At 45.3% G+C, this 57671-nt stretch carries 52 protein-coding genes and 1 other RNA gene (2 of these 53 cut by a window edge); 42 read left to right on the plus strand and 11 right to left on the minus strand.

Translation table 11 applies throughout. From position 1 onward, the window contains the following. The 4 genes from ACU01J_RS14905 to sspB all read left to right on the plus strand — a co-directional run. On the plus strand, nucleotides 1-1051 hold the 3' portion of the coding sequence (locus ACU01J_RS14905) for a cytochrome b (RefSeq protein ID WP_053440149.1). The gene continues 215 nt to the left of window position 1, outside the view; the window shows 1051 of its 1266 coding nt (coding positions 216-1266); the start codon falls outside the window, past its left edge; the stop codon is at nucleotides 1049-1051. Further along, a complete protein-coding gene (locus tag ACU01J_RS14910; protein WP_134836475.1) occupies nucleotides 1048-1785 on the plus strand; it encodes a cytochrome c1 in 738 nt (245 codons plus the stop codon). Before ACU01J_RS14905 ends, ACU01J_RS14910 begins: the two co-directional genes overlap by 4 nt. Nucleotides 1786-1881: 96 nt before the next feature. After that, nucleotides 1882-2517, plus strand: coding sequence for a stringent starvation protein SspA (gene sspA / locus ACU01J_RS14915; RefSeq protein WP_053440147.1), 636 nt, complete (start codon nucleotides 1882-1884; stop codon nucleotides 2515-2517). An 11-nt stretch (nucleotides 2518-2528) separates the two neighbouring features. Further along, nucleotides 2529-3023 carry a ClpXP protease specificity-enhancing factor gene (gene sspB / locus ACU01J_RS14920; RefSeq protein ID WP_481086420.1) on the plus strand — a complete coding sequence of 165 codons (495 nt, stop codon included), beginning with the start codon at nucleotides 2529-2531 and terminating at the stop codon, nucleotides 3021-3023. Nucleotides 3024-3073: 50 nt separating this feature from the next. Here the strand turns inward: sspB and ACU01J_RS14925 are convergent, their stop codons facing one another. Genes ACU01J_RS14925 through ACU01J_RS14940 form a run of 4 tightly spaced genes read right to left on the minus strand, consistent with a single transcriptional unit; the run spans nucleotide 3074 to nucleotide 6416 of the window. Beyond that, nucleotides 3074-3652, minus strand: a complete 579-nt coding sequence (locus ACU01J_RS14925; RefSeq protein ID WP_481086421.1) for a BON domain-containing protein — start codon at nucleotides 3650-3652, stop codon at nucleotides 3074-3076. Between the two features lie 3 nt (nucleotides 3653-3655). Continuing rightward, entirely contained in the window at nucleotides 3656-4246 is a 591-nt protein-coding gene (locus ACU01J_RS14930) for a phosphoheptose isomerase (protein WP_004415461.1), read from the minus strand. 3 nt (nucleotides 4247-4249) lie between these two features. Further along, nucleotides 4250-4660, minus strand: a complete 411-nt coding sequence (locus tag ACU01J_RS14935; RefSeq protein ID WP_481086422.1) for a YraN family protein — start codon at nucleotides 4658-4660, stop codon at nucleotides 4250-4252. Then, nucleotides 4602-6416 (minus strand): penicillin-binding protein activator, encoded by a 1815-nt coding sequence (locus ACU01J_RS14940; RefSeq protein ID WP_481086423.1) that lies wholly within the window; start codon nucleotides 6414-6416, stop codon nucleotides 4602-4604. Before ACU01J_RS14940 ends, ACU01J_RS14935 begins: the two co-directional genes overlap by 59 nt. A 63-nt stretch (nucleotides 6417-6479) precedes the next feature. Between ACU01J_RS14940 and rsmI the strand changes: the two genes are divergently transcribed. The 16 genes from rsmI (at nucleotide 6480) to lpxC (ending at nucleotide 24689) form a co-directional block, all read left to right on the plus strand. Then, nucleotides 6480-7343, plus strand: a complete 864-nt coding sequence (gene rsmI / locus ACU01J_RS14945; RefSeq protein WP_481086424.1) for a 16S rRNA (cytidine(1402)-2'-O)-methyltransferase — start codon at nucleotides 6480-6482, stop codon at nucleotides 7341-7343. 249 nt (nucleotides 7344-7592) lie between these two features. Further along, nucleotides 7593-8021: RNase P RNA component class A (gene rnpB, locus ACU01J_RS14950), an RNA gene on the plus strand. A gap of 186 nt (nucleotides 8022-8207) precedes the next feature. Next, a complete protein-coding gene (gene rsmH, locus ACU01J_RS14955; protein WP_481086425.1) occupies nucleotides 8208-9158 on the plus strand; it encodes a 16S rRNA (cytosine(1402)-N(4))-methyltransferase RsmH in 951 nt (316 codons plus the stop codon). A 6-nt stretch (nucleotides 9159-9164) separates the two neighbouring features. Beyond that, a complete protein-coding gene (ftsL, locus tag ACU01J_RS14960) occupies nucleotides 9165-9482 on the plus strand; it encodes a cell division protein FtsL (RefSeq protein WP_481086426.1) in 318 nt (105 codons plus the stop codon). Then, nucleotides 9479-11203, plus strand: a complete 1725-nt coding sequence (locus ACU01J_RS14965; RefSeq protein ID WP_481086427.1) for a penicillin-binding transpeptidase domain-containing protein — start codon at nucleotides 9479-9481, stop codon at nucleotides 11201-11203. The genes ftsL and ACU01J_RS14965 overlap by 4 nt, the downstream gene beginning before the upstream one ends. A gap of 11 nt (nucleotides 11204-11214) precedes the next feature. After that, entirely contained in the window at nucleotides 11215-12699 is a 1485-nt protein-coding gene (gene murE / locus ACU01J_RS14970; RefSeq protein ID WP_481086428.1) for a UDP-N-acetylmuramoyl-L-alanyl-D-glutamate--2,6-diaminopimelate ligase, read from the plus strand. Continuing rightward, a complete protein-coding gene (locus ACU01J_RS14975; protein ID WP_481086429.1) occupies nucleotides 12696-14054 on the plus strand; it encodes a UDP-N-acetylmuramoyl-tripeptide--D-alanyl-D-alanine ligase in 1359 nt (452 codons plus the stop codon). Before murE ends, ACU01J_RS14975 begins: the two co-directional genes overlap by 4 nt. After that, nucleotides 14051-15133: a phospho-N-acetylmuramoyl-pentapeptide-transferase gene (gene mraY, locus ACU01J_RS14980; protein WP_481086430.1), complete on the plus strand. Its 1083-nt coding sequence runs from the start codon at nucleotides 14051-14053 to the stop codon at nucleotides 15131-15133. Before ACU01J_RS14975 ends, mraY begins: the two co-directional genes overlap by 4 nt. Before the next feature lie 19 nt (nucleotides 15134-15152). Then, nucleotides 15153-16469, plus strand: a complete 1317-nt coding sequence (gene murD, locus ACU01J_RS14985; RefSeq protein WP_481086488.1) for a UDP-N-acetylmuramoyl-L-alanine--D-glutamate ligase — start codon at nucleotides 15153-15155, stop codon at nucleotides 16467-16469. Between the two features lie 13 nt (nucleotides 16470-16482). Beyond that, nucleotides 16483-17682, plus strand: a complete 1200-nt coding sequence (gene ftsW / locus ACU01J_RS14990; protein WP_481086431.1) for a cell division protein FtsW — start codon at nucleotides 16483-16485, stop codon at nucleotides 17680-17682. Beyond that, nucleotides 17669-18730 (plus strand): undecaprenyldiphospho-muramoylpentapeptide beta-N-acetylglucosaminyltransferase, encoded by a 1062-nt coding sequence (gene murG / locus ACU01J_RS14995; RefSeq protein WP_481086432.1) that lies wholly within the window; start codon nucleotides 17669-17671, stop codon nucleotides 18728-18730. Before ftsW ends, murG begins: the two co-directional genes overlap by 14 nt. A gap of 11 nt (nucleotides 18731-18741) precedes the next feature. After that, nucleotides 18742-20202 carry a UDP-N-acetylmuramate--L-alanine ligase gene (murC, locus tag ACU01J_RS15000; protein WP_481086433.1) on the plus strand — a complete coding sequence of 487 codons (1461 nt, stop codon included), beginning with the start codon at nucleotides 18742-18744 and terminating at the stop codon, nucleotides 20200-20202. A 184-nt stretch (nucleotides 20203-20386) separates the two neighbouring features. Continuing rightward, nucleotides 20387-21169: a cell division protein FtsQ/DivIB gene (locus ACU01J_RS15005; RefSeq protein WP_481086434.1), complete on the plus strand. Its 783-nt coding sequence runs from the start codon at nucleotides 20387-20389 to the stop codon at nucleotides 21167-21169. Then, nucleotides 21162-22424, plus strand: coding sequence for a cell division protein FtsA (ftsA, locus tag ACU01J_RS15010; RefSeq protein ID WP_481086435.1), 1263 nt, complete (start codon nucleotides 21162-21164; stop codon nucleotides 22422-22424). Before ACU01J_RS15005 ends, ftsA begins: the two co-directional genes overlap by 8 nt. Nucleotides 22425-22454: 30 nt before the next feature. Continuing rightward, nucleotides 22455-23675, plus strand: coding sequence for a cell division protein FtsZ (gene ftsZ / locus ACU01J_RS15015; protein ID WP_481086436.1), 1221 nt, complete (start codon nucleotides 22455-22457; stop codon nucleotides 23673-23675). A gap of 96 nt (nucleotides 23676-23771) precedes the next feature. After that, entirely contained in the window at nucleotides 23772-24689 is a 918-nt protein-coding gene (lpxC, locus tag ACU01J_RS15020; protein WP_481086437.1) for a UDP-3-O-acyl-N-acetylglucosamine deacetylase, read from the plus strand. 57 nt (nucleotides 24690-24746) lie between these two features. Here the strand turns inward: lpxC and ACU01J_RS15025 are convergent, their stop codons facing one another. Continuing rightward, nucleotides 24747-25202, minus strand: a complete 456-nt coding sequence (locus tag ACU01J_RS15025; protein ID WP_481086438.1) for a DUF721 domain-containing protein — start codon at nucleotides 25200-25202, stop codon at nucleotides 24747-24749. 342 nt (nucleotides 25203-25544) lie between these two features. On the opposite strand from ACU01J_RS15025, the gene secA reads away from it, so the two are divergent. The 6 genes from secA to ACU01J_RS15055 all read left to right on the plus strand — a co-directional run bounded on the left by secA (nucleotide 25545) and on the right by ACU01J_RS15055 (nucleotide 35679). Then, nucleotides 25545-28268, plus strand: coding sequence for a preprotein translocase subunit SecA (gene secA / locus ACU01J_RS15030; RefSeq protein WP_481086439.1), 2724 nt, complete (start codon nucleotides 25545-25547; stop codon nucleotides 28266-28268). A gap of 224 nt (nucleotides 28269-28492) precedes the next feature. Beyond that, nucleotides 28493-28891 carry an 8-oxo-dGTP diphosphatase MutT gene (mutT, locus tag ACU01J_RS15035; protein WP_481086440.1) on the plus strand — a complete coding sequence of 133 codons (399 nt, stop codon included), beginning with the start codon at nucleotides 28493-28495 and terminating at the stop codon, nucleotides 28889-28891. 78 nt (nucleotides 28892-28969) lie between these two features. Continuing rightward, nucleotides 28970-29794 carry a 4-hydroxy-tetrahydrodipicolinate reductase gene (gene dapB / locus ACU01J_RS15040; RefSeq protein ID WP_481086441.1) on the plus strand — a complete coding sequence of 275 codons (825 nt, stop codon included), beginning with the start codon at nucleotides 28970-28972 and terminating at the stop codon, nucleotides 29792-29794. Nucleotides 29795-30330: 536 nt separating this feature from the next. Continuing rightward, nucleotides 30331-31470: a glutamine-hydrolyzing carbamoyl-phosphate synthase small subunit gene (gene carA, locus ACU01J_RS15045; protein WP_481086442.1), complete on the plus strand. Its 1140-nt coding sequence runs from the start codon at nucleotides 30331-30333 to the stop codon at nucleotides 31468-31470. 16 nt (nucleotides 31471-31486) lie between these two features. Continuing rightward, nucleotides 31487-34717, plus strand: coding sequence for a carbamoyl-phosphate synthase large subunit (gene carB, locus ACU01J_RS15050; protein WP_481086443.1), 3231 nt, complete (start codon nucleotides 31487-31489; stop codon nucleotides 34715-34717). A 182-nt stretch (nucleotides 34718-34899) separates the two neighbouring features. Continuing rightward, nucleotides 34900-35679, plus strand: a complete 780-nt coding sequence (locus ACU01J_RS15055) for a TSUP family transporter (protein WP_481086444.1) — start codon at nucleotides 34900-34902, stop codon at nucleotides 35677-35679. Here the strand turns inward: ACU01J_RS15055 and ACU01J_RS15060 are convergent. Together ACU01J_RS15060 and grcA are read right to left on the minus strand one after the other, a co-directional pair. Further along, nucleotides 35615-36475: a LysR family transcriptional regulator gene (locus ACU01J_RS15060; RefSeq protein WP_481086445.1), complete on the minus strand. Its 861-nt coding sequence runs from the start codon at nucleotides 36473-36475 to the stop codon at nucleotides 35615-35617. The two genes, ACU01J_RS15055 and ACU01J_RS15060, sit on opposite strands and share 65 nt — an antisense overlap. Nucleotides 36476-36599: 124 nt before the next feature. Next, nucleotides 36600-36977, minus strand: coding sequence for an autonomous glycyl radical cofactor GrcA (gene grcA / locus ACU01J_RS15065; protein WP_481086446.1), 378 nt, complete (start codon nucleotides 36975-36977; stop codon nucleotides 36600-36602). 329 nt (nucleotides 36978-37306) lie between these two features. Between grcA and nfo the strand changes: the two genes are divergently transcribed. The 4 genes from nfo to ACU01J_RS15085 all read left to right on the plus strand — a co-directional run bounded on the left by nfo (nucleotide 37307) and on the right by ACU01J_RS15085 (nucleotide 39762). Beyond that, nucleotides 37307-38182 (plus strand): deoxyribonuclease IV, encoded by an 876-nt coding sequence (nfo, locus tag ACU01J_RS15070; RefSeq protein WP_481086447.1) that lies wholly within the window; start codon nucleotides 37307-37309, stop codon nucleotides 38180-38182. A gap of 45 nt (nucleotides 38183-38227) precedes the next feature. After that, nucleotides 38228-38359, plus strand: coding sequence for a hypothetical protein (locus tag ACU01J_RS15075; protein WP_481086448.1), 132 nt, complete (start codon nucleotides 38228-38230; stop codon nucleotides 38357-38359). Nucleotides 38360-38423: 64 nt separating this feature from the next. Beyond that, entirely contained in the window at nucleotides 38424-39110 is a 687-nt protein-coding gene (ung, locus tag ACU01J_RS15080; protein WP_481086449.1) for a uracil-DNA glycosylase, read from the plus strand. A gap of 100 nt (nucleotides 39111-39210) precedes the next feature. Next, the gene (locus ACU01J_RS15085; RefSeq protein ID WP_481086450.1) at nucleotides 39211-39762 is read left to right on the plus strand and encodes a hemerythrin domain-containing protein; all 552 of its coding nucleotides are present in this window, start codon (nucleotides 39211-39213) and stop codon (nucleotides 39760-39762) included. A gap of 35 nt (nucleotides 39763-39797) precedes the next feature. Here ACU01J_RS15085 and ACU01J_RS15090 read toward each other — a convergent pair whose 3' ends face one another. Then, nucleotides 39798-39980 (minus strand): DUF3545 family protein, encoded by a 183-nt coding sequence (locus tag ACU01J_RS15090; protein ID WP_053440117.1) that lies wholly within the window; start codon nucleotides 39978-39980, stop codon nucleotides 39798-39800. A gap of 706 nt (nucleotides 39981-40686) precedes the next feature. Here ACU01J_RS15090 and ACU01J_RS15095 point away from each other — a divergent pair. The 10 genes from ACU01J_RS15095 (at nucleotide 40687) to deoD (ending at nucleotide 50585) form a co-directional block, all read left to right on the plus strand. Next, nucleotides 40687-42117 carry an alanine/glycine:cation symporter family protein gene (locus tag ACU01J_RS15095; protein WP_481086451.1) on the plus strand — a complete coding sequence of 477 codons (1431 nt, stop codon included), beginning with the start codon at nucleotides 40687-40689 and terminating at the stop codon, nucleotides 42115-42117. Between the two features lie 114 nt (nucleotides 42118-42231). Beyond that, nucleotides 42232-43008, plus strand: coding sequence for a peroxide stress protein YaaA (gene yaaA / locus ACU01J_RS15100; protein WP_481086452.1), 777 nt, complete (start codon nucleotides 42232-42234; stop codon nucleotides 43006-43008). Between the two features lie 12 nt (nucleotides 43009-43020). Continuing rightward, complete coding sequence (locus tag ACU01J_RS15105; protein ID WP_481086453.1) at nucleotides 43021-43167, plus strand: DUF5363 family protein; 147 nt, start codon at nucleotides 43021-43023, stop codon at nucleotides 43165-43167. Next, entirely contained in the window at nucleotides 43167-43940 is a 774-nt protein-coding gene (locus tag ACU01J_RS15110; RefSeq protein ID WP_481086454.1) for a TatD family hydrolase, read from the plus strand. The genes ACU01J_RS15105 and ACU01J_RS15110 overlap by 1 nt, the downstream gene beginning before the upstream one ends. A 205-nt stretch (nucleotides 43941-44145) precedes the next feature. Then, entirely contained in the window at nucleotides 44146-45408 is a 1263-nt protein-coding gene (locus ACU01J_RS15115; RefSeq protein WP_481086455.1) for a NupC/NupG family nucleoside CNT transporter, read from the plus strand. A gap of 371 nt (nucleotides 45409-45779) precedes the next feature. Next, nucleotides 45780-45947 (plus strand): XapX domain-containing protein, encoded by a 168-nt coding sequence (locus tag ACU01J_RS15120; protein ID WP_481086456.1) that lies wholly within the window; start codon nucleotides 45780-45782, stop codon nucleotides 45945-45947. A gap of 270 nt (nucleotides 45948-46217) precedes the next feature. After that, a complete protein-coding gene (gene deoC, locus ACU01J_RS15125) occupies nucleotides 46218-46994 on the plus strand; it encodes a deoxyribose-phosphate aldolase (RefSeq protein WP_481086457.1) in 777 nt (258 codons plus the stop codon). A gap of 113 nt (nucleotides 46995-47107) precedes the next feature. Next, nucleotides 47108-48436: a thymidine phosphorylase gene (deoA, locus tag ACU01J_RS15130; RefSeq protein WP_481086458.1), complete on the plus strand. Its 1329-nt coding sequence runs from the start codon at nucleotides 47108-47110 to the stop codon at nucleotides 48434-48436. A gap of 118 nt (nucleotides 48437-48554) precedes the next feature. Next, nucleotides 48555-49775: a phosphopentomutase gene (locus ACU01J_RS15135; RefSeq protein ID WP_481086459.1), complete on the plus strand. Its 1221-nt coding sequence runs from the start codon at nucleotides 48555-48557 to the stop codon at nucleotides 49773-49775. 90 nt (nucleotides 49776-49865) lie between these two features. Then, entirely contained in the window at nucleotides 49866-50585 is a 720-nt protein-coding gene (gene deoD, locus ACU01J_RS15140) for a purine-nucleoside phosphorylase (protein ID WP_481086460.1), read from the plus strand. Nucleotides 50586-50741: 156 nt separating this feature from the next. Here the strand turns inward: deoD and ACU01J_RS15145 are convergent, their stop codons facing one another. Beyond that, nucleotides 50742-51350: a YtjB family periplasmic protein gene (locus ACU01J_RS15145; protein WP_481086461.1), complete on the minus strand. Its 609-nt coding sequence runs from the start codon at nucleotides 51348-51350 to the stop codon at nucleotides 50742-50744. A 104-nt stretch (nucleotides 51351-51454) separates the two neighbouring features. Here ACU01J_RS15145 and serB point away from each other — a divergent pair, with 104 nt between their 5' ends. Continuing rightward, nucleotides 51455-52435: a phosphoserine phosphatase gene (gene serB / locus ACU01J_RS15150; protein ID WP_481086462.1), complete on the plus strand. Its 981-nt coding sequence runs from the start codon at nucleotides 51455-51457 to the stop codon at nucleotides 52433-52435. Nucleotides 52436-52497: 62 nt separating this feature from the next. Here serB and ACU01J_RS15155 read toward each other — a convergent pair whose 3' ends face one another. Further along, nucleotides 52498-54843, minus strand: a complete 2346-nt coding sequence (locus ACU01J_RS15155; protein WP_481086463.1) for a PilZ domain-containing protein — start codon at nucleotides 54841-54843, stop codon at nucleotides 52498-52500. 150 nt (nucleotides 54844-54993) lie between these two features. Here ACU01J_RS15155 and radA point away from each other — a divergent pair, with 150 nt between their 5' ends. Then, the gene (gene radA, locus ACU01J_RS15160) at nucleotides 54994-56373 is read left to right on the plus strand and encodes a DNA repair protein RadA (protein WP_481086464.1); all 1380 of its coding nucleotides are present in this window, start codon (nucleotides 54994-54996) and stop codon (nucleotides 56371-56373) included. Nucleotides 56374-56690: 317 nt separating this feature from the next. Here the strand turns inward: radA and csdA are convergent, their stop codons facing one another. Continuing rightward, nucleotides 56691-57671, minus strand: partial view of a cysteine desulfurase CsdA gene (gene csdA, locus ACU01J_RS15165; protein ID WP_481086465.1) — the 3' portion only. 231 nt of this gene lie beyond the right edge of the window; 981 of the gene's 1212 nt are visible here — the last part of the coding sequence; its start codon lies off the right edge, out of view; its stop codon occupies nucleotides 56691-56693.

Below are 57671 nucleotides of genomic sequence, written 5' to 3' on the forward strand. Positions count from 1 at the left end.
CATCATGCGTGATGTAGAGTACGGTTGGCTACTGCGTTACATGCACTCGACAGGTGCTTCTGCGTTCTTCGTCGTCGTTTATCTGCACATGTTCCGTGGTCTTATCTACGGTTCATACCAGAAGCCTCGTGAGCTACTGTGGATCTTTGGTATGCTTATCTTCCTAGTGTTGATGGCTGAAGCCTTCATGGGCTACCTACTTCCATGGGGCCAGATGTCTTACTGGGGTGCTCAGGTAATCATCTCTCTTTTCGGTGCTATTCCAGTTATCGGTGATGACCTAACACTATGGATCCGTGGTGATTACGTTATCTCTGGTGCGACGCTAAACCGTTTCTTTGCTCTACACGTTATCGCACTACCAATCGTACTTCTGCTGCTTATCGTTCTACACGTACTAGCACTACACGAAGTGGGTTCAAACAACCCAGATGGTATTGAAACTAAGCTTCCTAAAGGCACAATGGGCGACGACTACAAGACTCAGTTCCCATTCCACAAGGATTACACTAAGAAGTACGACATCATTGATTCTATTCCTTTCCACCCGTACGGAACGGTGAAAGATATGGTCGGTGTTGCTGGTTTCCTATTCTTCTTCTGTTACGTGCTGTTCTTTAACCCAGAGATGGGCGGTTACTTCCTTGAACCACCTAACTTTGAAGCAGCAAACCCTCTGAAAACACCTGAGCACATTGCTCCTGTATGGTACTTCACTCCGTTCTACGCGATCCTTCGTGCGGTTCCGGATAAGCTACTAGGTGTTATCGCGATGGGTGCATCGATTGCGGTTCTATTTGTGCTACCTTGGCTAGACCGTTGTCGCGTACGTTCTTACCGCTACCGCAGTAAGTTCCATTTATTCAACATCATCCAGTTCACGATCAGCTTTATTGCGTTAGGTGTCCTTGGTGCGCTTCCAGCAACACCAACTTACACGCTACTAGCTCAGATCTTCAGCTTAGCTTACTTCATGTTCTTCGTGCTGCTGTACTTCTACAGTAAGAACGAAGCGACTAAGCCACTACCAGAAAGGGTGACATTCAAATGAAAAAATGGATTGTAATTTTATTTGCAATGCTGCCTTCATTGGCAATGGCAGCGGGTGCGAACGTACCACTTGATAAAGCAAACAACGACCTGAGTGATCAAGCGTCACTGCAAAACGGTGCGAAACTGTTTATGAACTACTGTTTCGCCTGTCACTCAACTCAGTACCAACGTTACGAGCGTGTTGCTCGTGACATTGGCATCCCTGTTGATTTGCTCAAAGAAAACCTAATCTTTGACCCAGAAGCAAAAGTGGGCGACTTGATGGAAAACGCGATTCCTGACAAGTCAGCAGCTAAATGGTTTGGTGCTCCACCGCCAGATCTAACGCTGGTAGCTCGTGTTCGTGGTACAGATTGGCTATACACATACCTACGTTCTTTCTATGAGGACCCTAGTCGTCCATTTGGTGTAAACAACATTGTTTTCCCAAGTGTTGGTATGCCTCATGTTTTAGAAGAGCTACAGGGTATTCCTAAGCCTATCTTCGAAACGCACGTTGTTGACGGTAAAGAGGTGACTAAGGTTGTTGCTGTTGAGTCTGACGGTACAGGTGAGCTAAACACGGAAGAGTATGACAATGCAGTTCGCGACCTAGTGAACTTCCTAGAGTACTCAGGTGACCCAGTTAAGCTAGAGCGTCATGCATTAGGTTGGTGGGTAATGGGTTTCTTAGTGATCTTCACTATTGTTGTTGTGCTGCTGAAGAAAGAGTATTGGCGTGATGTGCACTAATTGTGCTATTATACTGTGCTAATTCCCAATTTTGAACTTAACAATGGAGGCTTAGCCTCCATTGTTTTTATATTTGTAAGTGTGCTGGAGGGCTCCATGGCTGTAGCTGCCAATAAACGTTCTGTGATGACTCTATTCTCAAGTGCATCTGATATGTATAGCCATCAGGTACGTATTGTTCTAGCGGAGAAAGGTGTAAGTGTTGAAGTTGAACTAGTAGATGAAGCAAATCTACCAGCTGAACTTATCGAGCTTAACCCGTACAAGACAGTTCCAACATTAGTTGACCGTGAGCTTGCGCTTTACGATTCAAAGATCATCATGGAATACCTAGATGAGCGTTTTCCTCATCCACCGTTGATGCCTGTATACCCGGTTGCTCGTGGTAACAGTCGTCTAATGATCTACCGTATCGAGAAAAACTGGTACACGCTTGCTGAAAAAGTCGTTAAAGGCAATGCTGAAGAAGCGGAAGCTGCTCGTAACAAACTACGTAACGACCTTCTAACTCTTGGTCCTGTATTCGCAGAATACGAATACTTCATGAGTGAAGAGTTCAGCCTAATTGATTGCTATTTAGCACCGTTATTATGGCGTCTACCACAGCTTGGTATTGAGCTAGTTGGCCCTGGTTCTAAAGAGCTGAAAGTTTACATGAACCGCGTATTTGAGCGTGATTCATTCCTAGCTTCTCTAACAGAAGCTGAACGTGAAATGCGTCTAACTCGTTAATTGGCGAGAAGATGGATATTGCAAACATGACACCACGCAGACCATATATGCTACGTGCATTTTATGATTGGCTGGTGGATAACGACTTAACGCCACACTTAGTTGTGGCGGCAGACCTTCCTGGGGTTCGTGTACCGCTAGAGTTTGTCCAAGATGGTCAAATCATTCTTAATATCGCACCACGAGCGGTAGGGAATCTAGAGTTAGGCAACGAAGCGATTACTTTCAGTGCTCGTTTTAGTGGTCGCCCACATTCTGTTATCGTTCCACTGTATGCTGTTCAAGCGATTTATGCGCGTGAGAATGGCGCTGGCACAATGTTCGAGCCAGAAGATGCGTACATGGGTGAATATGAAGAAGAAGGTATCTTCGAAGAGGAAGTTACAACAGAAGAGTCGCCTTTATCTGTTGCTACTGAATCTGTAGAAATCGAGACTTCTGCTGTGACCGATGGTGATGAGCCACCAAGACCAAAAGGTCGCCCAAGTTTAAGAGTCGTCAAATAATAAAAAAGCAGCGTTTAACGCTGCTTTTTTTGTCTATCAATTCGCTGATTTTAGTTTTCACTTTCACCTGAATGAAATGCTCGAACCACTTGCTTAACGCCTGAGATGTTTCGTGTGACATCAGTGGCAATATCAGCATGTTGCTGTGATACGTAACCAAGTAAGAACACTTCTCTATCTTCGGTAATCACTTTGATCTTCACGCCGCTCAGGTCAGAGTTAGCCAGCAGTGCTGACTTTACCTTGGTGGTAATCCAGCTATCGTGGCTAATTTCGCCCATCGACAATGGCGGTTTAACTCTAAGTTGGTTGTGAACGTTCTTAACCCCTTTGATTTTGCGCGTTTGGGATTCCAAATCGCGCTTTAGGGCTTCTGTGTTGGCTTGTCCTACCAATACAACGGTACCGTCGTATGAGCTTGCTGTTACACGGGCATTACCGCGAAATGGTGCTTTATTGCCAATGCCAGCGACTTCGAACTCTATGTTATTATCGTACCAGATCTCTTGAGTGGTTCTAGGGTCGATAACAATGCTTGCTGTCGTCGCGGCTCCCGCAACGAACAAGCCGGCACAGCCTGTCGTGGAAAGGATAAACAGTGATAACAATAAAGCCTTAATTGAATGCATAGCTTACTCTTCGTGCGCTGGGAATAGTACTTGGTCGATAAGATCGCACAAGCAATGCAGCGTCACCATATGAACTTCATGAATTCTTGCAGTTCTGTGAGAAGGGATACGGATTTCTACATCATGCTCACCAAGTAAGCCGGCCATTTCGCCACCGTCTTTGCCTGTCAATGCAATGATAGTCATATCACGAGTTACAGCCGCTTCCATCGCTTTGATAATGTTTTTGCTGTTACCGCTGGTTGAAATAGCTAGCAAAATATCACCAGGTTGACCAAATGCGCGTACCTGTTTAGAAAAGATCTCTTCATAGTGGTAGTCATTTGCAACGGCAGTCAGAGTTGTATTGTCTGCAGTAAGAGCCATGCCGGGTAGGCTCGGGCGCTCAGTTTCAAAACGATTAAGAAGACAGGAGACAAATTGTTGTGCGTTTGAAGATGAGCCGCCATTGCCACAGCATAGGATTTTATTACCATTCAACAGGCTAGCGACCATAGCTTGAGCGGCATGGGTAATAGCATCTGGCAGCGCCTCCGCAGCGGCGATTTGGATCTGAATACTTTCTGTAAAACTGTCTTTAATGCTATCGAGCATTGTTTATCCTTGAGTTATTGCGTTTTTTATCCACTCGATTTGTTCACCATTTTGATGGATGGCGACTAAGTCAAAGCGAAAATCAGTTGAATAGACGGACAAGCGATTTTTCATCAGCCACACATTGGCTGTTCGAATTAGCTTTTGTATTTTTGAGCGAGTGACAGTCTCTGCAGCATGACCAAAAGCTTGGCTCTTTCGGTAGCGCACTTCAACGAAAACAATGCTGTCCTTATCGCGCATGATGAGATCTAGCTCACCACCTTTAGCAAGGAAGTTTCGCTCAATTAGCGTTAAGCCGCAACTGATAAGATACTTTTCAGCTGCGGCTTCATAGTGTTGGCCTTTGGCGCGCTTAGTGATTAACACCGTGTTCAGCCCAGCTGATTTCACGTTGTACCACACAGTTTTCATCAATGCTTAGAGTACCTGTATTACCATCAATCGTATAATCGGTCACGACTTTCATTTGTGGTAAATGTTCCATTAAGCGGTAAGCATCCATACCTAGTGCCTGTAAGCGTTTTTCAGCGTTTGAATCTTTGGGCCATAACTGGTCCATTTGCGCTTTAAGTGCTGCATCTGGATGTATTAGCAATGGAATATCGCTATACATTACCCCTGATAGATCTTCGTACTGATGGCGACCACTGTTGCTGCGTGAATTAGAGTATAGCTTCGGTGGCACTGTGTCAGGGTTAATCGCGACTTCGATAAACGGCTTAATCAGGGTTAGCTCAGCACTGTTGGCAACGATGTACACTGAGTCAATATCACGACGGCTACGAGGTTGGCTTTCTAGCGGCGTGCTCAGTAGTGACTCCATTTGAGCAATGTTTTGTTGGCTTGCTTGTAGGCCAAATACATTATTGATGTCACGTTGAAGTTGGCGCTTATCACCGAACAAGCTTACTGCAACTTTGTTGTCACTGTATTTTTTCCACTCTTGCTCGAAAGCTTCAACAACGCGAGGACCCAAACGACCTTTTGGCGCTAAGATGAGTGGGAATTTGTAGCCTTGTGCAGCTAAGTGTTTTGCTGCCTGAGCCACTTCTTGCTCTGGTGATAGAGCGAGATAGCAAACATTGGTGTCTGGTTTAACGTCATCAGGAATATTGAGCGCTAGTGCTGAGATATTGCTGTTTGAGCTAGCCAAAGACTCCTGCAGTTGCTCAATGTTATCTTTGATTAACGGGCCGACAACCGAGTCGATTTGTTTGTCACTTAGCGCGAGCTTAATTTCGTCAGCAGATTGCGCGTTGGTATCAATGACTGTCAGCGTTGCATTTTCATCGCGCTCATCGTCATTCATCATTTCAAGAATGAAGCCATCACGAATTAGCTTTGCTTGCTTAGCGAATTTACCTGATAACGGCAACAGCAATGCAGTATTGACTGGTTTAGTCATTTCAAGTGCCATGATGTCGAGGATGCTTTGCGGAGTGTAAAGAGCAGCAGGATGGTTAGGATTAGCAGCTAACCATTGCTCAAGTTGACTTTGCAGCTCTGGTAGGTGACTAGATAGTGTTTTGGTATAGCCAGATAGCTCAAGCCAGCCAAGCCAGACTGAATTGGTTTCCTGCGCTCGTTGCGCTTCTAACTCTGAGGCTGGAATTAGGCTAAGGTTACGCCAAATGTTCTGAGCCAGTTGTGGCTGTTCCTGCTCTGATGCAAACTGACTACCCAAAGAGATCTCTTTAGTCGCGTTGTAGTTATCACCTTGCCCCGCAAACAACGAAGCACGCAGCTGATGGTAGTTTTGCCACTGTTCATCAGCCAATTGCCATGATGGGCGGAAGTTGAGTTGTGCTAGTGCATCTTGCGGCTTTTCTTGAGCGATCAGTAATTCAGCACGGGCAAGTTGCCACTCTGCTTGTTGCATGTCACTAAGTGACTGGCGAGCAAGGCGTTTGATTAGTAACTCTGCTTGAGCGACATCGCCATCATCTACCGCCGCTTTCAGCGCCATAACCAACCAATCGTTTTGCAAACTCCCTGTGCTGCTGTCCGCTCGCATCAAATAGGTCTGAGTCGGTTGGTTTGGATCCAAAGTAATATCGACACTTTGCGGTGTCTTAGGAGCAGAGGAACACGCCGCCAATGCGACAGCGAGTGCTACAGGAGTCAATAAGCGTGTTACACTGAGACGCTTGTGGTTATTCTTGGCCATGAGTTCTTTACTAATTCCGTATAAAATTGTGTCTATATTAATCGTTGAAGTGATGGTAAACAAATGACAGATAACAAAACCTTACCAACAGAGGTTCCAACTCTCTATATCGTACCTACGCCAATTGGCAATTTAGGTGATATTACTCAACGAGCGATAGAAGTTCTATCTACAGTCGATCTTATTGCCGCTGAAGATACACGACATACAGGTAAGTTGTTGTCTCACTTCTGTATTCAGACTAAAACTTTTGCTCTTCATGATCATAATGAACAACAAAAAGCGCAAGTGCTAGTCGACAAATTGTTAGCGGGGCACTCTATTGCACTCGTTTCTGATGCTGGAACCCCATTAATAAGTGATCCAGGATACCATCTTGTCAATCAATGTCGTCAAGCAGGCGTCAAAGTTGTTCCATTACCAGGTGCATGTGCGGTGATCACGGCGTTGAGTGCGTCAGGTCTGCCATCCGATCGTTTCAGCTTTGAAGGCTTTCTTCCTGCCAAAAGCAAAGGACGTAAAGATAAGTTTCTAGAAATTGCGAAGGCAGAGCGTACCTGTGTATTTTACGAGTCACCTCACCGTATTCTAGACTCGCTTGATGACATGCTAGAGATTCTTGGTGCAGAGCGTGAAGTGGTGCTTGCTCGCGAGCTAACCAAAACGTTTGAAACCATTCAAGGGATGCCACTCGGCGAGCTTATTGAGTGGGTTAAGTCAGACCCTAACCAGCAGCGTGGTGAAATGGCGTTGTTGATTCATGGCTATCGTGCGGAAGCAGACGATACTTTGCCGGAGGAAGTGACGCGCACTTTAACGATTTTAACTAGAGAGCTGCCTCTGAAAAAAGCCGCGGCAATGACAGCAGAGATCTACAATCTGAAAAAGAATGCGCTCTACAAATGGGGTTTAGAGAATCTGGACTAAGCATCTTGAGGAATGAAAATCGAGTTTGATACTACTTGTTACTTCATCTCGTTGTCCTCAAGTGTGAAGTATGAACGAATAGGGGCTCTCTATTTTTGTTAGAGGCTCCCTCCTCATTCTTTCATTGTTCTTTGGAATGACCCACTCTCGATATTTAACTGCCCGTTTTTTGCCCAGTTAACACCCTCATTGCATCATATCTGTGATCTCGCTAGACACTTACCTGATAACTCTATACAATCCGCCCTCGGAGCTGACTGGGTAGTCGCTGCTTTGTTGATGTCCTTCGGGAGACTGACGTTGAGGTCCTTTTAGGAAACTGACGTTGACGTCCTTCGGGAGACTGACAAGGGGGAGGAAAGTCCGGGCTTCATAGAGCAAGGTGCCAGGTAACGCCTGGGGGGCGCAAGCCCACGACAAGTGCAGCAGAGAGAAGACCGCCGATGGCCCTAGGGCACAGGTAAGGGTGAAAGGGTGCGGTAAGAGCGCACCGGACGACTAGTAATAGTTCGTAGCAAGGTAAACTCCACCTGAAGCAAGACCAAATAGGCCTCCACATTGCGTTGCTCGCGTAAGGAGGCGGGTAGGTTGCTCGAGCCAGTGAGTGATTGCTGGCCTAGACGAATGGCTACCGCCGCGCAAGCGGAACAGAACCCGGCTTATGTGTCGGCTCCACCTATTCGAGACCCATCGTAACTTTATTGTTATGATGGGTTTTTTGCTTTTAATTGACCTAATTTATTTTCTAACGATTAAACTTGGCGCAAAATCACGTGTTCTTTCACGCTAGAGGTGGCGATAAGCCGCTAAATCAGTACACTGGAGTGTCAGAATTCGTCAATGCGACAGCTACATGAGATAACTATGACCGAAGTATTTAAACATATATCCGTACTTTTACATGAATCTATCGATGGTTTAGCGATCAAACCTGATGGCATCTACATAGACGGAACATTCGGTCGTGGTGGTCATAGCCGCACAATTCTCTCTAAATTAGGTGAGAGTGGTCGTCTTTACAGTATCGACCGTGATCCTCAAGCGATCGCTGAAGCGGGTAAAATCGATGACCCTCGCTTTACAATTATCCACGGTCCTTTCTCTGGTATGGCGCAATATGCGGCAGAGTATGGCCTTGTCGGTAAAGTTGATGGCGTACTGCTGGATCTCGGCGTGTCGTCTCCTCAGTTAGATGATGCTGAGCGTGGCTTTAGCTTTATGAAAGACGGTCCACTAGATATGCGTATGGACCCGACATCGGGTATCCCAGTTTCTCAGTGGTTGATGGAAGCAGACCTTGATGATATTACCTGGGTTATCCGTGAGTTTGGTGAAGATAAACACGCGCGTCGAATTGCGAAAGCGATTGTTGCTTACCGTGAGAACGAAGAAAATGAACCAATGACACGTACTGGTCAGTTGGCGAAGTTAATTTCTGAGGCTGCACCAAAGAGCTTTAAAGAGAAAAAACACCCAGCAACACGTTCTTTCCAAGCTTTCCGTATCTATATCAACAGTGAGCTAGAAGAGATTGATACAGCACTGAAAGGCGCAGCGAGCATTTTAGCTCCTGAAGGTCGTTTATCTGTGATCAGTTTCCACTCCTTGGAAGACCGCATGGTGAAGCGCTTCATTCGCAAAGAGAGCAAGGGCCCTGAAGTCCCTCACGGTATTCCAATGACGGAAGAACAGATTAAAGCCCTAGGCAGTGCAAATTTAAAGCCTGTTGGTAAAGCGATCAAACCATCAAAACAAGAAGTTGAAGAGAACGCTCGCTCGCGCAGTTCTGTCCTTCGTATTGCTGAGAAACTTTAATTAGCAATGAGTAAGTCGTCTCCAAACCTAACTAAATTAATTGCGCTTGACCTGATTAGTGTTGGGCGCGTGCCACTTGTTTTACTGGTACTGATTTTTGCTAGTGCAATGGGCGTCGTATTTACCACTCACCACACTCGTCATGCGATTACCGAGAAAGACAAAGTCATGGTCGAGCGCGAAAGATTAGACAATGAGTGGCGTAACTTACTATTAGAAGAGACCGCCTTGGCTGAGCATAGCCGAGTTGAGGCGATAGCCAAAAAAGAACTGGATATGAAACGTCCAGACTCAGATAAAGAAGTCATCATTAATCTCCCATGAGCAAAAAAGTAAAACCAGCAGAAGCTAAATCAGACGAACAGCCAACGACTCTTATTCGTTGGCGTTTCTATCTTGTTCTTTTCTTTGTGTTCTGTGCGTTTGCTGCACTGTGTGCCCGGATTGCTTATATCCAAATTATTGAGCCTGATAACCTGATCAAACAAGGTGATATGCGCTCGATTCGCGCTAAGACCTTGCACTCGGCGCGAGGAATTATCTCAGATCGAAATGGTGAGCCTTTGGCTGTGAGTGTCCCTGTTGAAGCAGTATGGGCCGATCCTGCCACCATTTTTAAACAAGGCGGCTTGGAAGATATTAATCGCTGGTACGCATTAGCTGATGTACTAGGTCTTAAGCGCCAAGAAATGGTCGACAAGATCAAGCGTAACAAGAAAAAGCGTTTTATCTATCTCCAGCGTCAAGTTAGCCCTCCTATGGCGCATTATATTCGTGAGCTTAAGCTAGCTGGGATCGGACTTAAAGCTGAGTCAAAGCGTTACTACCCAGCGGGTGAAGTTAGTGCCCACTTAGTCGGTGTGACTGGTATTGATGGTCATGGCCTTGAAGGTGTTGAGCGCAGCTATGACAAGTGGTTAACGGGTGAAGCGGGTAAGCGTATCATTCGTAAAGATCGTTATGGCCGTGTGGTAGAAAATATTTCATTAGAAGAGCGAGAAGAAGGTAAACCGCTTAAGCTCACTATTGACCAACGAATTCAAGCTATTGCTTATCGAGCGGTTAAGCAGGCAGTTGCGGATTATCGTGCAACTTCAGCCTCTGCAGTTATTTTAGACGTCAAGACGGGTGCTGTTTTGGCGATGGTAAATGCGCCATCTTATAACCCAAATAACCGCTCTGATCTGCAATCTGCCAAAATGAGAAACCGAATAATTACCGATGCGTTTGAACCAGGCTCGACGGTAAAGCCTTTTGTAGTATTGGCTGCATTAGGGGATGGTGCCGCGAATGATAAAACGGTCATTGATACGGGTAACGGTATTATGCGTATTGGTGGGAGTCGGGTGCGTGACTCATCTAAGGTTGGTAAAGCGGATTTGACGACCATCTTGAAAAAGTCGAGTAACATTGGTGTAGCAACATTGGCACTTAGGATGCCATTAGAAGATCTATTGGGGATGTATAGTTCAGTAGGATTTGGGGAAGTATCAGGTTTAAACCTTATTGGTGAGACTGCTGGTATTTTTCCAAATCGACGTCGTTGGTCAAAATTTGAAATTGCCACGCTTGCATTTGGCTATGGTCTTACGATAAGCCCTCTTCAGCTTGCCCACGCATATGCAACCTTAGGTAACTTGGGTGAGTATCAACCGATTCATATTATTGAAAACCATCAGCAGAACTTATCTAAGCAAGTTATTGATCGTGACAATGCACGTAAGGTGCTAAATATGTTAGAAACTGTGACGCAGCCAGGAGGGACAGCAACTAAAGCAGCGGTACCAGGCTTTAGAGTTGCAGCCAAAACAGGTACGTCTCGTAAAGCAATCGCAGGCGGATATGGTGATGAATATTTTGCTTACACGGCGGGGGTGGCCCCTTCGAGTGATCCTAGGGTTGCGTTAGTTGTGGTGGTCAATGAGCCCCAAGGTGACAACTATTACGGTGGCTCAGTCGCGGGCCCTGTATTTTCAGAAATATTGAAAGGTACACTACAGATCTTAAATGTAGCACCTGATGAAAATCGATTTAAACAAGATTAAGTGAGTTTACTATGTCCAAGGAACTGACCTTATCAGCGCTGCTCTCTTCATGGTTGGATATCTCTACTAAAAAGAGCGCTAATATTGTCGTTAAGCACCTTGAGCTTGATAGCCGAAAAGTTACGTCAGGAACAACGTTTGTTGCGATCAAAGGACACGCTGTTGATGGACGCCGTTTTATTGCCTCTGCAATTGAAAAGGGGGCCAATGCAGTCATTGCTGAAGCATGTGAACAACATGCCGCTGGAAAAATTGAGTTTATCGGCGATGTTCCGGTCATTTATATCGCTCAGTTAAGCGAATGCCTTTCTTCTTTAGCGAGCCTTTTATACCCTCTTGATACTCACCAAGTCATCGGCGTGACGGGGACAAACGGTAAAACCACTATCACTCAGTTGATCGCACAATGGCTTGAGCTTGTCGGTAAGAAAGCAGCTGTGATGGGCACCACAGGTAATGGTTTCTTATACGACTTACAACCCGCTGCCAATACCACAGGTAGTGCGATTGAAATTCAACAAACATTGCATCAACTAGAACAAGAGTCTGCTCAGTTTACCGCTCTGGAAGTCTCTTCTCATGGCCTTGTTCAAGGGCGTGTAAAAGCACTCGACTTCGCGGTAGGTGTCTTTTCCAACTTGAGCCGTGATCACCTCGATTATCACGGTACGATGCAAGAGTACGCCGACGCCAAATTCAGTTTATTCAGTGAACACAATTGTCGCAACGCTGTGATTAATATTGATGATCAAGTGGGGGCGAGTTGGGTAGAGCGGTTAGATAACGCGATTGCTGTTTCCCTTAAGCCGACAACGATCGAACGTGCCGTATGGGCGAAAAATGTTGCCTACTCAGAGTCGGGCATCGCACTGTCGATAGATGGTATGTTTGGATCGGGTGACTATGTCGTCCCACTTATCGGTGAATTTAATGCGAGTAATGTGTTACTCGCGATGACGACGTTATTGGCGTTGGGTATCGATAAGCAACTGCTACTTGATACCGCGAGCGCTTTAAAACCTGTATTGGGCCGTATGGAACTCTTTACCGCCGAGAATAAAGCCAAGGTAGTGGTCGATTATGCCCACACGCCGGATGCACTTGAGAAGGCGCTTAGTGCATTGCGAGTTCATTGCCAAGGAGAGCTGTGGGCGATCTTCGGTTGCGGCGGTGACCGTGACAAAGGTAAGCGTCCAATGATGGCCGAAATTGGTGAGCGCTTAGCTGATCAAGTTATTTTAACCGATGATAATCCGCGCAGTGAGTCACCAGCAGAGATCGTTAAAGATATGCTTGTTGGTATGAGCCGACCTCATACCGCTGTTGTTGAGCACAGCCGTTTCGATGCACTTCAATACGCCCTAGCCAATAGCCACGCAGATGACATTATCCTGCTTGCGGGCAAGGGGCATGAAGATTATCAAGTGATGGCGAATGAAACGATTCATTACTCAGATCGTGAGTCTGCGATTCGATTGTTGGAGCAAAAAGCATGATTTCACTAATGTTAAGTCAAATCGCTGAGTCATTAGGCGCTGAGCTTATCGGTAATGATAGGGTGATAAATTCAGTCTCAACGGATACGCGTAGCATTGAGCAGGGTGCTCTGTTTGTCGCATTAGTTGGTGAACGGTTTGATGCGCACAATTTTACTCATCAAGCGGTTGAATCAGGTGCGGGCGCATTGTTGGTCAGCAAGCCTGTTGGTGAGGATGTACCTCAGCTTTTGGTTAAAGATACCAAATTGGCGCTTGGTCAATTCGCTGCTCTCGTGCACCAGACATGTATGACTCCAACTGTGGCGATCACGGGGAGCTGTGGCAAAACTACAGTCAAAGAGATGATCGCAAGTATCATGGAGCAAAAAGGTCAGGTGCTGTTTACCGCCGGCAACTTTAACAATGAGATTGGCGTTCCGCTTACTCTATTGCGTTCCACACCTGAAGATGACTTTGCGGTTATTGAGTTAGGGGCTAACCATATTGGTGAAATCGCGTATACCACACGCTTGGTTCAACCTGATGTTGCTTTGGTCAACAACGTTGCGGCTGCGCACCTTGAAGGTTTTGGCTCTATAGATGGGGTGAAGCAGGCTAAAGGTGAAATCTATCAAGGCCTTAACGCAGGCTCGGTTGCGATTGTGAACCTAGATAGTAATGGTGGTGACTACTGGCAAGAAGTTTTGGCAGATAAGGTAGTGAAAACTTTTTCTCTGACAGATTCCAGTGCTGATTATACAGCCTCGGATATTTCACTGAATGAGATTGGGGAAGCGAGCTTCATACTTAATACTCCAAAGGGTGAAATGAAGGTAACGCTTGGCATCATTGGTCAACATAATGTAGCGAATGCACTGGCGGCTAGCGCTTTAGCGTTAGAGCTAGGAGCAAGCCTAGAGATGATTCAATCGGGCCTTGCTTCACTCAATAAAGTGAAGGGTCGAGTTGAACTGGTCGAACTTACTCAGCAAATTAAGTTAATTGATGACAGTTACAATGCTAGCGTTCCTGCGATGAAGGCTGCCGCAGATTTACTTGCAGGCTTCAAAGGCGTTCGTTGGTTAATTTTAGGCAATATGGCTGAGTTAGGCGATGAAAGTCTTGCACTTCACCGTCAAGTCGGACAACATGCTGCCCCATTCAAATTTGAATATGTGCTTACATTTGGCGCTGACGCGAAAGCGATCAGTGAAGAGTGTGGTGGCCTTCATTTTGAAGACCATCAGAGCATGATTGATTTTATTAAACAGCAGATAGAACAGCACCAAGAGCCTCAAACCTTATTGGTTAAAGGGGCGAATAGTGCTGGAATGAGCAAAATTGCCTCTGCTGTCAAGGAGATGTATACATGATTATTTGGCTCGCGGAGCTGCTACAGCCATATTTTTCATTCTTCCGTTTATTCGAATATCTATCTTTTCGAGCGATTGTCAGTGTTCTAACTGCACTCGGTATCTCGTTATGGATGGGGCCAATCATGATTCGTCGTTTGCAATTACTGCAAATCGGTCAGGTAGTTCGTAACGAAGGTCCAGAGTCCCATTTTAGTAAACGCGGCACCCCAACGATGGGTGGAGTCATGATCTTAACGGCGATTGTCACCACGGTTTTACTTTGGACCGATCTATCCAACCCTTATGTTTGGGCTGTGTTGGCGGTATTGCTTGGTTACGGTGTGGTTGGTTTTGTCGACGATTATCGCAAAGTTGTACGTAAGAACACCGATGGCTTAATTGCACGTTGGAAGTATTTCTGGCAATCCTCTATTGCTTTGGTTGTTGCGTTTGCGTTGTATGCTCATGGTAAAGACACGGCTGCTACTCAGCTAGTGGTGCCATTTTTCAAAGACATCATGCCTCAGCTCGGTATGCTCTACATCGTCCTCACATACTTTGTGATTGTGGGTACCAGTAATGCGGTTAACTTGACCGATGGTTTAGATGGTTTGGCTATTATGCCCACTGTATTAGTGTCAGCGGGCTTTGCTGCGATCGCTTGGGCAACGGGTAACGTTCAATTTGCGAATTACCTACATATTCCATATATTCCTCAAGCTTCAGAGCTGGTGGTTGTCTGTACCGCTATTGTTGGGGCTGGTTTAGGCTTCTTATGGTTTAACACTTACCCAGCACAAGTATTTATGGGTGATGTTGGCTCATTGGCACTGGGTGGAGCTCTGGGTACGATTGCCGTCTTGGTTCGTCAGGAATTTGTGCTAGTGATTATGGGCGGTGTTTTCGTGATGGAAACCTTGTCGGTGATCCTACAGGTTGGTTCTTACAAATTGCGTGGTCAACGTATTTTCCGTATGGCACCAATTCACCACCATTACGAATTGAAAGGCTGGCCGGAGCCGCGCGTTATTGTACGCTTCTGGATCATCTCTATTGTTCTTGTGCTTGTTGGTCTAGCAACACTGAAAGTTCGATAAGGAAATCACACCCATGACAATGGAACACTGGAAAAATGTTGAAAAGGTAGTGGTTGTTGGGTTGGGTATTACCGGCCTATCAGTGGTCAAACACTTACAATCTTTGCCTAAAGCACTACAAGTCCGGGTTATTGATACTCGTGAGTGCCCACCTGGGAGCGAAGAGTTAAGCGAAGACATTGCGCTTCATTCCGGCAGTTGGAATCTCAACTGGTTGCTTGAGGCTGACCTTGTGGTTGCCAACCCTGGCATTGCTTTAGCAACGACAGAGATTCAACAAGTTCTTCAAGCTGGCATTCCCGTTGTGGGTGATATTGAACTATTTGCGTGGCAGGTCGATAAACCTGTCATTGCGATTACTGGCTCAAATGGCAAAAGTACCGTTACCGATTGGACTGGCTGTGTAGCCAAGGCGTCCGGCTTGAAGGTTGGTGTCGGCGGCAATATTGGCGTGCCTGCGCTTGATCTTCTTCAGCTTGACGCTGACTTGTATGTGCTTGAGCTTTCTAGCTTTCAGCTTGAAACTACCTCATCATTAAAGCCAGCCGCAGCTGCGTTTTTAAACCTCTCAGAAGACCATATGGATCGTTACGATGGGATGAGTGATTACCGTCAGGCGAAATTACGCGTTTTCCAACAGGCAAAAACTTGCGTAGTGAATGCCGATGATAAACAAACTTACCCAGATGATGACAGTAATCTGGTTGAGTTCAGTTTAGTCGGGCAGACTCGCTATCACTTAGTCACTGAAGGGAAGGTGGAGTATTTAGCTATTGCTGACCGTAAACTCTGCCCAACTCAAGCGCTTTCTCTGGTTGGCCGACACAATGTGGCTAATGCATTAGTTGTTCTTGCTCTGCTAAATGAATCGGATGTCGATATTACTTCAGGTCTTGATGCCCTCAAGTCTTACAATGGTTTGACACATCGATGCCAAGTGGTTGCTGATAATAACGGTGTTAAGTGGGTTAATGACTCCAAAGCGACCAATGTTGCAAGTACATTGGCGGCGCTAGCTGGCTTAGAACTGGCTGGCAAATTATACCTACTAGTCGGTGGTGTCGGTAAAGGTGCAGATTTCTCTGAACTCAAGCCTGTGTTAAGTGCATTGAATGTTCAGCTGTGCTGCTTTGGGGAAGATGGTGACGAGTTCATGCCACTGCACCCGAGTGCTAAGTTATTTACCTCGATGAAAGAGATTATTGAATGGCTTGCCCCTCAAGTTGAACCTGGTGACATGGTGCTATTGTCTCCAGCTTGTGCGAGCTTTGATCAGTTCAATAACTTTATGGCCCGTGGTGATGTATTCACTGAACTAGCAAAAATCTACTCTTAGTTGTTAGGGAACTATGCAGATTCGAGATGTTTTCAGCAGTATTAAGCGTTGGATGACCACTGCGTCACCAGAGGCTTTGTATGACCGTCAGTTGGTATGGATATCCCTTGGCTTAATGCTTACTGGGTTGGTCATGGTGACTTCCGCTTCTTTCCCTATCAGTACTCGTCTTACTGACCAACCATTTCACTTTATGTTCCGTCACGCGATTTTCCTCGTGCTTGCAATCATAGCCTCGTCGGTTATTTTGCAAGTGCCGATGAAGCGCTGGCTGCAATACAGTACTTGGCTGCTGCTGATCTCGATTGGTTTACTGGTTGTTGTACTCGTTGCGGGTAAATCGGTTAACGGCGCCTCACGCTGGATACCGCTTGGACTGTTTAACCTTCAGCCTGCCGAAGTGGCGAAACTGTCGCTATTTATTTTCATGTCGGGATACCTAGTGCGTAAAAGCGAAGAGGTACGCTCAAGTTTCTTTGGCGGCTTTATCAAGCCAATTCTCGTATTTGCCACTTTGGCGAGCTTACTTTTACTGCAGCCTGACTTAGGTACGGTCGTGGTAATGCTAGTGACCTTATTTGGGATGCTATTTATCGCAGGGGCGAAGCTGACTCAATTCCTTGCCCTGATGGTGGTGGGTTTGATGTCGGTGGCGACTCTCATCTATATCGAACCTTACCGTATGCGGCGCGTTACTTCCTTCCTTGATCCATGGGAAGACCCGTTTGGCAGTGGCTATCAGTTGACGCAATCTTTGATTGCATTTGGTCGCGGTGAGTGGTTTGGGCAAGGTCTAGGCAACTCAATTCAAAAGCTAGAATATCTTCCGGAAGCGCACACGGACTTTGTATTTGCTGTACTGGCAGAAGAGCTCGGTTTTGTGGGTGTTGTCCTAGTATTGCTACTGATTTTTAGTTTGGTGCTTAAAGCGATATATATTGGTCGTAAGGCATTCGACAATGAGCAGTTGTTTGGTGGTTACCTCGCATTTGGTATCGGTATTTGGTTCGCTTTCCAAACATTGGTTAATGTCGGTGCGGCGGCGGGAATGGTCCCAACGAAAGGTTTGACTTTACCACTGATCAGTTACGGTGGTTCGAGTTTGATCGTTATGTCAGTGGCTGTTTCTATCCTCCTACGTATCGATCATGAGTGCCGTTTAGTCGCTGCTGACAAGCATGAACAACAGTTAGAAAATGATGAAAAAGAATAAAAGATTAATGGTGATGGCTGGTGGTACCGGCGGTCACGTATTCCCAGGGCTTGCGGTTGCTAAACAGCTACAATCACAAGGCTGGGAGATTCGCTGGTTAGGCACTGCGGACCGTATGGAAGCAGATTTAGTACCTAAACATGGTATTGAAATCGACTTTATCAAAGTAAAAGGTCTACGAGGTCAAGGTATTGGCCGGTTAATTAAAGCACCATTCCAAATTATCAATGCCATTATGCAAGCCAAAACCCACATGAAACGCTGGCAACCTGATGCAGTGTTAGGCATGGGCGGCTATGTTAGTGGTCCGGGCGGGATTGCAGCTTGGTTATTGGGTATCCCAGTGGTATTGCATGAGCAAAATGCGGTGGCTGGGCTAACCAACCAGTGGTTATCAAAGATCGCGAAGAAAGTGTTTCAGGCTTTCCCTGGTGCATTTCCTAATGCGCCTGTGGTGGGTAACCCAGTACGTGAAGACGTAGTGGCTATTGATGCTCCTGAGCAGAGAATGGCACAGCGTGATGGAAAAACTCGCATCTTAGTGATGGGGGGAAGCCAAGGAGCTCGCATCCTCAATCAGACTCTACCCGAGGCGATGGCAAAACTAGGCGAAGGATATGAGATTCGCCATCAAGCAGGTAAAAATAGCCAGCGGGAAGTTGAGCTAGCCTATCAGCAGCATCAAGTGGGTAATGCGCAAGTCACAGAGTTTATTGATGATGTTGCACAAGCGTACGCATGGGCTGATTTACTGGTATGTCGTTCAGGTGCTCTGACTGTGTCAGAGGTATCAGCGGCAGGTGTTGGGGCTATTTTTATCCCATTTATGCACAAAGACAGACAACAAGCATTGAACGCAGACCATTTGGTTGAGTGCGGTGCGGCAAAAATGATAGAGCAGCCTGAACTGACCGTGGATAAATTAGTTGCTGAGATTCAGATGATGGATCGTGAAGCCCTAATGGCCATGGCAACAAAAGCGAAAGCGGCTGCGAAGTTAGATGCAGATAAAGTGGTAGCCGAAGCCATTATTGCATTGACGAAATAACGAGAAGATTCATGACAGTTCAACATACTCAAAACTTAGCTCAAATTCGAGCAATGGTGCCTGAGATGCGCCGAGTTAAATGCATTCACTTCATTGGTATTGGTGGGGCGGGCATGAGTGGTATTGCCGAAGTACTACTCAACGAAGGTTACCAAATCTCAGGTTCTGATATCGCTGAAAACCCAGTGACAGAGCGATTGGCGGATAAAGGTGCGACGATCTACATCGGTCACGCTGAAGAGAATGTCGCTAAAGCGAGTGTGGTCGTAGTATCGACGGCGATCAATGAAGAAAACCCAGAAATCATTGCAGCGCGTGCTACGCGTATTCCAGTTGTTCGACGTGCTGAAATGCTGGCTGAGCTGATGAGATTCCGCCACGGCATTGCGGTAGCAGGTACTCACGGTAAAACCACAACAACCGCTTTGGTTACCCAAATCTACTCAGAAGCGGGCTTAGATCCAACGTTTGTTAATGGTGGTTTGGTGAAAAGTGCTGGCACTAATGCGCGATTAGGCTCTAGCCGAATCTTAATCGCTGAGGCGGATGAAAGCGATGCTTCATTCCTTCACCTACAGCCAATGGTAAGCATTGTCACCAATATCGAAGCGGATCATATGGACACTTACGGTGGTGATTTTGAGACGCTGAAGCAGACTTTTATCGATTTTCTGCACAACTTACCTTTTTATGGCCAAGCGATTGTTTGTGTTGATGACCCTGTTGTTCGTGAGTTAATTCCAAAGATTAGTCGTCAGGTCATTACCTACGGTTTCTCTGATGACGCAGACGTACGTATTGCCAACTATCGTCAAGATGGCCAACAAGGCAAGTTTACCGTGATTCGCCAAGGTAAGGCCGATCTTGATATCACGCTTAATATCCCTGGTCGCCACAACGCATTGAATGCTTCTGCAGCCATTGCGGTCGCGACAGAAGATGATATTGCTGATGAAGCAATCTTAAGTGCGATGGCAGGAACACAAGGGACTGGGCGACGTTTTGACCACCTTGGTGAGTTTGATACAGGTAGTGGTCAAGCGATGTTGGTGGACGATTATGGTCATCACCCAACTGAGGTGGATGTAACGATTCAAGCAGCACGAAACGGTTGGGAAGATAAACGTTTAGTGATGATTTTCCAGCCTCACCGTTATAGCCGTACACGAGATCTTTATGACGATTTTGCCAACGTACTTGAGCAAGTCGATGTATTGATCATGTTAGACGTATATTCTGCTGGTGAGAAACCGATTGTTGGTGCAGATAGTCGAGCATTATGTAGGACTATTCGCAGTCGCGGTAAGTTGGATCCGATTTTTGTACCAGAAAGCAACGCATTACCTGCAGTTCTCGCGAATGTTTTACAAGATGGTGACCTAGTACTAACTCAAGGCGCAGGGGATGTTGGTAAAGTCGCGAAACAACTCGCTGCTTTTGAGTTAAATATCGATAAGATGAGCCAAGCTTAATCAAAAACATCGAATTTTAAGTATTTGCTGAACTTATTGCATTTAAAGTAGCAATTTCTCACTTTCAATGTTTGATACTTTCTTTGACCCCAGTATAATCCGAAGGTTAAAGTAGGTGCTTTAGTCTCTATATACGAATTGGGTTAGGGAAAGATAAGCGAGCTAATAGCAAGGACTATGGACTTTGATTAAAAGTGCTTTTAATGAAAGCCGTCGTTTAACCTCTGCACCACTAGTGAAACAACATGCCCTTGGAGGCAGTTTCTTGCTAGTGGTCTTGTTGTTAATAGGCTCTCTCCTTTACTCTACGGTTTCTTGGATGTGGGATGACCAACGTCTTCCACTATCAAAAATCGTACTTCAGGGCGATCTGCATTATGTTACCGCGCGAGACGTTCAACGAGCGTTTGCTCAGTTAGAGCATGTCGGAACATTCATGTCTCAGGACATTGACGTACTGCAAAGTATGGCAGAATCAATCCCTTGGGTTTCTCATGCCTCAATTCGTAAACAGTGGCCTGATACTGTCAAAGTCTTTTTGACTGAACATCATGCAGAAGCAATCTGGAACGGAAATGCTTTGCTTAACGATTTCGGTCAAGTTTTCGACGGTGATATCGGTCAACTGGATGAAGATCGTGTAAAACTATACGGACCGCCTGATACAAGCAGTGAAGTACTGCAAGTATGGCGAGATATTAGTCCAAAGTTTGAAGCATTGCATTTAACGATAACTTCTCTGGTTCTCAATGAGCGTAGAGCTTGGCAAATTATTCTGGATAACGGAATTCGCTTAGAGCTAGGCAAAGAATCTTTAGAAGAGCGAATTGAGCGCTTTATCTCGCTTTACAAGAATTTGGGTAGCGCAACTGAAAGAGTTAGCTACATTGACCTCAGGTATGATACGGGGGCCTCTATTGGATGGTTCCCTGAGCAAGAGTTAGAACAAGAGAATACAGATGACTAAGACCGCTGATGACAGCATTATTGTTGGTCTTGATATAGGCACTGCTACCGTATCAGCTCTGGTAGGCGAAGTTTTGCCTGATGGTCAAATCAATATTATTGGCGCAGGCAGCAGTCCTTCTCGTGGGATGGACAAAGGTGGTGTAAACGACCTTGAATCGGTAGTGAAATCGGTTCAGCGTGCTGTGGACCAGGCAGAACTGATGGCTGAGTGCCAGATCAGCAATGTTTTCATTTCGCTTTCAGGGCGACACATTGCGAGCCGTATTGAAAAAGGCATGGGAACGATATCTGATGAGGAAGTATCTCAAGAGGATATGGACCGTGCCATTCATACCGCAAAATCAATTAAAATTGGTGACGAGCAACGCATTCTCCACGTAATTCCTCAAGAATTTAGGATTGATTACCAAGAAGGGATTAAAAACCCGCTAGGTTTATCAGGAGTGCGAATGGAAGTTAGTGTTCACCTTATTTCTTGTCATAACGATATGGCTCGAAATATCATTAAGGCAGTTGAGCGCTGCGGCCTTAAAGTTGAACACTTGGTTTATTCTGGTTTGGCGGCAAGTAATGCGGTCATTACAGAAGATGAGCGTGAACTGGGCGTATGTGTCGTTGATATCGGCGCTGGTACAATGGACGTGTCTATTTGGACGGGCGGCGCTCTGCGTCACACTGAGGTGTTCTCGTACGCGGGCAACGCTGTAACCAGTGATATCGCTTTTGCTTTCGGTACGCCAGTGAGCGATGCGGAAGAAATTAAAGTGAAATATGGCTGTGCTCTTAGTGAGCTAGTCAGCAAAGATGACACGGTTAACGTTCCGAGCGTAGGTGGTCGTCCATCACGCAGTTTACAAAGACAGACACTGTCTGAAGTAATTGAGCCTCGTTATACTGAGCTCATGGGATTAGTTAACCAAACTATCGACAACGTTCAAGAGAAACTGCGCGAGGAAGGTATTAAACACCACTTGGCAGCAGGTGTGGTGCTCACTGGTGGAGCAGCGCAAATTGACGGCGTGGTAGAATGTGCAGAACGAGTATTTCGCAACCAAGTTAGAGTTGGTAAACCTCTAGAGGTAAGCGGCTTAACAGATTACGTAAAAGAGCCGTTTCATTCGACGGCTGTTGGTCTACTTCATTATGCAAGAGATGCCCAAATAAGTGATGATACTGAATACAACGAGCCTTCTCGTCCTTCAGTGAAAAGTTTATTTGATCGCGTGCGTAATTGGATACAAAAAGAGTTTTAACCTGAGCAGCAGGAAAAACGGAGATAACACATGTTTGAACCGATGATGGAAATGTCTGACGACGCGGTAATTAAAGTCGTTGGAGTTGGTGGCGGTGGTGGTAACGCCGTTGAACACATGGTACGTGAGTCCATCGAAGGTGTTGAGTTCATTAGTATTAATACTGATGCTCAGGCACTTCGTAAAACCAGTGTGAATAGTGTTATTCAGATTGGCGGCGATATGACTAAAGGTCTAGGTGCTGGTGCGAACCCTCAAGTAGGACGTGATGCAGCTCTCGAAGATCGAGATCGTATTAAAGAAGAGCTCAGCGGTGCCGATATGGTATTTATCGCAGCTGGTATGGGCGGTGGTACAGGTACAGGTGCAGCTCCGGTAATTGCAGAAGTAGCGAAAGAGCTAGGTATTCTGACTGTTGCTGTTGTAACTAAGCCATTTAGCTTTGAAGGTAAAAAGCGTTTAGCTTTTGCTGAGCAAGGTATTGAAGAGCTTTCTAAACATGTGGACTCGCTGATTACGATTCCAAATGAAAAGCTACTTAAAGTACTTGGTCGTGGAATTACTCTGCTAGAAGCCTTTGCTAGTGCGAATGACGTATTGAAGAACGCGGTACAAGGTATTGCGGAACTGATTACTCGCCCTGGCATGATCAACGTCGACTTTGCGGACGTACGCACTGTAATGTCGGAAATGGGTCATGCAATGATGGGTAGTGGCGTTGCGAAAGGCGAAGATCGTGCGGAAGAAGCGGCAGAGATGGCTATCTCAAGCCCACTTCTAGAAGATATCGATCTTGCTGGTGCTCGTGGTGTACTAGTTAACATCACAGCTGGCCTAGATATGCGTCTCGATGAGTTTGAAACTGTAGGTAATACAGTTAAAGCATTCGCATCAGACAATGCGACAGTGGTAATCGGTACTTCACTAGACCCAGATATGGCTGATGAAATCCGCGTTACTGTTGTAGCAACAGGTATTGGTAACGAGAAAAAACCGGATATCACGCTAGTTGCGGGCGGCAAGGCAAAAGTAGCACCAGTTGCTCAGCCTCAAACTCAACCACAAGCGGCACCTGCAGCGCAGACTGTCAATAAAGTGGAAGAAAAGCCGGCACCAACTTTGCAAGAGAAACCTCAGGTTACTTCTCAGCCAACGACAACGCCATCAGGTTCAGGACAAAGTGCAGCACCAAAACCTGAAAAAGAGGGCTATTTAGATATCCCAGCGTTCTTACGTCGTCAAGCTGACTGAAAATACTACAATTTGACACTGTTCGATTTTGTGGTAGCATGCACGGTCAATATCGTTATTGACCGTGATTTGTAGCATATTTACTGAGGCAAGCAGATGATCAGACAACGTACTCTGAAAGAAATGGTGAAAACAACTGGTGTGGGTCTCCACTCTGGTCGTAAAGTCACGCTTACTCTTCGCCCAGCAGCTGCAAACACAGGTATCGTGTACCGTCGTACTGACGTAAATCCACCGGTGGATTTCCCTGCAGATCCTGGATCCGTTCGCGACACTATGCTGTGTACAGCACTAGTTAACGACGCTGGTGTGCGTATCTCTACGGTAGAGCACCTTAATGCTGCGCTTGCAGGTATGGGTATTGACAATATTGTTATTGAAGTTGACGCACCAGAAATTCCAATTATGGATGGTAGTGCCAGCCCATTTGTTTTCCTACTACAACAAGCAGGTATTGAAGAGCAAAACTCACCAAAACGCTTTATTCGTATCAAAAAGCCTGTGCGCTTTGAAGAAGGCGATAAGTGGGCTGAGTTTGTACCATTCAACGGTTTCCGTATGGACTTCGAAATTGAGTTTAACCACCCAGCAATCGATGCAGATGAGCAGCACCTACTGTTCGATTTCTCGTCTCAAGGGTTTGTTAAAGAAATTTCACGTGCTCGTACCTTCGGCTTTATGCGTGATATTGAATACCTACAGTCACAAAACCTAGTGTTAGGCGGTAGCTTTGATAACGCGATTGTTTTAGATGAATACCGCATCTTAAACGAAGAAGGCCTTCGCTTTGAAAACGAATTCGTAACTCACAAAGTGTTAGATGCTATTGGTGATCTTTACATGTGTGGTCATCCAATCATCGGCGAATTCCGCGCATTCAAATCGGGTCATGGCCTAAATAACCAACTGCTTCGCTCAGTATTAGCTGATCAAGAAGCTTGGGAATGGGTAACCTTCGAAGAAGAAGCAACATCGCCAGTTGCGTTCGCTGAACCAAGCATGGCTTTAGCGTAATAAGAATTGGAAAAAAGCCAGACGAAAGTCTGGCTTTTTTATGCCTGTCGAATTGGGCTAGTCAGGTTTTTTAGCCAACTTGGCTAAGCTCTCTAAGCGAGCTTTCACCTTCGGTGACGCGCCAGAGGCAATCATCTCAAGATACTGGGCTGCAGTTTCTGAAATAGGATCGCGTGGTTTACTCTGTTCCGCTTTGGCTTTCTCTACGCGATATAGTTCTGGGTTGATCTGCACAGAGACTGCGACCAATCGAGCAAACCCTTTTGATCTTAACTGATTTAAGATATTCAAACGTTCATAATCGATCTTCATTTTGATGCTGGCACTTGCCACTTCAAGGATCAATTGGCCATCTCGTATGTTTGCCACTCGGCAATGTTGTTCCGTTCCGCGCGGCAAGATCGTTTTTAATTTACTGTTGATCATCATGATCTCTTTAGCGTGTTGCTGAAGCTGAGATAATCTCGAATCAGCAATAATGTCGTCGCCAAGAGTCGGGCGGTGGTCTCTCATAATCTGCCTCAAATAAAACGGACACTTCTATTCTAGTGAATGACATCAAGGGAAGATAGCGAAATCTCTGACATCAAAATAACCTTATTGTGAGTAAACTTCCTTCATATAACGACAAAAAATAAAGAGTGGTTCAAACAAATAACTATGTTATTGGTTGTTAGAGACAAAATTTCATAAACTAAGCGCCACTTAAAGTAACACAAGCCTTGAAATCTATAGTTCTCATCACAATATCTGAGGGAAGTGATTTATCTCAGTATTCTTAGTTCAAAACTGTTAGAGACTGAAGGCATTAAAAGTAGATCGGGCCCGATCTGAATAAAGAGAGATTCATAGCAAATGATAACTAAGCTACTGACAAAGGTAATTGGCAGTCGCAATGACCGAACACTGCGCCGCCTAAGAAAGATTGTAAAAGAAATTAATAACTACGAGCCGACCTTTGAAGCGCTTTCTGATGAAGAATTGAAAGCTAAAACGGTCGAGTTCCGTCAGCGCTTAGAGCAGGGTGAAACACTAGACAAAATCCTACCAGAAGCATTTGCGACGGTACGTGAAGCATCTAAACGCGTTTACGGCATGCGCCACTTTGATGTGCAGCTTATCGGCGGCATGGTACTAAACGCAGGTCAAATCGCAGAGATGCGTACTGGTGAAGGTAAAACACTGACTGCAACCCTACCTGCTTACTTAAATGCACTTAAAGGTGCAGTTCACGTCGTTACTGTGAATGACTACCTAGCTAAGCGTGATGCGGAAACTAACCGCGTTCTATTCGAATTCTTAGGTATGACGGTTGGTATCAACGTACCAAACATGCCTCCTCAAGAGAAGAAAGAAGCGTACCAAGCGGATATTCTTTACGGTACAAACAACGAGTTTGGCTTTGATTACCTACGTGACAACATGGCTTTCCGTGCGGAAGACCGTGTGCAGCGTGAACGCTACTTCGCTATCGTCGATGAAGTGGACTCGATCCTAATCGATGAAGCGCGTACTCCACTGATTATTTCAGGCCCTGCTGAAGATAGCTCTGAGCTATACACACGAATCAATACTTTGATTCCACATCTACAAAAGCAAGACCAAGAAGATTCTGAAGAGTACCGCGGCGACGGTCACTACACAGTTGATGAAAAATCGAAGCAAGTTCACCTGACTGAAACTGGTCAAGAGTTTGTTGAAGAGTTGATGATCAAAAACGGTTTAATGGAAGAGGGCGATACGCTTTACTCTCCAACCAACATCAGTCTATTACACCACGTGAATGCGGCACTTCGTGCTCATGTTCTATTTGAGAAAAACGTCGACTACATCGTTAACGAAGATGGCGAAGTGGTCATCGTTGATGAACATACTGGTCGTACTATGCCAGGTCGTCGTTGGTCTGAAGGTCTTCACCAAGCGGTAGAAGCGAAAGAAGGCGTTAAGATCCAGAACGAGAACCAGACTCTAGCGTCTATTACGTTCCAGAATTTCTTCCGTTTATACGAAAAACTGTCAGGTATGACAGGTACTGCAGATACAGAAGCATTCGAGTTCCAGTCAATCTACGGTCTAGAAACTGTAGTTATTCCAACGAACAAACCAATGATTCGTAACGATATGCCCGATGTGGTTTATCGTACAGAGACGGATAAGTTCAACGCGATTATTGAAGATATCAAAGAGCGCGTTGCAAAAGGTCAGCCGAGTCTTGTTGGTACAGTATCAATCGAAAAATCTGAGCTTCTTTCAAATGCATTGAAGAAAGCAAAGATTAAGCACAACGTACTTAACGCTAAGTTCCACGAAAAAGAAGCGGAGATCGTTGCTAGTGCAGGTACACCAGGTGCGGTAACTATCGCAACTAACATGGCAGGTCGTGGTACCGATATCGTGTTAGGTGGTAGCTGGCAATCGAAGGTTGAAGCATTAACCGATCCTACGCCAGAACAAATTGCAGAAATCAAAGCTGAGTGGAAGAAAGTTCACGATGCTGTACTTGAATCAGGCGGCCTACACATTATTGGTACTGAGCGTCACGAATCTCGCCGTATCGATAACCAGCTACGTGGACGTTCTGGTCGTCAGGGTGATGCGGGTTCTTCGCGTTTCTACTTATCGATGGAAGATTCACTACTACGTATCTTCACTTCAGACCGTATGGCGAGCCTAATCCAGAGTGGTATGGAAGAAGGTGAAGCGATCGAATCTAAGATGCTATCTCGTTCAATCGAAAAAGCGCAACGTAAAGTAGAAGGTCGTAACTTCGATATTCGTAAACAGCTACTTGAATACGATGATGTTGCTAACGATCAACGTAAAGTCGTCTACGAGCTACGCGATGAGTTGATGAGTGCTGAAGATATCAGTGAGATGATTGAACACAACCGAGAAGATGTTCTAACGGCTGTGATTGATGAATACATCCCACCACAATCTCTAGAAGATATGTGGGATGTCGAAGGTCTACAAGATCGTCTGAAGAACGACTTCGATATTGATGCACCTGTTAAACAGTGGCTTGAAGAAGACGATAAGCTGTACGAAGAAGCGCTACGTGAAAAGATCCTTGAAACTGCCGTTGCTGTTTACAAAGAGAAAGAAACCGTTGTTGGCGAGCAAGTACTACGTAACTTCGAAAAGTCTGTGATGCTACAAACGCTAGATACGCTTTGGAAAGAGCACCTAGCGGCTATGGATCACCTACGTCAAGGTATCCACCTACGTGGCTATGCACAGAAGAACCCGAAACAAGAGTACAAGCGTGAGTCGTTTGAACTATTTGAAGGTCTTCTTGATGCTCTGAAATCAGATGTGATCACTATCTTGTCTAAAGTTCGTGTTCAGCAGCAAGAAGAAGTTGAGCGTATGGAAGCTCAGCGTCAGGCTCAAGCAGAAGAAGCAGCACGTCGTGCTCAAGCTCAGCATGCATCAGCGGAAAACCCACTTTCTGACGGTGAAGAGTCTGAAGACGCTCATCAGCCAATGGTACGTGAAGAGCGTAAAGTTGGCCGTAACGAGCCATGTCCTTGCGGCAGCGGTAAGAAGTATAAGCAGTGCCACGGCAAAATCGCATAAGGTTTGATGAATCGTTGCTGTAACACATGATTGCTGCGTTGATGGTACCCACTTACTGGCGTAATCTCGGTGCCATCGCCTTCATAGCGTTATAGTCTTAGCTTCATGCAAACTTATAAAACTAATTAAGAGTCGCTTAGGCGGCTCTTTTTGTATCTAATGGTATATCAACAATAGTCAGCCACAATGCAGGGCATGACAATAGAAAGTAAATAGGAAGTCTGATGAAACGAATTCATATCGTAGCGGCAATCATCTTCAATCAAGATAGATCACAGGTGTTTATTACTAAGCGCCCTGATGATAAGCACAAAGGTGGTTTTTGGGAGTTTCCTGGCGGTAAAGTAGAGCAGGGTGAAACTATCGAGCAAGCAATGATACGCGAATTAGAAGAAGAGATCGGTATTACCACCACTGATCAGCAGTTGTTCGAGCATCTAGAGTTTGATTATTCAGATAAGTCATTGAAGTTTGATTTCATCTCAGTGACTCAGTTTGAAGGGCAACCTTATGGTAAGGAAGGTCAGAAAGGTGAATGGGTAGCGGTTGAGAACCTTACCGATTACGCCTTCCCTGAAGCGAATGTGCCGATTTTAGAGCGAGTGATAAAAGAGTTTGCTTAGGCTCTAGCCACTGATGAAGATTGTTGATAGTTTATTGAAACAGATTGGAATAACTGCAAAGACGCAGATTAGAAAAGAATGGAGAACAGCGCAATGGTAAGAATTGCAGTTGCAGGTGCAGCGGGCCGTATGGGACGCAACCTAGTCAAAGCAACGTACAACAATGAAAATGCAGCAGTCGCAGCAGGATCTGAACGCCCAGAGTCGTCACTTGTTGGTGTTGATTTAGGTGAGCTGTGTGGTGAAGGCAAATTTGACGTTGTTGTCACGGATGATCTTGCCAAAGAGATTGAGCAGTTCGATGTAATCATTGATTTCACCGCGCCAGCGAGCACCCTAGCCAATCTAGAGCTGTGTCGTCAGCATGGTAAAAGCATTGTGATCGGCACAACGGGCTTTTCTGATGAAGAGCGTACGCAGATCGATGAAATCGCCAAGCAAGTACCAGTTGTTATGGCACCGAACTATTCGGTCGGTGTAAACCTAGTATTTAAACTGCTAGAAAAGGCAGCGAAAGTGATGGGTGATTACTGTGACGTGGAAATTGTAGAAGCGCACCACCGCCATAAAGTTGATGCTCCTTCAGGTACCGCTATTGGTATGGGAGAGGCAATTGCTGGTGCTATGGGCAACCAACTCAGTGATGTTGCAGTCTATGCTCGTGAGGGTATTACTGGTGAACGTACTAAAGATGAAATCGGTTTTGCTACGATTCGTGCTGGCGATATCATCGGTGAACACACTGCTATGTTTGCCGATATTGGTGAGCGAGTAGAAATCACTCATAAAGCGACTGACCGTATGACCTTTGCCAACGGTGCGGTTAAAGCTGCGGTGTGGTTAAAGCAGAAACCTGCAGGCTTTTACACAATGACAGATGTGCTAGGGCTTAACGATCTATAACGACTGTTGTTAGCCTTGTTTCTTAATTGCTAAAATCACGCTTAAATTTATAAATAGATAATTATGCGCTGGGCTTGCCCGGCGCTTTTTGTTTTTTACCGTCAGTAGTTGGGAATGTTGTCGTGCAATATCTCAATATTTGCCTTGAGTTTATTGTTGTTTTTGTTGGTTTGGTGGTATTTCTTGCTAATTGCACTCAAAAGTTGATGTGAACTATGAAGGTGCAACGTTTGCGTAATTTTTAAGGGGAAAACTGTGATCTCAAATTATCTTCAAATTCTAGAAATCATAAATCATTAATCATCTCTCCATGAAAGTGGCACTAAACGTGGTTTTTTGGAGGTCTAAAATGTTTTTTTGCTTTAAGTGCCCTAAATGCTAGATTTATTTTTAGGCCTGTATTGACAGTTGTGACCAGTGTCATTAAAATACCGCCAATTTGTCTAATTTCCATAAACACGCACTTTTGGGTGTTTCAGGAAGGTAGATTTGCAAATTAAATCAATTTTAATGCATATTTATTTCTGGAGGTTGTCTTGAAAAAGTCAGCATTACTTGTCCTAGAAGATGGGACAGTATTTCACGGTGAAGCCATTGGCGCTGTCGGTTCTGCAGTTGGTGAAGTCGTTTTTAATACCTCGATGACGGGGTACCAAGAAATCCTCACTGATCCTTCCTACTCTCAACAAATCGTTACCCTTACTTATCCCCACATTGGCAATACCGGAACCAACTCCGAAGACGAAGAATCCTCTTCAATCCACGCTCAAGGCCTTGTGATTCGCGATCTCCCTCTTATCGCTTCTAACTTCCGTAATGAACAATCCCTTTCTGATTACCTTAAGTCGCAAAACGTTGTTGGTATCGCTGATATCGATACTCGTAAGCTGACGCGTATTCTTCGTGAAAAAGGCGCACAGAACGGTTGTATTGTAGCGGGTAACAACTTAGACGAAGCTTTGGCTCTAGCTAAAGCAAAAGAATTCCCTGGCCTGAAAGGTATGGACCTTGCGAAAGAAGTTACAACAAAAGAAGCGTATCAATGGAAACAGGGTTCGTGGACGCTTACGGGTGGACTTCCTGAAGCGAAAGCAGACTCAGAATTGCCATACCACGTTGTTGCTTATGACTTCGGTGCAAAACGAAACATCCTACGAATGCTCGTTGACCGTGGCTGCCGCTTAACGGTTGTTCCTGCTGAAACTTCTGCTGAAGAAGTGCTTGCGCTGAACCCAGACGGTGTATTCCTTTCAAATGGCCCTGGTGACCCAGAACCATGTACTTACGCAATCGAAGCGACAAAAGTGTTCCTAGAAAAAGGTTTACCGATCTTCGGTATCTGTCTAGGTCACCAGATTCTTGCTCTTGCGTCAGGTGCTAAGACAGTGAAGATGAAGTTTGGTCACCACGGTGCAAACCACCCAGTGAAAGATTTAGAACGTGATGTTGTGATGATTACTTCGCAAAACCACGGCTTTGCTGCAGACGAAGACACGCTTCCTGAAAACCTACGTGCAACGCACAAGTCTCTATTTGATGGTTCTCTACAAGGTATTCACCGTACAGACAAACCAGCATTTAGCTTCCAAGGTCACCCAGAAGCAAGCCCAGGTCCAGAAGACGCAGCGCCGTTATTCGACCACTTCATTGAACTAATTAAACAGCACACAGCGTAATTCGGAGTAGTAGACAATGCCAAAACGTACTGACATTAAAAGTATTCTAATTCTAGGTGCTGGCCCGATCGTTATCGGCCAAGCATGTGAGTTCGATTACTCTGGTGCTCAAGCTTGTAAAGCGCTTCGCGAAGAAGGTTACCGAGTTATTCTTGTAAACTCGAACCCAGCGACCATCATGACTGACCCAGATATGGCAGATGCAACTTACATCGAGCCTATTCAATGGGAAGTTGTTCGCAACATCATAGCGAAAGAGAAGCCAGATGCAGTTCTACCTACAATGGGTGGCCAAACAGCACTTAACTGTGCACTAGACCTAGAGAAACACGGTGTTCTTGAAGAGTTCGGTGTAGAGATGATTGGTGCAACGGCTGACGCTATCGATAAAGCAGAAGACCGTTCTCGTTTTGATAAAGCGATGAAGTCTATCGGCCTTGAGTGTCCACGTGCTGATACAGCTAAAACCATGGAAGAAGCTTATGGCGTTCTAGATATGGTTGGCTTCCCATGTATCATCCGTCCATCGTTCACTATGGGTGGTACAGGCGGTGGTATCGCTTACAACAAAGAAGAATTTGAAGAAATCTGTCGCCGTGGTCTGGACCTATCTCCAACCAACGAGCTTCTAATCGATGAATCTCTAATCGGTTGGAAAGAGTATGAGATGGAAGTGGTTCGTGACAAAGCGGACAACTGTATCATCGTATGTGCGATTGAAAACTTTGACCCAATGGGTATTCACACAGGTGACTCAATCACTGTGGCTCCAGCTCAAACGCTGACAGATAAAGAATACCAATTAATGCGTAACGCATCTCTAGCAGTACTGCGTGAGATTGGTGTTGAAACAGGTGGCTCAAACGTACAGTTTGGTATCAACCCGAAAGATGGCCGTATGGTTATCATCGAGATGAACCCACGTGTATCTCGCTCTTCAGCACTAGCTTCTAAAGCAACGGGTTTCCCAATCGCTAAGATTGCAGCGAAACTGGCTGTTGGCTTTACGCTAGACGAGCTAATGAATGACATCACTGGCGGCGCAACGCCAGCATCATTTGAACCAACCATCGACTACGTAGTCACTAAGATTCCTCGCTTTAACTTCGAGAAATTTGCTGGTGCTAACGACCGTCTGACAACTCAGATGAAGTCAGTAGGTGAAGTTATGGCTATCGGCCGTAACCAACAAGAGTCGTTACAAAAAGCACTTCGCGGTCTAGAAGTTGGCGCGACAGGCTTTGATGAAATGGTTGACCTAGATGCACCTGATGCACTAACAACAATTCGCCACGAGCTAAAAGAAGCTGGCGCAGAGCGTATCTGGTACATCGCTGATGCATTCCGCGCAGGTATGTCAGTAGATGGCGTCTTCAACTTAACGCAAATCGACCGTTGGTTCCTAGTTCAAATCGAAGACATCGTTAAGCTTGAGCAAGAGCTTAAAGTGAAAGGTTTCGCTGGTCTGAACAAAGAAGAGCTGAAAAAGCTTAAGCGTAAAGGTTTTGCCGATGCGCGCCTATCTAAGATTCTAGGTGTATCTGAAAGCGAGATTCGTCGTCTACGTGACCAGTACGACATTCACCCAGTTTACAAGCGCGTAGATACGTGTGCGGCTGAGTTCTCGTCTGATACTGCTTACATGTACTCATCTTACGATGAAGAGTGTGAAGCAAACCCAACAGATAAAGAGAAGATCATGATTCTTGGCGGCGGTCCAAACCGTATTGGCCAAGGTATCGAGTTTGACTACTGTTGTGTACACGCGTCATTAGCGCTGCGTGAAGATGGCTACGAAACTATCATGGTTAACTGTAACCCTGAAACGGTTTCTACGGACTACGATACGTCTGACCGTCTGTACTTCGAACCAGTAACTCTGGAAGATGTGCTAGCGATTGCTCGCGTTGAGAAGCCAAAAGGCGTTATCGTTCAGTACGGTGGACAAACACCACTTAAACTGGCTCGCGCACTTGAAGCAGCTGGCGTGCCAATCATCGGTACTAGCCCAGATGCAATCGACCGCGCGGAAGACCGTGAGCGTTTCCAAGTGGCTGTTGACCGTCTAGGGCTACTACAGCCAGAAAACGCAACAGTAACTACAATGGAACAAGCGGTAGAGAAGTCTCGTGAAATCGGTTACCCACTGGTTGTACGTCCTTCATACGTACTGGGTGGTCGTGCGATGGAAATTGTATACGACGAGCAAGACTTACGTCGCTACTTCAACGAAGCAGTTAGCGTATCAAACGAATCGCCAGTACTACTTGATAGCTTCCTAGATGACGCTGTTGAAGTAGATATCGATGCTATCTGTGACGGTGAGCGCGTAGTTATCGGCGGTATCATGGAGCACATCGAGCAAGCGGGTGTTCACTCTGGTGACTCAGCATGTTCTCTTCCTGCATACACGCTAAGCCAAGAAATCCAAGACGTAATGCGCGAGCAAGTTGAAAAGCTAGCATTCGAGCTAGGTGTTCGTGGCCTGATGAACACGCAGTTTGCGGTTAAGAACAACCAAGTATACCTAATCGAAGTGAACCCTCGTGCAGCGCGTACTGTACCGTTCGTATCTAAAGCAACTGGTGCGCCAATCGCTAAGATTGCGGCTCGTGTAATGGCTGGTCAATCTCTAGAGTCGCAAGGCTTTACTAAAGAGATCATCCCACCATACTACTCAGTGAAAGAAGTGGTACTGCCATTCAACAAATTCCCAGGTGTTGACCCACTATTAGGCCCAGAAATGCGCTCTACTGGTGAAGTTATGGGTGTTGGTGCAACGTTCGCTGAAGCGTACTCTAAAGCTGAGCTAGGTTGTGGCAATGTTTACCCTGAAGGTGGTCGTGCACTTCTTTCTGTTCGCGAAGGTGACAAAGAGCGTGTTGTAGACCTAGCATCTAAGCTTTCTAAGCTTGGCTACCAGCTAGACGCAACACACGGCACTGCAGTTATCCTAGGCGAAGCGGGCATTAACCCACGTCTAGTAAACAAAGTACACGAAGGTCGTCCTCACATTCTTGACCGTATCAAGAACAACGAGTACACCTACATCGTGAACACTGCGGCTGGCCGTCAAGCGATTGAAGACTCTAAAGTTCTACGTCGCGGCGCACTAGCTGAGAAAGTGAACTACACGACAACGCTAAACGCAGCATTTGCAGTCTGTATGGCACATACTGCTGACGCTAAAACGTCAGTGACTTCAGTTCAGGAGCTACACGCTAAAGTAGCTGAGAACGAAGCGTAATAACAATCAGTAGGCTCGCGACGGAGCCTGTATGATAACTTAATTGCCCGCTCTCTAGAGCGGGCTTTTTTTATTTTCTAATTGTTGAAAAACAGGAATGAATTTGAGTCTAATCTTTCGTTAAAAGAATGGTTAATTTGATGGTATTTTGCATTTAGAGACTTATAACCGATTGATAAAAAATGGAACTGACACTCGAAATCCTAACTATCCTCTTCTTTGTTGCTGCCGTGGCGGGCTTTATTGATGCTATGGCTGGTGGTGGAGGCTTGTTAACTTTACCTGCGCTATTGGCCGCTGGTGTACCACCGACACAAGCACTAGCGACCAATAAACTGCAAAGCTCATTCGGTAGCTTTTCATCCAGTTGGTATTTCGTGCGCAACGGCATTGTCAGTATCAAAGAGATGCGCTTGGCGATAGCCTGTACCTTCATCGGCTCTGCAGTCGGTGCTGAGGCAGTGCAGTATATTGATGCTGGTGTGTTAACTAGCCTTATTCCGCTGCTATTGGTTGCTATTTCTCTCTATTTCTTAATGATGTCGAAAACCAGAGAGCAATCAGGTAAGGCCAAAATCTCTGAAGCGATGTTTGCCTTTTGTGTTGGTGGCGGTGTGGGTTTCTACGATGGCTTCTTTGGGCCAGGGACAGGTTCGATCTTTACCGTCTGTTTCGTCGCACTTGGTCATTTCTCACTAGTCGATGCGACTGCTCGCACCAAGGTGCTCAACTTTACGTCGAATATTGCTGCGCTACTGTTTTTTATTCTTGCTGGTTTACCAATCTGGGAGCTGGGCCTTGTGATGGCTGTCGGTGGTTTTATCGGAGCTCAGCTCGGCGCTAAAGTAGTGGTGAGCAAAGGGCAAAAGTGGATTCGTCCTTTGGTGATTACCATGTCTATGCTAATGGCGCTGAAGCTACTTTGGGAACAGCATCAGCAATGGCTGTTATCACTGTTTTGATTCTCGGGTTTTGATAGGAAGACGCCCGGCAGCAGATATTAATTGGACGATATAAAGGTGTTAGTTGAGTAAAGTGAGAACAATATTCGGACTTAATCTTCATCGCTTTAATCACCGAGATCGGGACCAGTGCGGGGGCAATTCCCTCTATAGCAAGCTGCGCAGCTGCCGAATAGGAGTCCATTTGCATTATTGGAGTGATGTTTAATTTGGCTAAAATTTCGATTTGATAGCTATTCGCCGGATTATTAAGATCGTTGGTGATAATCGTTTGAGGCAAAGCTTGGAGCTTACGATCAAAGACGATATAAAAAGGCTCATCAAGTAAGTGGAACTGCATGAGGTTATTTTGCTTAGTAAGGTGACCTGCGCAAACACCAATGTGTGCCTTTCCCGACTCAACATGCTCAACGATTCTCGGAGTATGATTTGTTGTTAGAGTGAGGTAAGGGTCTGATTTGAAATGGTCGCCAAGGATTGAAGAAAGGTAACCAGCAACTAATGTTTCTGAACAATCTAAGCGAAGAATAGTTTGATCTGCCATGGTTTGCTGTTCATAGATGAGTCCTCTTAACTCATTAAATGTCGGGCCGATGGTATTGATCAAATTGATCGCGTCTTGAGTCAGTTGCACGTTTCGCCCATCAGGTACGATGAGCTTTTTATCCAATTTCTTTTCCAGATTCGCAATACGCTTACTGACAGCCGATTGGCTGATATAGAGTAAGCTCCCAGTGCGGCTCATGGTCTTTGCTTTGCTTAAAACAAGTAAGGTCTCAATGCCTTCCAATAGCATATGGTTCACTCTGGATGATAAATAGTGATATTAATGTACCTTATGCTAAATAGAACAGGATATAGCAAAAAGCAAAAAAAAACGGCGCTCACTGAGCGCCGTTTATAAAACAAGTGACTGAGAATTATAGAGACTCAGTGAAAGTACGTGCGATTACGTCACGTTGCTGTTCAGGTGTTAGTGAGTTAAAACGAACTGCGTAACCAGAAACGCGGATAGTTAGCTGAGGGTAGTTCTCAGGGTGTGCAACTGCATCTTCTAGAGTTTCGCGTTTAAGAACGTTAACGTTTAGGTGTTGACCACCTTCGATGCGAGGAGCTGTTTCGATTGCAACTTCACGGCTTTCGTAGTCACCTAGGTCGTTGATTGCGATTACTTGATCAGCTTCGAAACCAGAGTTTGCTGCTACACAACGAGCTTCGTTCTTCTCGCTGTCTAGAAGCCAGATAGAGTTTAGTAGGTCGTCATTTGCTGCTTTAGTGATTTGAATACCTTGGATCATTACTATCTCCTAGTCCACTTGGCGTGGTTAATTGGTGTTAATTTTCGTATTTTAGTGAGCTACGTATTATATAGCGAATATCCCTTATAATGATATTGATTTAAGTCAAAAAACAACTAAAAACATTATTTTTGTGATGGTTATTTTCTTGTTCTAAATCAATAAAATCTTTGAAAACAATATAGTTACAATTTATTTGATAATATAAAATATATTTAATAACTCATTTTGTTGTAAATTTACTACAAAATAGGGTCAAAGTTTGAGCTCCCTCTTTTAAATGACTGTTTTCTGGGGCCATACTGAAAGTGAAAGGTGATTAAGTAACAATGATAAAAAAAGCAACGGGTCATAAGTATATAGGGGCGCATGTCTCTGCGGCTGGTGGGGTTGACCAAGCACCATTGCGTGCGCGTGAGATCGGTGCCAATGCTTTTGCGCTGTTTACAAAAAACCAACGCCAATGGGTAGCGAAGCCACTTGAAGCTGCCACCATCAAGGCCTTTAAAGCTAACTGCAAAATGTTAGGTTTTGCTAGCGAGCAGATTCTTCCTCATGATTCCTATTTAATAAACTTAGGCGCACCGGAAGAAGAAAAGTTGGAAAAGTCGCGCGTGGCATTTATTGATGAGATGGAACGCTGTAATCAGCTTGAGCTCACCTTGCTAAATTTTCATCCTGGGAGTCATTTAAAGAAGATATCTGAGAAAGAGTGTCTAGCGAGAATTGCTGAATCGATCAATCTTGCCCATCAAGCAGTTCCTAACGTGATCGCTGTGATTGAGAATACTGCGGGGCAGGGGACTAACCTTGGTTGGCGCTTTGAACATCTCGCCGAGATCATTGAGCAAGTAGAAGATAAGTCGCGGGTTGGTGTATGTATTGATACTTGCCACACCTTTGCCGCAGGCTATGACTTAAGTTCGCATGAGGCCTGTGAAGCGACATTTGCTGAGCTTGATCGTGTAGTCGGGATGCAATATTTGCGTGCAATGCACATTAATGACTCAAAGATTGCCTTAGGCGGCAAGGTCGATAGACACCATGCTTTGGGCAAAGGTGAAATTGGCTGGGACTGTTTTGAGTATATCTCTAAAGATGCACGATTTGATGGTATCCCATTGATTCTGGAGACGATAGAGCCTGAACTTTGGCCTCAAGAAATTGAAACGATGCGTCAGTTCCACCTGCAAGCTTTAGCCTAAGTAAGAAACTAGCGGCAATGTGGCATTAATCTTTCATGGCTTTTCATGAAGTCACAACATGAGGATGCCACTATGCCTTTTACTTACTCTCACGTTTCGAGCCGCACTGTACGTCTACCTTTGCCAAATCGACATATTACGGGTCAAGGTCACTACCGTACTCCTCAAAAACACTAACCCCTTTGTTCCTTCTACTATTTTTGCGACAATGACAGCGCATATATAGTAGAAGGAATGGGTCATGAATACCTCACTAACCTGGCATGATGTTATTGGTGTAGAAAAGCAGCAAGAGTATTTTCAGCAAACGCTCTCTTTTGTTAAGGCAGAGCGTGCGGCCGGAAAAGTGGTATTCCCGCCAGCGTTGGACGTTTTTAATGCGTTTAAGGCGACAGAGTTTGCTGATGTCAAAGTCGTGATCATTGGCCAAGACCCTTACCATGGCCTTAATCAAGCCCACGGGTTATGTTTCTCCGTTTTGCCTGGGGTAAAAACGCCCCCTTCACTGGTCAATATGTACAAAGAACTCGCTCAAGATATTGAAGGGTTTGAGATCCCACCGCATGGCTATTTGCAAAGTTGGGCTCAGCAAGGTGTGTTATTGCTTAATACGGTACTGACGGTAGAGCAAGGTAAGGCACACTCACACGCTAAAAGTGGTTGGGAGACCTTTACCGATAAAGTCATCGAGGCAATCAACCAGCATCAGTCTGGGGTTGTGTTTCTTCTATGGGGAGCACATGCGCAAAAGAAAGGTCGCTTTATCGATCGCGCAAAGCACCATGTGTTATCAGCTCCTCACCCGTCACCGCTTTCTGCCCACCGTGGCTTTTTTGGCTGCGGTCATTTCTCTCAAACTAATAGAATTCTCGTCTCTCAGGGACAAAGCGCGATTCAATGGCAACTTCCGATGCAGGTTGAAGTATAACTGATACTAAATAGTGTCTGATTAAAATCTGAACAAGATCAAAGCGTCTCTTTCAATACTTTAATACACTCATTAAAAGTAAGTGTTAAGGAGAGACACTATGATGATTGAAAGAATCAAGCGTGAACATGGTTATATGGTACGACTGCTGGCTATGTTGCGCCATAAATTAGCGGTACTAAAAGATGAGCGTAGCGTTAACTATGGTGTGTTAAGGGAGATTGTCGACTATCTAGCCAATCACTCTGAGAGGGTACATCACCCTAAAGAGGACATCTTATATCACCATTTCTTGACTCATTATGGTCATCATAAGGAAATTGATAACCTAGAGTTAGAGCACAAAACATTATCAGAGCAAACGCACGAGTTTCTGAATATTGTCGATATGGTGCTCCAAGATGCGGTAGTACCGCAAAGCTTGTTCATTGAGCAACTAGAGTCATTCTTAAATGCACAACGAAGTCACTTAGAGATGGAAGAGAAGCATATCTTTCCTTATCTGATGGAAACCTTCACCACTAAAGATTGGCAAATCGTAGAAGAGCAATGGACTGTATGTGAAGACGACCCTGTTTTCGGTGAAACCATCGCCGAGCAATATCAGCAGATCGCTGAACGCGTTCACCAAAACGCTCATGAAAGCATCTAAAATGAAAAAAGAGGCGTTAAGCCTCTTTTCAGTAATCAATATTCGACTGCGTTTAAATCATCATAGCCTATATCCATATCCATCAACTCTTTTTGCAAGCGCTGGCGATCTTTAATTGCTTCAATTTCTCGCCATTTACGTTTCACAGGCTTTGAGCGACTCGCTCTTCCTTTTGGTAAGTCCTGTTCGAAAATTTCGTCAAAGTTTAAGCCTTCCATAAGCTACCTCTTTATGATCATCTTTCCTTTAATCTGGCATGTTTTTAATACCATATCTAAAACTAACCTAACTTTGATTCGTTTCTCATTTGTTACGTTTCAATGAAATTTTTACGCATATTGTGCGAGGGAGTCACAAAAAAAGGGGGTGTGTTCGCTGTTTTTTTGAGCGCTTAATTCAAAGAAAACGATTAAATTGCTTCAAACGGGATGTTAATTCCGTGTGTGAATTTTGGCCTAGGGATGACACATTCAAATATACACATATAAAATTGCAGCATAGCCTGTTATTTTACAGTGCTTCGTTTTTTAAAATGAGTTGAACACCTTATAGAGTCAGGCATTGTCTTGATGCCAATATAGCAGGGCTCCTTGCTAGTGCGATTTAGGGTATGTTGATGATAATTTAATTAAATGTTTCGTTTTTATTACTATGTTGCGTGGTTTGTTGTTAATTTTAGGTGACCATCTAGTGAAAAATAACAATTTAATGGTCGTTGTTGCATATTGATTTTTCTCTTTCTTAACTGCATTATCCGCCCGTCAAAAAATACGCTGATACGTAAAATGGAAGCATGAGGCGAGTTTTACAGATCTAGACTGCACAATATAACAATACCAATACTAAGCAATCTTGACACTTAGTAAGGCGGTCAGATGGAAGGCTTGGAAGCAAAGATCAGCGAAAACTCAATATGAGGATGTTATGACAGACTTAATTAATTTAATGAATGACCTGCTATGGGGTTCCATTCTTGTTTATCTTCTAGTCGGTGTTGGAATCTACTTTACAGTCCGCTTGGGCTTTATCCAATTCCGTCACTTTGGCCACATGTTCTCAGTATTAAAGAACAGCCGTAAAGCAGACAAAGCTGGTATCTCTTCTTTCCAAGCTCTTTGTACTAGTTTAGCTGCACGTGTTGGTACTGGTAATATGGCCGGCGTAGCTGTTGCACTTACTGCTGGTGGCCCAGGTGCAATTTTCTGGATGTGGCTTATCGCTATGCTAGGTATGGCGACATCATTCGCTGAAAGTACTTTGGCGCAGCTATACAAAACCAAAGATGATGATGGCAACTACCGTGGCGGTCCTGCATATTACATGGAGAAAGGCCTAGGTATGCGCTGGATGGGCGTACTGTTCTCGGTATTCCTAATTATTGCATTCGGTCTTGTGTTTAACGCAGTACAAGCAAACTCTATTGCAAACGCGATGCACAACGCCTTCGGTTGGGAAGACACCTACGTAGGTGCTGTGGTTGTGCTACTTTCATCTGTTGTGATTTTTGGCGGCATCAAGCGTATTGCACGCGTAGCAGAGTTAGTCGTTCCAATCATGGCATTAGCTTACTTGCTATTGGCAATGTTCGTAATGGTAATGAACATTGAGAAGCTTCCAGCGGTTCTTACCTTGATCTTTAAGAGTGCGTTTGGCTTGCAAGAAGCTGCAGCTGGTGGCTTGGGCTACGCTATTGCCCAAGCGATGATTAATGGTATCAAACGCGGTCTATTCTCAAACGAAGCGGGTATGGGTTCTGCACCTAACGCTGCTGCTTCAGCGACACCTTATCCACCGCACCCAGCTTCACAAGGTTACGTGCAGATGTTAGGTGTTTTCATGGACACGATCGTTATCTGTTCTGCGACAGTCGCTATCATCCTGATGTCAGGTGAATACGTACCGCATGGTGAAATAACGGGTATCGAGCTGACTCAGAGCGCGCTAAGTTCACAAGTAGGTGAGTGGGGCGGCATCTTCGTTGCAGTAGCGATTTTCTTCTTTGCATTTACTTCAATCATTGCTAACTACTCTTACGCTGAAACGAACCTTATCTTCCTTGAGCACAACCACAAAGCGGGTCTAGGCATTTTCCGTATCGTCGTACTGGGCATGGTAATGTTTGGTGCAGTTGCATCACTACCAGTTGTTTGGGCTCTTGCAGACGTATCTATGGGTCTAATGGCGATTGTTAACTTAGTAGCGATTCTTCTACTATCTGGCATCGTGATTAAGTTGGCCAAAGACTACAACCGACAGCTAGATGAAGGCAAAGTGCCAACGTTTGACTCAAATGATTTCCCTGAGCTGAAATCTCAGCTTGAAGATGGGATCTGGGATCAGAGCAAAAAGAGCTAATCGATAGTTATTAGATTTGCCTATCAAAACGATTCAAAAAGCCATGCAGACAACGCATGGCTTTTTTTGTACCCTCTAAACTCAATAAAACAAAGATATGGATAGAGTAAAGTCATGTTAATCGTCGTTTCTCCAGCGAAAACCTTAGATTATGAATCCCCACTGGCGACAGAGAAGTTCACTCAGCCTGATTTAGTTGAGTACTCGAAAGAGCTGATCGAAGTTTGCCGTAATCTTACGCCAGCGGACGTTGCGAGCTTGATGAAAGTGAGTGACAAGATTGCTGATTTAAATGTTGGCCGTTTTCAAGAATGGAGTGAAGAGTTTACGACGGATAACTCGCGCCAAGCCATTCTCGCGTTTAAAGGTGATGTTTATACTGGCCTAGATGCACAATCGCTGTCTGAAGATGACTTTGCTTATGCGCAAGTGCATTTACGCATGCTCTCTGGCTTGTATGGTTTACTTAAGCCTCTCGACTTGATGCAGCCATACCGCTTAGAAATGGGTACCAAGCTGGCGAATGATAAAGGCACTAACCTTTACCAATTCTGGGGTAACGTTATTACTAATAAGCTCAATGATGCTATTGAAGCTCAAGGCGATAACGTGCTTATCAACCTGGCATCGAATGAATACTTTAAAGCGGTAAAACCAAAAGCGTTGGATGCGCAAGTAATTACGCCGGTATTTAAAGATGGTAAGAATGGTCAATATAAAGTGATTAGCTTTTACGCTAAGAAAGCACGCGGCATGATGGCGCGTTACATTATAGAGAATCGTATTTCGAGTGTAGCGGACTTAACCAAATTTGATACTGCGGGCTATTACTTTGTCGAAGAAGAGTCGACACCGACTGAACTAGTCTTTAAGCGAGAAGAACAGAAATAGAAGGGGAAGGTGATGCGCCGTTGGTTGAAGCGTCTATTAGCAAAATATGATGCCTGGTGTTTGTCTCTTGGATTGACACCAGAACAAAAGCGTAGCTGTGTTCCTTATCGCACTGACCCGAGTGCGAAGAACTTTAATAAAACTAAGGCGCAAAAGTAATGCGCCTTTTTGATACACACTGTCATTTCGACTTTGACATCTTTCAAGATGACTTTGACTCTCAACTTAAATCAGCCAATGAACAAGGTGTCTCGCGCTTTGTTATCCCATCCATTGGCTCGGCCAATTGGGCCCAATTGCAACAAATGGCAGCAGAACATGCCGGTATCTACTTTGCACTCGGAATTCACCCCTATTTTCTTGATCAACAAAGTCTTGATGAATTACCAACCTTAAAAGAGCGACTTAACCAGCGTAGCAATCGGTGCGTTGCGGTAGGTGAGTGTGGTTTAGATTCGATGGTTGAGGTTGATATGATACTTCAGGAAAAAGTGTTCATAGAGCAGGTCCGCTTTGCAACATCTTGTCAACTTCCCCTCATTCTTCATTGCCGGAAAACACACAATCGAATGCTACAAATTTTGAAGCAAGAAAAGTTTCAATATGGTGGTATTTTGCACGGCTTTTCTGGCAGCTATCAGCAGGCGATGCAATTTATCGAGCTTGGTTTTTTTATCGGTGTCGGTGGTGTAATAACCTATCCAAGGGCAAATAAAACCAGGCAAGCTATAGTTAGATTGCCCATTGAGACGTTAGTGTTAGAAACGGATTCTCCTGACATGCCACTAAATGGTTATCAGGGCAAGCCTAATCATCCTAAGATGATAGGTGAAATTTTGTCCTGTCTCGCGTCAATTAAGGACATGCCGAAGCAAACGATTGCTGAAATCGTTTGGAAAAATAGCAATTCAGCGTTCGGGATTTGTGAATAATTTCTAAATAAATTGTTCAATTGATGATTTGAACTGAGCCTAAAGGTGATCTTGTTCACGTAAATGAGTGAATGGATCATGAATCTTGTTAGAAACTGTGAGGACGGCATTACTTTATAGTTGGCCTGATGAGTATAATTGCCCCCGCTTTTAGAGCTCCATTTTGTAACACGCCAACAAATAACATATAAGGAAGTCATAAACTATGAGCCTGTTTATGAGCCTAGTCGGCATGGCAGTATTGCTGGGAATTGCATTACTACTGTCAGATAACCGCAAAGCTATCAATCTAAGAACTGTGGGTGGCGCATTTGCTATCCAATTCATCATCGGTGGTTTCGTCCTTTACGTACCATGGGGTCGAGACCTTCTAGCTGGTTTTTCAGCTGGTGTACAGAGCGTTATCGATTACGGTAGAGACGGTACTGGTTTCCTATTTGGAAGCCTAGTTAACTTTTCAGTTGACGGCATCGGTTTCATCTTTGCTTTCCAAGTTTTACCAACGCTAATCTTCTTCTCTGCGCTAATCTCTGTACTTTACTACATTGGTGTGATGCAGTGGGTGATCAAGATTTTGGGTGGTGGTCTACAAAAAGCACTAGGCACTTCACGTGCTGAGTCAATGTCTGCAGCAGCTAACATTTTCGTAGGTCAAACAGAGGCACCTCTAGTTGTACGTCCGTTTGTACCAAAAATGACTCAGTCTGAGCTATTTGCAGTAATGTGTGGTGGTCTAGCGTCTGTTGCTGGTGGTGTACTAGCAGGTTACGCATCTATGGGTGTACCTCTAGAGTACCTTGTAGCAGCATCATTCATGGCAGCACCTGGTGGCCTACTATTCGCTAAAATCATTAAACCTGAAACTGACACGCCAGATGAGAGTCTAGGTAATGACATCGACGGTGGTGACGACAAGCCAGCTAACGTTATCGACGCAGCAGCAGGCGGCGCATCGGTTGGTCTACAACTTGCTCTAAACGTAGGTGCAATGCTACTAGCATTCATCGGTCTAATCGCTCTAATTAACGGTATCCTAGGTGGCGTTGGCGGTTGGTTCGGTATGGAAAACCTAACTCTAGAACTACTTCTAGGTTGGCTATTCGCTCCTCTAGCATTCCTAATCGGTGTACCTTGGTCTGAAGCAACAGTTGCTGGTTCATTCATCGGTCAGAAACTAGTTGTTAACGAATTTGTAGCTTACCTAAACTTCGTACCTTACGTTGGTGATAACGCTCAAGTTGTTGCAGCGACAGGTGCAGTAATGTCTGAGAAGACTCAAGCTATCATCGCATTTGCTCTATGTGGTTTCGCGAACCTTTCTTCTATCGCGATTCTACTAGGTGGTCTAGGTGGTCTAGCTCCAAACCGTCGTCACGACATCGCTCGTATGGGTGTTAAAGCGGTTTGTGCTGGTACGCTATCTAACCTAATGGCAGCGACAATCGCTGGCTTCTTCCTATCTTTCTAATTTAGTAAGCGAAAGATTATATAGACGCCGTTTTACCAAACCCCGTAGTAACTCTGTTACTGCGGGGTTTTTATTTTTCGGCGTAGTGAAAGCGATAGGAGCCTCAAGTATGCCAGGTTTCTCGCTGTCACTACTTTGAAGAATGTTAGTAAAGACTCGAAACTGCGATTACCCAGTGTATGTCCAGATTTGAGTAACGTACCTAAATCAGATTTAGGTGGGTGGGTTCTGAGTGTTTGTAGGTGATTAAGACTGAGCAAACGTTAATCAGAATCTTTTTTGAGATACAAACCGTTTGCGCTCTATGAGCCACTACAGTTCTGCGACAAATATCTATAATGTAGGTATCTATAGAAACTAGGGTCAAACTTATGTATGAAGTTGTCCTCGCAACCCTAGCGGGTTTTGTTGTTGGAGTCCTGTTTTCCGCCATCAAGTTGCCGGTACCTGCGCCCCCTGTTTTAGCGGGTGTCATGGGTATCGTAGGTGTTTACTTAGGTGGTGTAACCTATCAATGGATTATTGAAAGGTTTTTTTAGCTAGCGATAATTGATACAAGGAGTATGATTGGCGCTGGCAGCAACTTGAGTTGCTTGGGCTTAAGCCCATATACGTTAGACACCGCAATCGTAGATTGTTGTGCCATAGACCAAACTGGTACTGTGCGGTGACAAGGATAGCAATTGGCATATGAATTCGCTGTATATGCCGAGTCTTCAAGGAACCAAGTCCGTTCATTAATGACTACATCGCCAACTTGAATAGACAGGTTGAGCAGTAAAATTTTTGAATATTGATCGGAGATAGAAATGAGCGATTTAAAAGCAGCAGCACTACGTGCACTTAAACTAATGGACCTAACTACGCTGAATGATGATGATACTGACGCGAAAGTTATTTCACTATGTCATGACGCAAAATCAGCAGTAGGTAACACAGCTGCAATTTGTATTTACCCTCGCTTTATTCCTATTGCTAAGAAGACACTTCGTGAGCAAGGTACACCAGACGTTCGTATCGCGACCGTAACTAACTTTCCACACGGTAACGACGACATCGAAATTGCAGTTGCTGAGACAAAAGCGGCAGTGGCTTACGGTGCAGATGAAGTCGACGTCGTATTCCCTTACCGTGCCCTAATGGCAGGTAACGAAGACGTTGGCTTCGAGCTAGTGAAGCAATGTAAAGAAGCGTGTGGTGATATCCTTCTTAAAGTGATCATCGAAACCGGTGAGCTAAAAGAAGAAGCACTAATCAAGAAAGCTTCTGAAATCTGTATCAAAGCGGGTGCAGACTTCATTAAAACTTCAACGGGTAAAGTGCCAGTAAACGCTACACCAGAATACGCTCGCATGATGCTTGAAGTGATTCGCGATATGGGCGTTGCAGAAACTGTTGGTTTCAAACCAGCTGGTGGCGTACGTACAGCAGAAGATGCGCAAGCGTACTTAGCAATGGCAGATGAAATCCTAGGTGACAACTGGGTTGATGCTCGTCACTACCGTTTCGGTGCGTCAAGCCTGCTAACTAACCTACTTAATACATTAGAAGTGACAGACGAGACTGCTGATCCAGCAGCTTACTAATTTTCTCATTCGAGAGTAGATAAAAATAACGTCTGTTTGGTGGAGTGGCGATTTGCTGCTCCACATTACCTCTTTACCTTACAACCTTGCTGCCCAAAGCATGGGAGGATCTAATGTACTTACCTCAAGAAATTATTCGTAAAAAACGTGACGGCGAAGTTCTAACTGCCGAAGAAATCAACTTTTTCATTCAAGGTGTTGCAAACAATTCAGTATCTGAAGGTCAGATCGCGGCATTTGCAATGGCTATCTTTTTCAACGAAATGACAATGCCTGAGCGTATCGCACTAACGTGTGCAATGCGTGACTCCGGTATGGTGATCGATTGGAGCCACAAAGAGTTTGGCGGCCCAATCGTTGATAAACACTCAACGGGTGGCGTGGGTGACGTAACCTCGCTAATGCTTGGCCCTATGGTGGCAGCGTGTGGCGGTTTCGTTCCTATGATCTCTGGTCGTGGCCTTGGTCACACTGGCGGTACACTAGACAAGCTTGAGTCAATTCCAGGCTACAACATCACACCAACCAACGAAGTGTTTGGTGATGTGACCAAAGATGCTGGAGTTGCGATTATCGGTCAAACTGGTGACTTAGCACCAGCAGACAAGCGCGTTTACGCAACTCGTGATATTACAGCAACAGTAGACAACATCTCATTAATCACTGCCTCAATTCTATCTAAGAAACTAGCAGCGGGTCTTGAGTCTCTAGTTATGGATGTAAAAGTAGGCTCTGGTGCGTTTATGCCAACTTACCAAGCATCTGAAGAACTCGCGAAATCCATCGTAGCAGTCGCAAATGGTGCTGGTACCAAGACCACCGCAATCCTAACAGACATGAACCAAGTACTGGCTTCTTCAGCGGGCAACGCAGTAGAAGTTCGTGAAGCGGTTCAGTTCTTGACTGGTGAATACCGTAACCCTCGTCTTCTAGAAGTCACTATGGCGTCATGTGCGGAAATGTTAGTGCTGGCTAAACTGGCTGATAACACAGAAGATGCACGCGCTAAGCTGATGGAAGTGCTAGACAACGGTAAAGCGGCTGAGTGCTTCGGTAAAATGGTTGCCGGCCTTGGTGGTCCTGCTGACTTCGTTGAGAACTACGATAACTACCTGGATAAAGCTGAAATTGTTAAGCCAGTTTATGCTGATGAATCAGGTGTCGTTTCAGCAATGGATACTCGTGCGATTGGTATGGCGGTTGTATCAATGGGTGGTGGTCGCCGTGTAGCGACAGACACGATTGATTATGCGGTAGGCTTTGACCATTTCATCCGTTTAGGTGAACAAGCATCTAACGACAAGCCTCTTGCTGTTATTCATGCTCGTACAGAAGAGCAGTGGCAGGAAGCGGCAGATGCGCTGAAGAAGGCAATTACGGTAGGTGGTGAATACACACCAACACCTGAAGTTTATCGCCAGATCCGCGCTGAAGACGTTTAAACCCGAGAGGTGAAGTTGCAGCCGTATTGGCTGCGACTCCAGCTGTACAGGGCTTAATATAATATTAATAAGATTGGTTGATTGAAGCTTTTGCTCTCGACCAATTGAGGAAGCAATAATGAAAAGAGCATTTATTTTAGTCTTAGACTCATTTGGTATCGGTGCAACGGCTGATGCAAAAGACTTTGGTGATGTGGGTTCTGATACCCTGGGTCATATCGCAGAGCAGTGTGATAAAGGTCTTGCGGACAATGCGGATCGTAGTGGTCCACTTCGCTTACCAAACCTATCTAAGCTTGGCCTTGCAATGGCTCATAAAGAGTCAACAGGTAGCTTTGCTCCTGGTCTTGACACTGACGCTGAAATCATCGGTGCATACGGCCATGCGGCTGAGCTGTCTTCTGGTAAAGATACTCCATCAGGTCACTGGGAAATAGCAGGCGTGCCAGTATTGTTTGATTGGGGCTACTTCACTGATAAAGAAAACAGCTTCCCGAAAGAGCTGACAGACCGCATTCTTGAGCGTGCAGGTCTTGATGGCTTCCTAGGCAACTGCCATGCATCGGGTACACAAGTTCTTGATGACTTGGGTGAAGAACACATGAAGACTGGCCAACCAATCTTCTACACTTCTGCTGACTCTGTATTCCAAATTGCATGTCATGAAGAGACGTTTGGCTTAGACCGTCTTCTAGAGCTTTGCCAAATCGCACGTGAAGAGCTTGAGAACTACAACATTGGCCGTGTTATTGCTCGTCCATTCATTGGCCCTGGTAAAGGCCAGTTTGAACGTACCGGTAACCGTCGTGACCTATCAGTTGAGCCACCTTCAGCGACGATTCTTCAGAAGCTAGTTGAAGAGAAGGGTGGTGAAGTTCACTCGATTGGTAAGATCTCTGATATTTATGCTGGCTGCGGTATCACTAAGAAGACTAAAGCAACGGGTATCCCAGCTCTATTTGACGCAACCAAAGAAGCAATCAAAGAAGCGGGTGACAATACGATCGTGTTCACTAACTTCGTTGACTTCGACTCTGCTTACGGCCACCGTCGTGACGTAGCAGGCTATGCCGCAGCGCTAGAGTACTTTGACGGTCGTATCCATGAAGTGATCGAGTTAATGGAAGAAGATGACCTGTTAATTCTTACTGCTGACCATGGTTGTGATCCAACATGGCCAGGTACAGACCATACACGTGAGCATATCCCTGTGATCGTTTACGGCGCGAAAGTGCCAGCAGGATCTTTAGGTCTTCGTGATACGTTTGCTGATATTGGCCAAACGTTAGCAAGCCACTTTGGTACATCACCAATGGATTACGGCAAAAACTTTCTGTAATTCTAACTAGATATTTCAAATAGAGGGCTTGTCCCTCTATTCTTTTGTTTATTGCTTACTTATATCCGATTAAGAAAAGGAAATTAAATCATGGCAACTCCACATATCAACGCAGAAATGGGTGCATTCGCAGATGTTGTTCTAATGCCGGGTGACCCGCTACGCGCGAAATACATTGCAGAAACGTTCCTGGAAGACGTTGTACAGGTATGTGATGTACGCAATATGTACGGTTTCACTGGTACTTACAAAGGTCGTAAGGTATCGGTAATGGGCCACGGTATGGGTATCCCGTCGTGCTCAATTTACGCGACAGAACTTATCAAAGACTTCGGTGTGAAGAAGATCATCCGTGTCGGTAGTTGTGGTGCGGTAAGTGAAGATATCAAAGTTCGCGATGTGGTTATCGGCATGGGCGCATGTACTGACTCGAAAGTGAACCGTATTCGCTTTAAAGGTCATGACTTTGCTGCTATCGCCGACTACAAAATGGTTCGTGCCGCTGAAGATGCTGCGAAAGCTCGTGGTATTGAAGTGAAAGTGGGTAACCTGTTCTCTGCTGAACTGTTCTACACGCCAGACCCTGAAATGTTCGACGTAATGGACAAATACGGCATCGTAGGTGTTGAGATGGAAGCGGCGGGTATCTACGGCGTATGTGCCGAATACGGCGCTAAAGCTCTGACTATTTGTACTGTTTCAGACCACATCAAAACAGGTGAACAAACGACTTCAGATGAGCGTCAGACAACGTTCAACGACATGATGATCATTGCTCTAGACTCCGTTCTTCTTGGTGATGAAGAGTAATCATCACTTTTCTCTCTCGTCATTCCATAGAACGACGGAGGAGTGAGTAGGGGATCTCTAGAGGCTTTCTATGGACTCAAATTGCTCGCTTTTTTTGTGGGATGGCCAATAAAAAAGGGTTGATGCTTGGCATCAACCCTTTTTGTTTTCTGGATTTTACTGCATATCTTTAAGCAGTAAATTTTCGCCCTTACGCTTATTCGGTTTACGGCGAATAATCAGCGTCAGCAATAAACCCGCGATAAAACTCATTGCCACCATGGTGTACATGTATCGATCACTCTTGCGGTAGTAGTGATCTGAAAACGCGGTGAGTTTACCGGTTTCAAAGGTGATGCGGACAAAGCCAATTACGCTGCCATCTTTTAGTACTGGCTCGACCAATTGTTGCTTGCCGATTCTTGCCGTCTGAAGAGGGGTATCTAAACCTAGAATTTCACGTACTGAGGTTGCTTGGTCACTCGCTGCTAACTTGATCCCTTCTGCGTCATAGATGGTGGCATCAACCACTAGGTTATCTTTTGCTAATTGATTGGTCAGTTTCAACAAACGCTCTTGATCTTGAGTCACGATCATATCGCTCGCCGACAGCGACGCTTGAGAGATAAGGATATCGGTTAAGGTCTCTAATTGGTTAGCTTGAATCTGCTCGTTACCTTTCGTGATTTTGACGCTATTGATACCAATTGTGGCGACCATGGCAATTAACGAGGCCGTTGCCAACACTTTCAGTGCGATACGAAAAGAAAACAGAGATGAGTCCATTTTTCACCTAAATAGAGGATTATTATACTTTAGAGCATATTGAGACTTGCGCAGATAAATTGCAATAGGTTAACGTGTGGAGAGATTTTACAGGAATAATTGACATGGACTCGTTAAAGCCCCTTTCTATACGCAAACATACCCCTTTAATTAATCGCCTACCAGAAACCCGCCTCGCGACTCAGTTTGATAAAGCGAAAGCCGGTTGGGTGGTGTTTGGACACTATCTCTGCCCCAGCAAATTTGAAGACATCGATTTTTTTGTAGGTTACTACAATGCCATTGTCGATGTGTGGAAGGTTGGTGAGTATGAAGTTGCTTTAATGGCCGGAGAGCTAACTGAGCAACACGAAGATATTTTGCAGGCACTTGAGCTCGATTACTCGACCTTGAATGACATGCCAGAGTTGAGCAAGCCAGGGTTGATTGTGCTCGATATGGACTCTACGGCTATTCAGATCGAGTGTATTGATGAAATTGCTAAGCTGGCTGGAGTAGGAGAAGAGGTCTCTGAAGTCACTGAACGAGCAATGCAAGGCGAGCTCGACTTTGAGCAAAGCTTGCGTCAGCGAGTCGGTAAACTAACGGGCGCTGATGAAAGCATTTTAAGTGCCGTACGTGAGCAGCTTCCGCTAATGCCAGATCTTCCTGAACTGATAGGGACATTAAAACAGTATGGTTGGAAGACGGCGATTGCCTCTGGTGGTTTCACATACTTCTCAGACTATTTGCAAGAGTTACTTGGGTTGGATTATGCGCAGTCAAACCAGCTTGAGATCGTTGACGGCAAGTTGACCGGTAAAGTGCTTGGCGATGTCGTTTCAGCGCAGACTAAAGCGGATATTTTACAGCAGCTTGCCGATGACTATGAGATTGAGCCACACAATACGATTGCAGTCGGCGATGGTGCAAATGACCTCGTTATGATGGACGCGGCTGGCTTGGGCATTGCGTATCATGCAAAACCGAAAGTAGAGCAACAAGCTAAGAGTGCCGTTCGTTACGTCGGGCTTGGTGGGATCATTTGTATTTTGTCGGCGATTCTTGTTAAGCAAAAGCGTGTGAGTTTTATGCCTCAGCCGTAAGCGTAGAAAACTTACCACTAAAAAAAGCGAGGGCCACGACCTCGCTTTTTATTGAATAAATACTAGTTGGTTAGCTCTAATCGAATTAATACTTCTTCAGTAATATCAGTCAGTTCACCATAGCCGACAATATTATTGAGCTCTTTTTCTAAGCTACGTGCCTGATGCATGCTGATTTGGGCTAACTCCTCAAGATCTTTTCGAACCAGCGCGGTTATAGGGTTGAAAACAGGTGCGCCACAGATTCGAATCGCATAAAACTCGCCCATCAATTGTGCTCGCTTAATATAATTGATGCGTTCTTTAACGCTCTCAAATTCGCTAGTGAGTTTTGCATCTACTGACTGAATTCGGGTACCAAACTTACTCACACTTAGATATAGCTCTTGGTATTGAGGCTCGGCACCTTCAATTCGCTTCATTGGTTGTGCCAACAAGGTATTCGTATGACCTTTGTATATTGGTGCTAAAGAGAAGTTAGCACCGTCGCCAAGTTTGGCCAAAATAGTCAGGTACGGGCTCAGAGGATAATTCACCCCAATTGCTTTAGGGCGCAGGCTCTTACCTCTTTTCTCAATATAAAGTGGTGAACTGACCATTTTGTCTAACAAGATATCATGCAAACTTTCTAGTAGTTCATTGCTTGGCAGTAGCTCTTTTTTGGCGATAAGTTTGTCTTGGTTGTGCTCAATTAGGCGACCAAAGAAAGTGATGGTACGTATGATCTGTCTCGATTCCTCAATCGCAAGCTGAAGGTGTTTTCCGGTTGGGCTGATACGAATGACTTTATAAGGAACTTCACTGAGCGGAAGATTCTTATCATAGAGCTGCAGTTCTTTGAAATCAATGAAGCAGAGTTCTCCGGCTTTTAAAGTACTCGGGGAGCTAAGAGCAATATTGGCCCCATGCTTAGATATATCAACGGTGACGCCTTCAACAGCCTCGCCATTAGCATCAGTTAGCATGAGCGGTGATTTGAATTGATATCTAGGTTCTCTGCGTCGAGATTGGGCATCAAAGTAGATACACGCTGGATTAGTTGTTGGATTACGTAGGTGACGGAAAGGGTTTAACTCGTTCGCTGCAAGACGTGGCTTATCCGTTAGTAAGTAATCATGGCGACTATTGTCATCAGAGATCTCTTGCAAGACACCACAATGAGTCAGAGTCTCTGCTTCCAGGTCTAATTCACTATAGTGTTGTGATAGCTCTTTTCTCTCATCTGGCGACAATTCAAATACAGAGAGTCTGAACGCTTTCCAACTCTCTTTTTTCGCCCCTACATGCCAAAATAGTTGGCGCAGGTCACGCGTTGCTTCAGGCATCATCATCGAAAAGAATAAGCTCTTCTCTTTATGTTGATGAGTGAAGGCGTAAATCACGTTACTGCTACCTTTGACACCCTCGGTGGTCAATTGCGACATGCGTTGTTGATGAAAAAGGCTACTCAGGGTTTGCTGATTTCGTTCATCGTGCCAGTATTGCCAAATAGGACGGTTATTCTCGGTCATTAGAACCAGTTTTAGCTCATTGCCGCTAAAAAACACTGGTAAGTTGCAGGTGTGCTTCAAGTAGGTATGTTCGAAACCGCGAGCGCGTGCACGGATGATCTTATCTTGATTATCATGACGAGCTTTCTGAGCATCACTTTGTAATAGGTGCTCAATGATCTTTTCAACCAGACTTGAGGTGTCGAGCTTAAGTAGGCGTAAAAACTTAACCGCATCATTTTCATACGACTCGTCAATACCGACAATACGGTAGGGAATTGGCTGATCAATACCTTCGACTTCAACCGACTTTTGTAGCTCAATAAGGGTAACGTCAACGACCTCGCCCAATTTGTAGTCAAAGGCGGAAGGTGCTTTGAATTTCGCACCAGAAGGAGAGATATCAACCGTCAGCGCATTAACTACTTGGTTGTTTGCTAGCTTGATTTCGACTTGGGATGAGATCTTAAGTCGGTTCTCTTTACGCTTTAGATCGTATCCGAGTGTAATTGCTTCGACATCTAAGCCATTGGGGTTAGCTACAACTTCAGTGCCAGTAGGTTTCCCCTGCTTTTGCATGACACGAAAGTTGTTATGGGTATTGATCAGCGCTTCCCATACGCCTTCGGTATAGCCACCAAATTTACGGGTGTTTTTGTGGTATGCGTTAAATGCAACATCGTCTAGCCAGTGCTTTAAACCATCCAGTTCATAAGCGCGGCACTCACCTTTTACTCGTCCACGCAGATCGATGGGCTTGGTACAAGGCGCCATGACGCGATTAAGTTCCATTTTGACTAAAATTTTAGTCGAAGGAGGCTCACCCTCTGTCATTTGGTTAAGAAGATGCTCGAAGTCCTGTGCATGGTATGCTGGAATTAATCGCTCTGCTAACGAGAGTATTTCTGGCTGCTGCATATTTTTTTGTTAGAGTATTCCTTACTCTTGATATCGGCCTTGATATTAAGATCTTTAGTGATATGTTACAGCGAATCAAGTTTCTATGTGAGATAAACGTGCCATGGTGCAGTTTGTGTCACAAATACCATTTTAAATACCTGAGGTTACATGGCAAAAGCGAAAAGAGCATACGTATGTAATGATTGCGGTGCTGATTTTCCACGTTGGCAGGGGCAGTGCAATGCTTGTGGTGCGTGGAATACAATTAGCGAGGTGAGACTGGCGGCATCCCCTGCGGCGGCGAGAAATGAGCGTTTAACGGGGTATGCGGGTAACTCGGGTGAAACCCTAGTGCAGGCGCTGTCTGAGATTGATCTGCAAGAAGTACCTCGCTTTACCACCGGCTATAAAGAGTTTGATCGTGTATTAGGTGGTGGTGTTGTTCCCGGCGCGGCGATTTTAATTGGTGGCAACCCTGGTGCCGGCAAGTCTACATTGCTGCTGCAGACTATGTGTTACCTCGCATCTCAAATGCCAACGCTCTACGTAACCGGCGAGGAATCTCTACAGCAGGTTGCAATGCGCGCTTCTCGATTAGGCTTGCCGAAAGAGAACTTAAAAATGCTGTCCGAAACCAACGTTGATCGCATCTGCCAAATTGCTGAAAAAGAGCAGCCGAAGATCATGGTGATAGACTCAATACAGGTTATGCATGTCGCTGACGTACAATCTTCACCGGGCAGTGTGGCTCAAGTTCGTGAATCGGCAACTGCGTTAACCCGTTACGCTAAGCAAAACAACGTCTCAGTGTTTATCGTTGGCCACGTGACCAAAGATGGCACCCTCGCTGGACCAAAGGTACTAGAACACATCATTGACTGCTCTGTGTTGCTAGACGGCGGTACAGATAACCGATTTAGAACCATGCGTAGCCATAAGAACCGTTTTGGTGCGGTCAACGAGCTAGGCGTATTTGCAATGACAGGGCAGGGGCTGAAAGAAGTCAGTAACCCGTCAGCGATTTTCTTATCACGTGGCGAAGAAGAAACATCTGGCAGTTCAGTGATGGTGGTATGGGAAGGTACTCGACCTCTGCTGGTTGAGATACAGGCTCTCGTTGACTATTCACAGCTTGCGAACCCGCGTCGTGTTGCTGTCGGCCTTGAGCAAAACCGTCTTTCATTACTGCTGGCGGTACTGCATAAACATGGGGGGCTACAAATGGCGGACCAAGATGTATTCGTCAATGTTGTTGGTGGGGTTAAGGTTACTGAAACCAGTGCAGACCTTGCTTTGGTTATGGCGCTGCTTTCAAGCTTCCGCGACCGTGCATTGCCAAAAGATGTAGTGGTATTTGGTGAGGTTGGTCTTGCTGGCGAGATTCGCCCAGTCCCTAGTGGTCAAGAGCGTCTTAATGAAGCGTTCAAACATGGCTTTAAGAAGGCGATTGTTCCTGCCGCAAACATGCCTAAGGGCGGTATCACTGGAATGCAAATTCACGGAGTTAAGAAGCTTTCAGAGGCGATTGAAGCATTTGATGAGCTGTAGCGTGTTAGAGCGGGCTTCGCAGCGACGCTATATACCGTGATTCACTAGACTGTCGAAGGAAGGAGTAGGGAATCTCTATAAAACATCGATTTGCTTTAAGAGATCCCCAATTCATTCGTGCCTCGTTCTCGAGGATGACAGCGTAATTTATTGAAATAAAAAGGGTTGACATTAAGTGCCAACCCTCCAAATTTCTCGCTTCTCGCTTCTCGCTTCTCGCTTCTCGCTTCTCGCTTCTCGCTTCTCGCTTCTCGCTTCTCGCTTCTCGCTTCTCGCTTCTCGCTTCTCGCTTCTCGCTTCTCGCTTCTCGCTTCTCGCTATAACATATCTACGGCTTTTTCGACCGCAGCGATAAAGCGCTCTACATCTTCCATTGTGTTGTAGATGGCAAATGACGCCCTCACAGTACCTTTGACCCCGAGTGCATCCATTAGAGGGTGTGCACAGTGATGCCCTGCTCGAACGGCGATCCCTTGTTGATCAAGTAGTGTCGCAATGTCTTGGTGATGAACGCCGTCCATTACGAACGAGAGCACACTAGCACCTGGCTGGTAGCCAAGAATTTCAATATCTTCTAGTGCGTTGAGGCGTGTATAGGCCTCTGATACGAGCCGGTGGATATGTGACTCAAGTGCTTGTCGGTCAAAGCTTTGATACCAGTTGATGGCCGTGTTTAAAGCAATAGCACCAGCCACGTTAGGCGTACCAGCTTCAAATTTACCCGGAAGTTCACTGTAGGTTGTCCCCTCAAATGAGACTTTCTCTACCATTTTACCGCCGCCGTGCCATGGAGGCATTGCTTCAAGCAGTTCTAGTTTGCCATATAGCACCCCAATACCGGCTGGAGCGTACAGTTTATGGCCAGAGAAAACGTAAAAATCGGCGTTGAGTGAAGCGACGTTCACTTGTTCATGGACGATCCCCTGAGCGCCGTCTACGACAACAATCGCGCCCTTCTGATGAGCAAGCTCGATCACTTGTTCAATAGGTTGGCGAGTACCAGTTACATTGGTGATATGAGCTAAAGCAACGATCTTGGTTTGAGAACAAAGTAGCGATTTAAATGCCTCTAAATCAAACGAACATTCGCTCGCCATCGGCACCTTGACCACTTTAGCCCCAGTTTGCTCAGCAACAATTTGCCATGGAACTATGTTGGCGTGGTGTTCCATTTCACTGATTAAGATTTCATCTCCGGGCTTAAGCGTATGTCGTGCGTAAGTCTGAGCGATTAAGTTCAAAGCTTCTGTAGCGCCTCGAGTCCATACGATCTCGTTACTCGTTGAAGCGCCTAAAAA

The sequence above is a fragment of the Vibrio sp. 2433-A1 genome, assembly GCF_056726085.1.

Coding starts and splice junctions, on each gene's coding strand:
- serB (WP_481086462.1), top strand. CDS start 51,455: ATGGACTCGTTAAAGCCCCTTTCTATACGCAAACATACCCCTTTAATT.
- rsmH (WP_481086425.1), top strand. CDS start 8,208: ATGACCGAAGTATTTAAACATATATCCGTACTTTTACATGAATCTATC.
- ftsA (WP_481086435.1), top strand. CDS start 21,162: ATGACTAAGACCGCTGATGACAGCATTATTGTTGGTCTTGATATAGGC.
- sspB (WP_481086420.1), top strand. CDS start 2,529: ATGGATATTGCAAACATGACACCACGCAGACCATATATGCTACGTGCA.
- ACU01J_RS15090 (WP_053440117.1), bottom strand. CDS start 39,980: ATGGAAGGCTTAAACTTTGACGAAATTTTCGAACAGGACTTACCAAAA.
- ACU01J_RS15135 (WP_481086459.1), top strand. CDS start 48,555: ATGAAAAGAGCATTTATTTTAGTCTTAGACTCATTTGGTATCGGTGCA.
- ACU01J_RS14910 (WP_134836475.1), top strand. CDS start 1,048: ATGAAAAAATGGATTGTAATTTTATTTGCAATGCTGCCTTCATTGGCA.
- ACU01J_RS15155 (WP_481086463.1), bottom strand. CDS start 54,843: ATGCAGCAGCCAGAAATACTCTCGTTAGCAGAGCGATTAATTCCAGCA.
- ACU01J_RS15115 (WP_481086455.1), top strand. CDS start 44,146: ATGAGCCTGTTTATGAGCCTAGTCGGCATGGCAGTATTGCTGGGAATT.
- ACU01J_RS15055 (WP_481086444.1), top strand. CDS start 34,900: ATGGAACTGACACTCGAAATCCTAACTATCCTCTTCTTTGTTGCTGCC.
- murD (WP_481086488.1), top strand. CDS start 15,153: ATGGAACACTGGAAAAATGTTGAAAAGGTAGTGGTTGTTGGGTTGGGT.
- nfo (WP_481086447.1), top strand. CDS start 37,307: ATGATAAAAAAAGCAACGGGTCATAAGTATATAGGGGCGCATGTCTCT.
- carB (WP_481086443.1), top strand. CDS start 31,487: ATGCCAAAACGTACTGACATTAAAAGTATTCTAATTCTAGGTGCTGGC.
- lpxC (WP_481086437.1), top strand. CDS start 23,772: ATGATCAGACAACGTACTCTGAAAGAAATGGTGAAAACAACTGGTGTG.
- ACU01J_RS15085 (WP_481086450.1), top strand. CDS start 39,211: ATGATGATTGAAAGAATCAAGCGTGAACATGGTTATATGGTACGACTG.
- murE (WP_481086428.1), top strand. CDS start 11,215: ATGTCCAAGGAACTGACCTTATCAGCGCTGCTCTCTTCATGGTTGGAT.
- ACU01J_RS14935 (WP_481086422.1), bottom strand. CDS start 4,660: ATGAAAACTGTGTGGTACAACGTGAAATCAGCTGGGCTGAACACGGTG.
- deoC (WP_481086457.1), top strand. CDS start 46,218: ATGAGCGATTTAAAAGCAGCAGCACTACGTGCACTTAAACTAATGGAC.
- deoA (WP_481086458.1), top strand. CDS start 47,108: ATGTACTTACCTCAAGAAATTATTCGTAAAAAACGTGACGGCGAAGTT.
- ftsW (WP_481086431.1), top strand. CDS start 16,483: ATGCAGATTCGAGATGTTTTCAGCAGTATTAAGCGTTGGATGACCACT.
- dapB (WP_481086441.1), top strand. CDS start 28,970: ATGGAGAACAGCGCAATGGTAAGAATTGCAGTTGCAGGTGCAGCGGGC.
- ftsL (WP_481086426.1), top strand. CDS start 9,165: ATGAGTAAGTCGTCTCCAAACCTAACTAAATTAATTGCGCTTGACCTG.
- secA (WP_481086439.1), top strand. CDS start 25,545: ATGATAACTAAGCTACTGACAAAGGTAATTGGCAGTCGCAATGACCGA.
- ACU01J_RS15120 (WP_481086456.1), top strand. CDS start 45,780: ATGTATGAAGTTGTCCTCGCAACCCTAGCGGGTTTTGTTGTTGGAGTC.
- ACU01J_RS15025 (WP_481086438.1), bottom strand. CDS start 25,202: ATGAGAGACCACCGCCCGACTCTTGGCGACGACATTATTGCTGATTCG.
- ACU01J_RS15075 (WP_481086448.1), top strand. CDS start 38,228: ATGAAGTCACAACATGAGGATGCCACTATGCCTTTTACTTACTCTCAC.
- ACU01J_RS14965 (WP_481086427.1), top strand. CDS start 9,479: ATGAGCAAAAAAGTAAAACCAGCAGAAGCTAAATCAGACGAACAGCCA.
- ftsZ (WP_481086436.1), top strand. CDS start 22,455: ATGTTTGAACCGATGATGGAAATGTCTGACGACGCGGTAATTAAAGTC.
- ACU01J_RS14975 (WP_481086429.1), top strand. CDS start 12,696: ATGATTTCACTAATGTTAAGTCAAATCGCTGAGTCATTAGGCGCTGAG.
- mutT (WP_481086440.1), top strand. CDS start 28,493: ATGAAACGAATTCATATCGTAGCGGCAATCATCTTCAATCAAGATAGA.
- rsmI (WP_481086424.1), top strand. CDS start 6,480: ATGACAGATAACAAAACCTTACCAACAGAGGTTCCAACTCTCTATATC.
- deoD (WP_481086460.1), top strand. CDS start 49,866: ATGGCAACTCCACATATCAACGCAGAAATGGGTGCATTCGCAGATGTT.
- grcA (WP_481086446.1), bottom strand. CDS start 36,977: ATGATCCAAGGTATTCAAATCACTAAAGCAGCAAATGACGACCTACTA.
- ACU01J_RS15145 (WP_481086461.1), bottom strand. CDS start 51,350: ATGGACTCATCTCTGTTTTCTTTTCGTATCGCACTGAAAGTGTTGGCA.
- ACU01J_RS15105 (WP_481086453.1), top strand. CDS start 43,021: ATGCGCCGTTGGTTGAAGCGTCTATTAGCAAAATATGATGCCTGGTGT.
- yaaA (WP_481086452.1), top strand. CDS start 42,232: ATGTTAATCGTCGTTTCTCCAGCGAAAACCTTAGATTATGAATCCCCA.
- ACU01J_RS14925 (WP_481086421.1), bottom strand. CDS start 3,652: ATGCATTCAATTAAGGCTTTATTGTTATCACTGTTTATCCTTTCCACG.
- ACU01J_RS14940 (WP_481086423.1), bottom strand. CDS start 6,416: ATGGCCAAGAATAACCACAAGCGTCTCAGTGTAACACGCTTATTGACT.
- ACU01J_RS15110 (WP_481086454.1), top strand. CDS start 43,167: ATGCGCCTTTTTGATACACACTGTCATTTCGACTTTGACATCTTTCAA.
- murG (WP_481086432.1), top strand. CDS start 17,669: ATGAAAAAGAATAAAAGATTAATGGTGATGGCTGGTGGTACCGGCGGT.
- sspA (WP_053440147.1), top strand. CDS start 1,882: ATGGCTGTAGCTGCCAATAAACGTTCTGTGATGACTCTATTCTCAAGT.
- ACU01J_RS15060 (WP_481086445.1), bottom strand. CDS start 36,475: ATGCTATTGGAAGGCATTGAGACCTTACTTGTTTTAAGCAAAGCAAAG.
- ung (WP_481086449.1), top strand. CDS start 38,424: ATGAATACCTCACTAACCTGGCATGATGTTATTGGTGTAGAAAAGCAG.
- radA (WP_481086464.1), top strand. CDS start 54,994: ATGGCAAAAGCGAAAAGAGCATACGTATGTAATGATTGCGGTGCTGAT.
- ACU01J_RS15095 (WP_481086451.1), top strand. CDS start 40,687: ATGACAGACTTAATTAATTTAATGAATGACCTGCTATGGGGTTCCATT.
- murC (WP_481086433.1), top strand. CDS start 18,742: ATGACAGTTCAACATACTCAAAACTTAGCTCAAATTCGAGCAATGGTG.
- mraY (WP_481086430.1), top strand. CDS start 14,051: ATGATTATTTGGCTCGCGGAGCTGCTACAGCCATATTTTTCATTCTTC.
- ACU01J_RS14930 (WP_004415461.1), bottom strand. CDS start 4,246: ATGCTCGATAGCATTAAAGACAGTTTTACAGAAAGTATTCAGATCCAA.